The 57,671-nt window shown below is 46.3% G+C and carries 24 protein-coding genes and 1 pseudogene (1 of these 25 running past the window's edge); 3 read left to right on the forward strand and 22 right to left on the reverse strand.

Translation table 11 applies throughout. The annotated features are described in order from the left end of the window. The 8 genes from BLW68_RS15665 to BLW68_RS15700 form a co-directional block, all read right to left on the reverse strand. On the reverse strand, nucleotides 1-5,097 hold a 5,097-nt coding region (locus tag BLW68_RS15665), incomplete at its 3' end, for a non-ribosomal peptide synthetase (RefSeq protein ID WP_092795412.1). Nucleotides 5,098-5,099: 2 nt separating this feature from the next. Beyond that, nucleotides 5,100-12,974, reverse strand: a complete 7,875-nt coding sequence (locus BLW68_RS15670; RefSeq protein ID WP_092795414.1) for a hybrid non-ribosomal peptide synthetase/type I polyketide synthase — start codon at nucleotides 12,972-12,974, stop codon at nucleotides 5,100-5,102. Between the two features lie 2 nt (nucleotides 12,975-12,976). After that, nucleotides 12,977-16,072 (reverse strand): non-ribosomal peptide synthetase, encoded by a 3,096-nt coding sequence (locus tag BLW68_RS15675; protein WP_092795415.1) that lies wholly within the window; start codon nucleotides 16,070-16,072, stop codon nucleotides 12,977-12,979. Nucleotides 16,073-16,157: 85 nt separating this feature from the next. After that, a complete protein-coding gene (locus BLW68_RS15680) occupies nucleotides 16,158-17,237 on the reverse strand; it encodes a TauD/TfdA family dioxygenase (RefSeq protein WP_143039973.1) in 1,080 nt (359 codons plus the stop codon). A gap of 11 nt (nucleotides 17,238-17,248) precedes the next feature. Beyond that, entirely contained in the window at nucleotides 17,249-26,572 is a 9,324-nt protein-coding gene (locus BLW68_RS15685) for a non-ribosomal peptide synthetase (RefSeq protein ID WP_092795419.1), read from the reverse strand. Continuing rightward, nucleotides 26,569-33,174, reverse strand: a complete 6,606-nt coding sequence (locus tag BLW68_RS15690; protein ID WP_092795421.1) for a type I polyketide synthase — start codon at nucleotides 33,172-33,174, stop codon at nucleotides 26,569-26,571. Before BLW68_RS15690 ends, BLW68_RS15685 begins: the two co-directional genes overlap by 4 nt. A 71-nt stretch (nucleotides 33,175-33,245) precedes the next feature. Continuing rightward, nucleotides 33,246-34,967, reverse strand: a complete 1,722-nt coding sequence (locus BLW68_RS15695; RefSeq protein ID WP_092795423.1) for a cyclic peptide export ABC transporter — start codon at nucleotides 34,965-34,967, stop codon at nucleotides 33,246-33,248. A 62-nt stretch (nucleotides 34,968-35,029) separates the two neighbouring features. Beyond that, on the reverse strand, nucleotides 35,030-37,315 hold the full coding sequence (locus BLW68_RS15700; protein ID WP_143039974.1) for a penicillin acylase family protein: 2,286 nt from the start codon (nucleotides 37,313-37,315) through the stop codon (nucleotides 35,030-35,032). 669 nt (nucleotides 37,316-37,984) lie between these two features. Here BLW68_RS15700 and BLW68_RS20985 point away from each other — a divergent pair. Further along, nucleotides 37,985-38,727, forward strand: a pseudogene (locus BLW68_RS20985) (transposase family protein); the annotation flags it as partial. A gap of 166 nt (nucleotides 38,728-38,893) precedes the next feature. Here BLW68_RS20985 and BLW68_RS15710 read toward each other — a convergent pair. The 3 genes from BLW68_RS15710 to BLW68_RS15720 all read right to left on the reverse strand — a co-directional run bounded on the left by BLW68_RS15710 (nucleotide 38,894) and on the right by BLW68_RS15720 (nucleotide 44,492). After that, the gene (locus tag BLW68_RS15710; RefSeq protein ID WP_092795429.1) at nucleotides 38,894-41,998 is read right to left on the reverse strand and encodes an efflux RND transporter permease subunit; all 3,105 of its coding nucleotides are present in this window, start codon (nucleotides 41,996-41,998) and stop codon (nucleotides 38,894-38,896) included. Continuing rightward, nucleotides 41,998-43,164, reverse strand: coding sequence for an efflux RND transporter periplasmic adaptor subunit (locus BLW68_RS15715; protein ID WP_092795431.1), 1,167 nt, complete (start codon nucleotides 43,162-43,164; stop codon nucleotides 41,998-42,000). Before BLW68_RS15715 ends, BLW68_RS15710 begins: the two co-directional genes overlap by 1 nt. A 287-nt stretch (nucleotides 43,165-43,451) precedes the next feature. Beyond that, nucleotides 43,452-44,492, reverse strand: coding sequence for a 4'-phosphopantetheinyl transferase family protein (locus BLW68_RS15720; protein WP_143039975.1), 1,041 nt, complete (start codon nucleotides 44,490-44,492; stop codon nucleotides 43,452-43,454). A gap of 587 nt (nucleotides 44,493-45,079) precedes the next feature. Here BLW68_RS15720 and BLW68_RS15725 point away from each other — a divergent pair. Then, a complete protein-coding gene (locus BLW68_RS15725) occupies nucleotides 45,080-45,994 on the forward strand; it encodes a pirin family protein (RefSeq protein ID WP_092795436.1) in 915 nt (304 codons plus the stop codon). Between the two features lie 62 nt (nucleotides 45,995-46,056). Here BLW68_RS15725 and BLW68_RS15730 read toward each other — a convergent pair whose 3' ends face one another. The 9 genes from BLW68_RS15730 to rppH form a co-directional block, all read right to left on the reverse strand. Further along, nucleotides 46,057-48,087, reverse strand: coding sequence for a site-specific recombinase (locus tag BLW68_RS15730; protein WP_092795438.1), 2,031 nt, complete (start codon nucleotides 48,085-48,087; stop codon nucleotides 46,057-46,059). Nucleotides 48,088-48,170: 83 nt separating this feature from the next. Next, complete coding sequence (locus BLW68_RS15735; protein WP_143039976.1) at nucleotides 48,171-48,794, reverse strand: FlgO family outer membrane protein; 624 nt, start codon at nucleotides 48,792-48,794, stop codon at nucleotides 48,171-48,173. A gap of 71 nt (nucleotides 48,795-48,865) precedes the next feature. Beyond that, nucleotides 48,866-49,504: a FlgO family outer membrane protein gene (locus tag BLW68_RS15740; protein ID WP_092795442.1), complete on the reverse strand. Its 639-nt coding sequence runs from the start codon at nucleotides 49,502-49,504 to the stop codon at nucleotides 48,866-48,868. Beyond that, a complete protein-coding gene (locus tag BLW68_RS15745; protein ID WP_092795444.1) occupies nucleotides 49,501-50,112 on the reverse strand; it encodes a FlgO family outer membrane protein in 612 nt (203 codons plus the stop codon). Before BLW68_RS15745 ends, BLW68_RS15740 begins: the two co-directional genes overlap by 4 nt. 72 nt (nucleotides 50,113-50,184) lie before the next feature. Continuing rightward, nucleotides 50,185-51,018, reverse strand: a complete 834-nt coding sequence (locus BLW68_RS15750) for a thymidylate synthase (protein WP_092795446.1) — start codon at nucleotides 51,016-51,018, stop codon at nucleotides 50,185-50,187. Beyond that, nucleotides 51,015-51,833: a prolipoprotein diacylglyceryl transferase gene (gene lgt, locus BLW68_RS15755; protein ID WP_092795448.1), complete on the reverse strand. Its 819-nt coding sequence runs from the start codon at nucleotides 51,831-51,833 to the stop codon at nucleotides 51,015-51,017. Before lgt ends, BLW68_RS15750 begins: the two co-directional genes overlap by 4 nt. Nucleotides 51,834-51,841: 8 nt before the next feature. Further along, nucleotides 51,842-52,636 carry a sulfite exporter TauE/SafE family protein gene (locus BLW68_RS15760; protein ID WP_092795451.1) on the reverse strand — a complete coding sequence of 265 codons (795 nt, stop codon included), beginning with the start codon at nucleotides 52,634-52,636 and terminating at the stop codon, nucleotides 51,842-51,844. A 63-nt stretch (nucleotides 52,637-52,699) separates the two neighbouring features. Then, a complete protein-coding gene (ptsP, locus tag BLW68_RS15765; protein WP_092795453.1) occupies nucleotides 52,700-54,958 on the reverse strand; it encodes a phosphoenolpyruvate--protein phosphotransferase in 2,259 nt (752 codons plus the stop codon). A 35-nt stretch (nucleotides 54,959-54,993) separates the two neighbouring features. Further along, nucleotides 54,994-55,497 carry an RNA pyrophosphohydrolase gene (rppH, locus tag BLW68_RS15770; RefSeq protein WP_092795455.1) on the reverse strand — a complete coding sequence of 168 codons (504 nt, stop codon included), beginning with the start codon at nucleotides 55,495-55,497 and terminating at the stop codon, nucleotides 54,994-54,996. Nucleotides 55,498-55,877: 380 nt separating this feature from the next. Between rppH and mutH the strand changes: the two genes are divergently transcribed. After that, on the forward strand, nucleotides 55,878-56,561 hold the full coding sequence (mutH, locus tag BLW68_RS15775; RefSeq protein ID WP_092795457.1) for a DNA mismatch repair endonuclease MutH: 684 nt from the start codon (nucleotides 55,878-55,880) through the stop codon (nucleotides 56,559-56,561). On the opposite strand, the gene BLW68_RS15780 is transcribed toward mutH, so the two are convergent. Next, on the reverse strand, nucleotides 56,562-57,371 hold the full coding sequence (locus BLW68_RS15780; protein WP_092795459.1) for a substrate-binding periplasmic protein: 810 nt from the start codon (nucleotides 57,369-57,371) through the stop codon (nucleotides 56,562-56,564). Nucleotides 57,372-57,557: 186 nt separating this feature from the next. Next, a protein-coding gene (gene cysB, locus BLW68_RS15785; protein ID WP_092795461.1) for an HTH-type transcriptional regulator CysB crosses the window boundary here: on the reverse strand, nucleotides 57,558-57,671 show its 3' portion. 864 nt of this gene lie beyond the right edge of the window; only the last 114 of its 978 coding nucleotides appear in the window; the start codon falls outside the window, past its right edge — the gene reads right to left on this strand; it ends in the stop codon at nucleotides 57,558-57,560.

Genomic DNA, 57,671 nt, shown 5'->3' on the forward strand with positions numbered 1-57,671 from the left:
ATCTTCCACCATGTAATTCAGGCGCGCCGTCGGATAATCCGGGTCCAGCGGCACATAGGCCCCTCCAGCTTTGAGGATACCCAGCAGTCCTACCACCATCTGCAGAGAGCGCGGGACACACAGCCCCACCAGCGTATCAGGCCCTACGCCGTGTTCAGCACGCAGATAACGCGCTACCTGATTGGCCCGCGCGTTCAGGGCTTCATAACTTAAGGACTGTCCTTCAAATACCAGGGCCGTGGCCTGTGGCTGCTGACGCACCTGCGCCTCAAACAGCTCATGCATGCACACATCCTGCGGATACGCCACTTCTGTGCGGTTCAGGTCGTGCACTAAATGCTGTACCTCTTGCGCACTTAACATGGTCACGTCAGAGAGACAACATGCTGTATCTGGTAACACCTGTTTCATGACTTCTAACAGGTGATCAGAAAGGCGCTGAATTGTGGCTTCCTTGAAAAGGTTGGTGTTATAAGCCCATTGCAAGCTTATTCCATCGTCTCTGACCACTGCATCCAACTGAATATCAAATTTTGCCATCACAAAATCCGTGTAGAAGCGCTCAAATTGGAGGCCTTCAATGGAAAAATGCTCGGCTTTGTTGGTGTTCATGGACAGAACAATTTGAAACAGAGGATTATGTTGCGTGCTGCGCTCGACGTTGAGCTGATCCACCAATTGTTCGAATGGAATGTCCTGGTGGGCCTGAGCAGTAAGGTTAACACTGCGGGTTTGTTCAAGTAGAGCAGAAAAACTTTCTACATTCTGAATATTGTTTCTCAGCACCAGTGTGTTAATGAAAAAGCCCACCATACCTTCCGTGGCCTTATCAGTTCTGTTAGCAACTAAAGTGCCCAAAAGCACATCATCATTGTTACCATTGCGGGCTATCACTAAGGTTAGCAAGGCGTGTAACACCATGAAATTAGTGTAGTTAAAAGCTTTTGCCACCTCATTAAACCTGGATGCCAATTCAGCATCTACCTCGCAAAAAACATAAGCACCATTGAAGGTATTGGTCTTAGGTCTGGGGTAATCCAGCGGTAAGCTATGAACAACTGGCGCTTCCACAAGTTGTTCCGCCCAATAATCCAACTGCTTTTGCAACACGTCACCCGTAAGATAATTACGTTGCCAAGCAGCGAAATCAGCGTATTGCAAAGTCATTGACGGTAAAACTACCTCTTCACCCGCTATGAATGCTTGATATAAGGCAACAAACTCTTTGACCAATATGCTCATCGACCAGGCATCAGAGGCAATATGGTGTACGTTAAACAGCAATACCCCTTGCTCACTATCCAGCTTCAGCCAGGTTATTCTAAGCATGACATCCTGTTTAATGTCGAAAGGTTGTTGTTCGTCCAGAGTAGCGAGGCGGATCACTTCTGCCTCCTTGTCTGCATCGTCGATAGTTGACAGATCCAGCATTCTTACATTGGGCTCTACATTATCTAAAATGATCTGTACGGCTTGCTCATTTTCATATCGATACACGGTACGTAAAATTTCGTGCCGCTTAATGATATGAGATAGCGCCAAGTTAGCGACTTCGAGGTTAAACTGACCCTGGACCTTGAAGTAAATAGGCATGTTGTAAAGTGCCGAACTTCCCCTCTCCAATTGATCGATAAACCAGAGTCTCTGCTGAGCAAACGACAAAGGTATTGGTTGAGTTCTATCAATTTCAGAAATAGCTGGTCGCGTAGGGTCAGCCGCCACTTCAGAAGCATTAGCATTAATAAATTGCGCCAACGATTCGATAGTAGGGTTTTCAAATATTTCTACGACCGATATTTCATATCCCAGTCTGTCTCTGAGCGCCGACACCAGACGAACTGTTAATAAAGAGTGACCACCTAAAGAGAAGAAGTTGTCAAGTACACTTATCACGTCTTCCGCTACGTTGAGAAGCTCAGACCAGATATCTACAAGGTCTTTTTCTAACTGGTCTCTGGGAGCGACGAATTCCTTGTTACTACCGAAGACTATTGGCTCAGGAAGCGTGCTTTTATCAATTTTACCACTGGGAGTCAGCGGCCATTTATCAATGAGGACAAACGCCGACGGGATCATATGTTCAGGTAAAACTCTGGCTAAGCCCATTTTCAACTGACTAATCAAGTCTTCCATGGATACTTTAATGGTTTTGGCTGCTTCGAGATAACCCACCAGTTGCAGGCTTCCTGTGCCAAAATCTTTGGCCACTACCACGCAGTTTTTCACATCGGGTAATACCAACAGCTGCTGTTCGATTTCACCCAGCTCGATTCTGTGACCTCTAATTTTCACCTGATCATCTGCGCGCCCAAGATAATCAATAAAACCGCCTTCGGATACACGCGCCAGATCCCCTGTTCGGTACAATCGGCGACGCTGACCATCACCCAAATCAACGTAGATGAAACGCTCTGACGTCAGCTTTTCATTATTGAGGTAACCTCTTGCCAAACTATTTCCACCAATATACAGCTCACCAATGCTGTCCTGAGGCAATAATTGATGTTGATCGTTGAGTACAAAGTGCTGATAGTTAGCCAGTCCATGGCCCAGGGAAAGTTTGTAATTGTTAGCCAGTTTGCGAGTGACGTGATTGGTCAAGGACCAGACAGTTGCTTCCGTAGGGCCATAGCAGTTAAGAGGTTCAATTTTTAATTGTTTGAACTTTTTCAACAGTTCTTTAGAAAGGGCTTCACCACCCGTTAAGGCATTAAAACTGTAAGCTGGTTTTAAACCAGCCTCAATCAGTTGAGTCCAGCGTGATGGCGTTGTCTGTATAACGCTGAAAGGCTTCTCATTAATGTAGCGTGCCAGGGCAATAGGATCATCAGACATCTCATTGCTGGCGATCACGCAGGTGCCGCCAGTTGTCAGGCATCCCAGCCATTCAAATAATGAAATATCAAATGAAATAGTAGTGAGTAACAGCCACGGAGCTGGAATGTCTATTTGTGGTAAAGCGCCCGTCATGCCCTGTATAAAATTAACAGCCGCTTTGTGTTCTATCATGACGCCTTTAGGCTTTCCGGTAGAACCAGAAGTATAAATCACATAAGCAAGGTGGCTTGGAGTTAAATCTGGGATTTGAAATTCTTCACAATCATATTGACTCAAGCTTTCATGCAAATTATCAACAGCAAAAATTTGGACGCCGGGTCTGGAAAACTGACTGTGTAAAGCAGACTGAGTCAGAATCATGGCCAGACCGCTGTCGGCAATCATATGCTCAAGTCTTGAAGCAGGATAATTTGGATCCAGCGGGACATAAGCGGCGCCGGCCTTTAATGTCGCCAGCAAAGACACCACCACATCGATACTGCGCTGCATTGCAATACCTACCATGGTACCGGTTTGCACGCCTTTGTCCCTTAGAAGACAGGCTAGTTGATTAGTGCGCTGATGCAGCTCGAGATAAGTTATGGAGTGACCACCAAATTGCAAAGCTGTCGCTGATGGGTTTTGTTTAACTTGTTTAGCCACTAAATCTTGGATGAGCTGGCCCTCTGGCAGGGCTAATGCGGTTTCATTTACTTCGTTTAGCAGATAGTTTTGCTCAGCCGAACTCAGCATCGGTAGTTCATAAAGGCAGGCTTCAGGCGTAGCGACAATACTTTCAATTAGATTGCTAAGATGCTGCGCATACGCTTCGATTTTCTGTTTTTTAAACAAGGCAACATCATATATCCACTCGGCTTTGATACCTTTATCTGACACGCTCAGGCACACTTCTAAATCAAACTTCGCCGTCGCGATTCCGGTACCTGTGGGTTGCAGCCTTACCCCAGGTAAATGGATAACCGGTTCTTCATTAGTGTTCATATTGAGCAGAATTTGGAACAGCGGCGCGTATTGTGTTGAACGCTCAACCTTTAGCTGATCCACAATGGTGTCAAATGGCAGGCTCTGATGAGCTTGGGCATCCAGATTCACTTGTTTGATTTTTGCTAGAAAATCCAAAAAGCTTTGACGCTGGTCAACCTGACACCTCAAAGGCAGATTATTGAGGAAAAAACCAATTAACGGGTCTAGCTCGCTTTGTAATCGATTGGCCACAGGCGTACCAATGACGATATCTTCGCTATTACTGTGCTTATTGATCAATATGGCTAACGCCGCGTGCATAAACATAAACGGCGTGACGCCATAGCGTTTGGCCAGCGCAATCACCTTTTGGGCTACATCAGCAGACTGCGTGAGGCTTACCACTTCACCAGCATGCTGCATCATCATGGGACGCTTATTGCTCATGGGCAAGCTGTGTACTTTGGGTGCGCCGTCCAGCTGCTGGATCCAGTAGTTAAGCTCCTCTTCTAACGCTTCACTACTAAGGTATTCGCGCTGCCAATGTGCATAATCGGCGTACTGAATGCCCAGCTCAGGCAAGGGGTTGGGCAAGCCGACATTGTACGCTTTATATAGGGTCAGAAACTCCTGGATCAGAACCGCGATACTCCAGCCATCGGAGGCAATATGGTGCATATTAAACAGCAATATGCCTTGCTTCGCGTCCTTGTCAGTATTTAACCAAGTGACGCGCAGCATGACATCCGTCGCCAAATCAAAGGTGCCTACAGCATCTTGTGTCACAGCCCATTTGATTTCCATTTCCAGTTCATCGCCCTCGTATTGATTTAAGTCATGTCGGGCTATTTTCCAGTGTACATCGGATCTAATGCGCTGCATGGGGGACTGGTCTGATTGCTCATAAACGGTGCGCAATATTTCATGACGTTGGATTATGGTTAAAAAAGCGCGCTCAGCTACATCAACATCGAAGTCACCATTGACATTCAACGCCGTTGGCATGTTGTAAAAAGCGGTATTTGCTCTGCCGAACAAATCTATAAACCACAATCGTTGCTGAGAGTAAGACAACGGCATCAGGTCTTGTCTTACTACTGGCACAATTGAGCCAATACCGCTACGCTGCTCTTGAGCCATTAAATAAGAGAGTATATCCTCTTTGTTTTCTTTAACTTTCTGTTTAAGCTCGTCAGGAAACGCTCCGGCTTCGGCCACAAAGTTGAGTTTATTGTTTTTAACATACAGGGCGATGCCGAGTTGTTTTGTTTGTTCAACAAGTTCTTTTACTGACATGATTAAAGCTCTCCCTCTTCGATCTCTTTCCCTGCTTCACTAAGCTCCTTGTGCCTGATTTGAGCAAGTGAGTGATGCGTCACAATATGGCTGGCCAACATTTTAATAGTGGGGTTAGCGAAGAACTCATGAATTGACAGGTTTTTATCCGGGACTTTGAATTCGTGACGGATCGCGGCAATAACACGAGTAATAAGCAGAGAATCCCCACCTAACTCGAAAAAACTGTCCAAAACACCGATTTGATTAATACCCAGCAACTGCTGCCAGATTTCCACGAGTCGCAACTCTACAGGCCCCTTAGGTGCTACATAGTCATTGATGACATCAGGACGGTCCGACGTTTGTACCTGCTTACCTATTTCAATATCTGAATTTACCCACTTGCTGATGCGGCTGTCTAAATTGCCGCATGAGTGCACAATCTGTGGTGCATCTGCCGTGCATAGAGCATGCAATAGCGCTTTGATACCCTGCTTTGGAGTTACAGCAAAGTACCCTGAACTCTGACTCGGTTGTTGTTCGAAATCCCATCCATCCCAGTTGATGGACAGCCAATTGTCTTCCCCAGACAGGTGTTTTGCTGCCACAAAACTATCCATGTAGGCGTTTGCTGCGGCATAGGCAGTAAATCCAAGACCACCCAATATGGCGGCAAGCGACGACATTAAAACAATGAAGTCGGGTTCCCGACTTGAAATCACCTTGTCCAGCACCAACAATCCTTTGATTTTGGCACTGTATTGCTGCTCAAAGTGCTCAGCGTTCAACAAGCTCAGAGGAACTGCAGAATTGTGTACCTGGCCAGCGGCGTGGATTACACCATTTACCGTACCGTAAGTGTGCTCAGCGAACGAAAATGCGCTCTCCAGAGATTGCTCGTCACTCACATCAGCCTGGACTAGCCTCACCTTTGCACCTTGGGCAAGCAGTTGCTGAACTTGTAAGAGTTTCACGGCCAGTTCATCACCTTGTTCCGCACCATCAATGTACCTTTGCCATTGATCGTCGGAAGGAAATTGACGACGGCTCACCAACACCACGTTGGCCTTGTATTGCTCTGTAAGTTCAGCAGCAATTGTCAAACCGATTTTGCCAAGACCACCTGTAATGAGGTATACCCCGTTTTTACGAATCTGGTTGCTGGCACCTTTTGCAGCCTGCACGCCTTTGCGGTAGTGACTTATCCATCTTTGCTGGTACCTTAACGCTACCTGAAAAGGCTTGTCTTTGAGTAGTGATTCTTTAACGATGGCCTTCGCATAATTTTCTGTGACCTGAGAGGAGGTTTCTGTAGTCAGAGACAGATCGATAAGTTGACAGTGCACTCCGGGGTATTCTTGAGGAGCAACCAAAGCTACGCCAGAGGTGGTGGCTGCTGCAGGGTTAATCTGCTCACAGCCATTTACCTGTATGCTATTGGCAGTCACAAAGCTTACCTGTAATTTGCCCAGCTCCGGATTGGCTGTAAACGCCTGTAAAGCCAGCACTGCACTGCGGTTTCCGACTCTCTCACAAACATCGAAATCTACCGATGATGCCCCCCCCAAAGACGAACTCACACCTGCACAGTGGATCATTCGATGCGGAAACAATGACTGTGACTGCAGTACTTCAGTTAAACGTTCAAAGTCAGTTTTACTTTGAGAGTTGACGGTGAAGCTATTGGCTGAATTTTGTGCGAACTGCGCAGCCAAACGCACCTGAACGACCAACTGATTTTGTTTTTCCAGGGTCGCAATCAAATCGTTAGTCAGCTGAGAATCCTCGCCGAGCACCATCCACACATCGCTTTGCGCTGGTTGCTCTGATGCGAGTTTTTTAACGGATTGCAGCTGCCAGCACCTGCGATAGAAAGTGTTTTCAACATCTTCGGGGTTGGCGACGTGCTCATTGCCGACATCGTTCGTTTCGGCGGCGTCAATCCAGTATTCTTTGCGTTGAAATGGATATGAAGGTAGCGAAACCCGATAATTGATTGCTGACGATGTAATAGATTCTCGATCAACTTGTCCACCGAATTTCCAAAACTCCCCAAGGGTTTTAAGCCAGAATGTGTAATCATCTGTGTTATCCCTTACGTGAGGCAAACAAGAAAGGACTCTTACATCGCCCTTGCCTTTTTGCTTATGGGCAAGCATGGAAAGGCTGGTACCAGGTCCAACTTCCAACAAAATTACGGTATCATTTGCATGAGCATCAAGCAGACATTTCAGACCGTCACCAAAGCGTACCGGTTCGCGCAAATGTCGCCCCCAGTATTCCGCCGTTGACACCGACTCGTTTGCTTGCATACCAGTCAAATTGGAAATAAACGGCAATTCAGGGGCTTTGAGAGAAGTCGCATCTATGCTCTCTACCAAAGGTTCAACCGCAGCCTGCATCATTGACGAATGGAAAGCGTGTGAGGTTTGCAGGATTCTGAAATCCGCATTCAGGTTTTTCAGTTTGTCTTGTAATGGCGATAATTGCCGTTCAGAGACCGAGATAACACAAGCCCTTGGTCCGTTAATTATTGCCAGTTCAGTCCCAGTTTCAGCCAGTACAGATTGCAAGTCTTGCTCACCAAGTGCCACTGAAACCATGTACCCGGGTTCCATGGAATTCATCAAGATACCGCGGCGCGCGACAATTCTAATTGCCTGCTCCACCGACATAACACCAGCCAGTGACGCTGCCGTATATTCCCCAATACTATGACCTATCATGCCATTAGGCTTGATTCCCATATCCATTAGCAACCGGCCAAGGCTCCATGAATAAGTAAACAGCAAAGCCTGAGCGTAGTGAGTTTGATTGACCAGCTCCGATATCTCATTACTTCGCTCATCCTCTAAAGCCAGAAACTGACGCAAATCTACATCCAGTTCGTGTGCGAATAAATCTGCACAGAAATCAAAGTAACTGGCAAAATGCGCAGATTCTTTATAAAGAGAACTTGCGGCTCCGTAATATTGACTGCCTTGCCCCGGAAACATAAATATAACTGCGACATCTTCAACAGCAGGTCTGCTTGTTACTGGGTCACGCCAAGCGGCTTCCAACTCTGCAACGCTGCTAACAACCTGTGTATCACGCCAAGCAAATGCCGTTCTGCCCATTCTTAGGGTATGTGCAACATCTGAAATGGATAATTCAGGATGTTGCTTTAAATGACTAACTAACCGCTTGCGCGTCTCGTCCAACGCCCCCTTGGTACGTGCCGATACCATCACTAGCGAGCTAAACTGTTGTCCATCAGCATGCTTTGGTTGTTCAGGCGGTTGCTCCAGAATAAGATGGGCATTGGTGCCACCGATGCCAAATGAACTAACCCCTGCCCGGCGAGGCGTTTTCGATTCTGGCCAGTCCATCAGCTCACTGTTCACCGTGAACGGACCATTGCTAAACTCAATTGAAGGATTCGCTCGCTCAAAGTTGATAGATGGTGGTATTTGGCCATACTTTAAAACCTGAAGCGTTTTGACCACGCTGGCCACTCCGGCAGCGGCATCAAGGTGACCAATGTTGGGCTTTACAGCACCAAGATAAGCGCCTTGTCGCCCCTGTTTGCCATATGCACGGTTTAGCGCTTTAACTTCAATAGGATCGCCCAATGAAGTCCCGGTTCCGTGGGCTTCAACGTACCCCACAGATTCTGGATCTACATGCGCATTTTCAAGGGCTTTACGGATCACATCAGCCTGACCGGTAACACTTGGTGCTGTATAACCTGCTTTGTATTTACCATCATTATTCAAGGCTGATCCTTTGATAACACCATGAATATTGTCTTTGTCTCTGATGGCATCTGACAGCCGTTTTAACACCAGCAAAGCGCCGCCATCACCACTTCGGGTGCCCGTCGCGTCTGCGTCGAAAGTGCGGCAGTGGCCGTCTTTTGCCAATATACCACCCTCCTGATAGGTATAGCCTTCAGATCCAAATTGCCCTACTTTTGCGCCGCCAGTGATTGCCATGCGACACTCGTTACGCAAAATACTCGTCATCGCCAGATGAATAGCTACCAGTGAAGTGGAGCACGCCGTGGATACGGTCAATGCTGGTCCATCGAGGTTGAGTTTGTGGGATAAACGCGTAGCGGCAAAATCACGACCGTTACCGAACTGCACCTCCATACCCAAGGTTTTTACCATCTCTTTGTGAGTTATCAGGTTATTAATGAAGTAGAAGCTCTCGCCCACCCCCACAAATACACCTACATTGCGTTTTTTAGCTGCATTCCCATAACCTGCATCGTCGAGAGCTTCAACAGCTACCTCAAGCAACAAGCGTTGCTGAGGATCCATTAGCTGTGTTTCACGCGGTGTGTAGCCGAAATAATCCGCATCAAAAGTTCGAATATTGTCTATTGCTGCGCCTGCACTAATGTAATTTTCATTATTGAATAATTCTTCAGGAACACCAGCTTCAGCCAGTTCCTTTTCAGAGTACCAATGCAGCGATTCGTGACCTACTTTCAGGTTTTCCCAGAAAGTACTGACATCTCCGGCATCTGGAAAGCGGCCGGCCATACCAATAACGGCGATGGGTTCAACACTAAGCTGAGTTTCGATGTCGTGATGTTCATCGATTGCTGAATCTTCTTCGAGGCCTGTGATAAAAGCTGCCATTGAACGAATAGTGGGATATTCAAATATGTCTGTCACTGTTACATCAAAACTACCCATGTCCTTCATTTTTACAACTAATTGGAAGCTTAAAAGTGAGTTACCACCGATATCAAAAAAGTTATCCAGAACGCTGATTGGATCTCGCTTCAACAAATCTTGCCAAATGGTTAGCAGGGACTTTTCTACAACAGATTTAGGTTTGCTAAATGCTGCTCCCCGGACCTCATATCCCCAATGTTGCCGTAAGGCATCGCGGTCAATTTTACCATTTTCGGTGAGAGGGAATGCCGGCATGAACGCGTAATGATTAGGCAGCATGTATTTGGGGACACGCTGCTTAAGATATGTTTTGATTTCATCAATTAGTGCCTGACGCTGGGTCACATCAGACAAATCGACAGCTTCTGTCGGGATGACATGAGCCGCTAATTGTTGTTCCCCATTGATGTCACGCACCAGCACAATTACATTGGAAACTCTACTCAACTGACTAATATATGACTCAATCTCACCCAGTTCAATCCGATAACCATTGAGTTTAGTTTGATTGTCTTTGCGAGCGATGAAGCTGATATTTCCATCATTGCCCCGTCGCGCAAGGTCACCGGTTTTATACATTTTTTGGCCCGGGTAAAAGGGATCATTCACAAAAGCAGTTGTAGTTGCGAGACTGTCATTTAAGTATTCGGTAGCAAGGCCCGCTCCACCTATGTAAATCTCTCCCTTGATACCTTCCAATACAGGATGTAGTCGTTCGTCCAGAACGTAAATGCGGGTATTGTCGATAGGCTTGCCAATGGGCACTGCTGCAGAGACGTCTGTCGCGGCATCAAATTGGTAAATCATACAGCCCACCGTTGCTTCTGTGGGTCCGTATTCATTATAGATTTTTGCACCTGGTGGCAGTTTCGATAAGACTCCGGCAGCCAATGAGGAGGACAATTGCTCGCCACCAAGAATAAACCTGTTCAGAGCAGATTGGCTGATATCCATTTCGCTAATCAGGCTCAGGTGTGCCGGAGTCAATTTAACTAAAGACATTTGCTGATCTGCCACCAGTTTCGCCAGTGTTTTAACAATATCACTTTCGGCAAAAACCCGAATGCCAGCGCCACATACAAGAGGGGCAAACAGCGTTGTTACTGTCAGATCAAAGCCGAGCGAAGTGAATAATGGCATCTTATCACCAACTGATATGCCATAGCTTTTCACAGCCCAGTTAATGTAGTTGCTAACCCCTTTATGCGGTACTACAACCCCTTTGGGTTTGCCCGTGGTACCCGAGGTGAACAGCACATAGCAGGGTGAATCTTGTGCAACCTCAATATCGGGATTGTCAAATCTCAGACTGCTATGGGCTATCGTGGTTATATCCAGAGATTGACCTTCATAGCCCTTTGGCTCAGTTCCTTTGTAAATCAGAAGTTTGGTATCACTGTCTGTCGTTATCTGATTCACCCTAGCGACGGGTAAACTGAGATCCAGTGGAATATAGGCCGCGCCGGATTTCATGATGCCAAGAATCGCTGCCACCACATCAGTGCAGGCTGGCATAAAAACTGAAACCTTATCACCCACGCCAATTTTCATTTCGCCTAGTTGAGCAGCCAGTTGATTAGCTTTGTTATTTAATTCGTTGTAGCTTAAGGCGTCATTGCCGGAAGTATCGTCAATAGCAATGGCATCAGGGGTTTCCAATACCTGTTGTTCAAACCATTTAAAAATTGGCAGCAATGCCTGAGACTCGCTATCGGTCTCCTGATCAAATTGGATGAGCTTCTGGCGTTTTTCCTGTGTTAGGAAGTCTAACCGGTTTGGATCCGCGTCAGGATTGCTCCCGATGTCTTGAAGAATAAGCCCGTAAAATGCGTAAAACTCCTTCAATTGCGATGGTGCAAAACGATCAAGATTGGCATCGTGTTTGTGCTCCAATAAGGTACTATCTGTAGGATGCAGATTGAAAACTGAGTTAAAATCAAAGTTTGTTTTTGAGTAGTCAATAACCTCTTCGCATTCAATTTTACCGCTTCGTCCCAGGCCGGCACTGGCAATAGAATGAAAATGTAGAAAGTTAAAAGCAGTGTCAAAAAGGTTTCGCGTGCCGTACTCTGCCTGCAAAACACCCAGTGGGTAATTTCTGTGTGGAAGTACTGCAACTTCAGCCTTATAGGCCTGTTTTGCCAATTCAATCCAGCTCGCTACACCTTCAAGAGTTAAGGTAACAGGCAAAATATTGAGGAACATACCACGGGTATTAATGCCACCTTTAGCTTCGAGACGGCCGTTGAAGTTTAGCCCTGTCGTAATACGACTTTGACCTGTCATAAGGGAAACCAGACGAGCGTGAGCCGCAAGCAGTACTGATTTTAATGGCACTTCGGCTTTCTCCACCACTTTGTTCAAGCCTTCGAGAATTTCAGGCGGCAGGTATTCGTCATGACGGTGCTGTCCCAAAACGGCCATTTCAGCGTCGTCGGCTTTTGTTGGAAGTTCTGATACGGCACAGTTTTTCATGACTTCCTGCCAATACGCCTTGGCCTCAGGAGAAGCAATGGTCTTTCGTTCCTTTTGAATAAATTCCGCGTATGTCACGGGGCTTTTTTCTAATGTGTGTTCGCTCCCAGACTTAAAGGCAAAGTAAAGGTTACAAATGTCGATTAAATTAAGATGGGTACTCCAACCATCAGAAATTGAGTGAGGTTCAATAATGGAAAAGGCAAAACGTACATCTGAAAACAGGTGAATATATAGTTTGATTAACGAAGGTTTTTTGATGTCAATCAGTTTGAAGTTTTCTCGATCGATCCACTCGTGCATAATTGCTTTTTGTTGGGTTTCGTCTATGTGACGCAGATCTTCATAGCCTACATTTAATTCAGCGTGTTTATGCACCAATTGCAAAGGTTGGCTAAAAGCGTTCAGATCAAACGAGGTGCGCAGCATGGGCTCTTGGGCCAAAAGGGTGTCTACCGCTTTTTGCATCACGGCAAGATCGAAGGCTTCTTCAACCTTGAATATAAAAGTTGCCACGTTGTGGTAATCAGGTGGCGTATCAGACTTGCGCCGCTTGTTCATGTGATAAAGCATACCCAGTTGCACTGTTCCCAGTGGAAAAGCATCTTCAATATCAGTTGGCAGCCGCTCTTTGTCCTGTTCCGACAGGAGGGAAAAAGGTTGGTATTGCTTCTTCTTCTTAAGCATCAGTTCAAAAAGTTTACGTTTTTCAGGACTAAGTGATACGAGGCGTACATCTTGTTGAGTCATGCTTATAGCTCCTCTTCCAACTCGGCTAGCTTAAGGGCCACTTCTTCTTCACTGAGATCATTTAGTTCATTCAACAGAGCCTCTACAGTGCATGCATCTTCGGAGTTAACCTGAACTTTATTTTCTAATGCGAATTGCGCCAGCGCTTCGATATTAGGCAGATTAAACAAGTCTTCTACCGACAGTTCGTAGCCAGACTCGTTAATGCTGGAAACCAACTGTACGGCGCGAATAGAATCACCCCCCATGACAAAAAAGTTGTCTTTAATACCCACATTTTCCAACTTGAGCACTGCCCGGAATGCGTCCGAAAAACTCTTTTCTACGTCGTTTCTTGGGGCTACATATTCCACCTTAGAATTAATTAAATCTGCTACATCAGGTAAAATAATCATGTCTACTTTGCCATTTTGAGTGAGCGGAAACTCCTCCAGACAAATGATATGTGCGGGTAACATGTACGCTGGCAGAGTATCTGAAACCGTCTTGTGCAAGTCTTCCAAAGTAAGGTGCTGTGTAGTTTTCACATAAGCGATTAATTCAACTTCATCGAACTGGTTGTGACCGGCTTTGACCACGACATCGTCAACCGGAAGCGCCTTTTTGAGCACTGCTTCGACTTCACCAACCTCCACGCGATGACCACGAATTTTCACCTGACTATCATTGCGTCCAAGGTACACAAAACCATCGGCTTCTAGCCTCACCAGATCACCAGTTTTGTAGAGTCGCTTGTGAGTACCATCCGGCAAGGCGAGCTCAATAAACCGTGACGCAGTGAGTTGTGGCTGTTTTAGATAACCTTCGGCTAACCCTAAGCCACCTATGTACAGCTCCCCTGTGCAATAACGAGGTAGAATTTTCATATTATTATCGAGAACATAAAGTTCTGTGCCGCTGATGGGATGACCTATGGGGATCATCTGGGCTGCCGGCTGCTCACTGCGGCACTTGTATAAACAACAACCTACAGTGGCTTCAGTTGGACCATATTCATTGAAAATATTGAGGCTCGGGAAATCTCGCTGTAGCATTGCAATATCTGACTTATACAAAGCTTCACCACCCACAACCAAAGTGTCTATGGGGAAATCCTCTGCCGTTGTGTTTTCCAGCCAGGTAGCAAGGACTTTCAGGTGTGAAGGTGTCAGTTTTAACATGACCTTTTCAGATTGCTTCGCAAGAGTAGCTTGCAAGGCATCCACGCCTACTGCATCAGCTACCATCACGACTTTTTTGCCAATCGTCAGTGGTGCAAGCAAGCCAGTGATGGTCAAATCAAAACCTATTGATGTGTGAACCACTGCTCCGCTGCTGTTGGTGAGATATGTGTGAGTACTGTGCTGAATATAATTGCTAAGAGCGGCGTTGGAAATCACGACCCCCTTTGGCTTACCTGTAGATCCCGAAGTATATAGGATGTACGCGGGGCTGCTGCTGTGAATAGCAACTTCTGGATTCTCCGTGGACAACTGGAGTTGTTCAGAGCCATCTTTGTCAACGCATATAGTCGTACCCTGCCACACCTTCAGCGCATCATAACTACCAGACTTCTTATCGGTTAGAACAATATCCGCATTTTCCAAAATCACAGTGGCACGCTGTGGCGGCGTTTTGGGGTCGATGGCAATAAATGCTGCGCCAGTTTTGAGTACTGCTAACATAGCGATACTCAATTCAAAACTTCTTTCGAAACAAATTCCCACCAGTTTTTGGACGCCAATACCACCTGCTAAAAGTTGATGGCTTAATTGATTAGCTTTTTGATTTAACTCCTGGTAAGTCAGGTTGTCATCATATGACTCCACTGCGATATTCTGAGGGTAGATAGCCGCTGTTTGCTGAATCATGTCAACGACTTTTAACTCATGATTATATTCTGTAGCTCTACGTAAGTGAGCTGCGTCATCTGTCGTCGTGACGAGGTGCTGCGCATCGAGACTCTTAGAAGTATCCCAGTTGGCCTGCAAAGCTACCAGAGACTTACGCAAAACGTCTATAAACTCCTGACTATAGCGGGTAGCATTATATAAAATCCGAGCTTGCAAGTTGCCATCTGCAAAGCGACAGCTGAGCTTAAGAACACACTGGTCGTTAACCAATGAGCTGCTGAGTAAACAAACCTCGCCTGAGAATTTGTCGGAAAAAACAGTATTTTGCAGACATTCAAAACCGATGCTGCCCGCCAGCTCTGTGTTAGGTATCACTGGCATACTCATCTGATTGCTATTCAGCTGACCAATATTACGTTTAATCTGGCCCTGTAACTGCTCACCGGTCATTTCTGACTTTACTGCCATTACAAGTGGCAACATACGTGAATAGGGCCCTATACCCAGAGTAAAATCTTCCGATATCCTGCCATCAAAATGAACCAGAACAGCTAACTGTTCGGCACCAGAGAAGCGTGCCAGAATTGTCATCCACAGAGACAATAGCCATGAGCTATCAGCTTGCCCGGGAGCCGTGTTTGACAGTGCAAACTCACTGCTTGATCGCTGCTCATAACCCTTGGTATTGGATTCGCCAGGCAATTTGGCGAAGGGTAATTGTTTATTGGCGTTCTTCTGCCAGAATGCTCTGGCAGGTTCGTCTTCCTGCACCACATCATCCTGCCACTGGGAAAAGTCCACATATTGAACCGACTCGTCAGTTTCGTCAGATTGAGCCAGTTCAAAGCAAATCTGTTCAAGACTATGATGATCACAAACTAAAGATGAAATATTCAAATGCAGTGTCTGTAAGCCAGAGTCTGAAACATATAATGTGGCCTCAATTAGATTATCAAGGCTCAACGAGACATTACCGTCAATGGTATCTGGTTCCTCTTGGCTGACTGCCCATCTCATATCTGTAGCTTCTTCAGAGATCTGCTGTACAGGTTCTTTCATGCCAAGTTCCTGGACAAATCGGGTGCGAAAGATTTCGTGGCGATTGACCAGACTTTCAAATTTTGCCTTCTGTTGCTGCGGTTCCAGACTAGAGTCTAATTGTATAACTGCCCGATAATAAGGCAGCTGGGAACCCACAGATGCTGAATTTAATACTTGTCGTTGCTGATGTGATATCAGGAAATTGAGTTCTTCGTTTAACGCCATAATAGCATCCCTAGCATTAATAAGTGCGGCGCCCCACCTTTTGAAACGTGAAGCACTTTGATGTTGTTTTTTTAGTTATTAAGTGTTAAAAACTGCCCATATCTCCGAAACACACCAGGATTTTACGCTCTCCTTCAAACGGGTTTCGAGCATGCGCTTTTAAGATGTTGTCTACCAACAACAAGTCACCCTGTTGCCAGTCAAATTCAATGTGGTTTTTGCGATACAGATCCAAAATCTCGCTCATGATGTCGTCTCCAATTGGACTTCCGTCACCAAAATAGCAATTGCGGGGGTAGTCTTTTTCGTCACTGTATAGTCGCTGAAGTGCCGCTCGGGTGTTATTATCCAGACAAGAAAAGTGCCAGTGCTGAGCCTGATTGAACCAGCTCCACTCACCGCTGACCGGGTGCTGCCAAACCGCTGGTCTGACGGAAAAAGTGGACAATCGATCTCCACCACGCCATTCGAAGTCCATTTTTTGTTCTTTGCACAGTGCTTCCACTTTGGCTTTGTTGTCGGTGCCGAAGATAGTCTTCCAACCCAATCCAATTCTGTTGTCGGGCCCATAAGTCCTGACGTACATGACTTGCTTATCGACAAACTCTTGCCTGATATCAGGATCCATCTGTTGGTAAACAGAACGACTATCCACAACAGGTGTCTGCCCCCCTGTAACGGCAGGCTGCGCACAAGCAAAAATGGCTTTTCTCGGCCATCGAAGATTGAAGGTGTTTTCGTTGTGCCAAAGCAGGAATTCACTTTTGGTGTATTCAACCGGGATCTGAACTTCACCAGCCTCATCAATTCGCTGGTGCTCAGTATTCTCTTTAAACACTGAGTCCATCACCAGCTTTGAAAAGTCGGAAACGCCTTTTACGGTTGCCAGTGAAAAGCCTCTGAACAACAGAGCTCCATGCTCCACGAGCAACTTATCAATAACCGAGCGGTTGGCGCTGGCCCAGACATGGGCATCAATATGACTCGCTGCAGGCTTGATAACCAGCGGTGAATCGGGCGTATCATAAAGACTTTCCCACACAACCAGATTGAGAGCGCTCTTGTCAATAGATAACCTGACGGCGCCACGCTTAAACTCTTTACGCACGGGAGTGGTAGCTGCTGATGCGTCTTGTGAAATAATTTGAGATTGATTTTCCGACATTGTCACAGCCCTCAATTCAATTCGCTTCTTCTGCGAGGTTTAGACTTGAATGGCTTGAGCTTCGCTTCCCGCAAAGACTGACGTGCCAGATCTTGCAGCTCCAGCTCTCCATCCAGCACTTCGTCACAAATAGACTGAACAGACATCGCCGGAGCTTTTGTCAGTTGAGTTAATAATGTGTGATAACGCGTTAGCATCCTTTCCACTGTGGTATGTTTAAACCGATTTGTGTCATATACCAGCTTGCCTGTGATACCTTCTCCGGTGTCCGTCAACGAGAAGTTGAGGGGTAACCTGGCAGCTTCCTGCTCAATAGCCATGGGAATAATTTTGAAGCTTTCCGTCACCAGTAAGTCATTTGCCAAGTGATCCATAAAGAACTTACTCTGGAACAGTGGAGCCACGCCATTTTGGCGCTCTATACCCAGCGCGCTTACCAGTTGTTCAAACGGCACCTCCTGATTAGCAAAAGCGTCAATACAGGTTTGACTCACACTCTTCACAAGTTGCTCAATAGACTGAAATGGCTTCACCTGAGTGCGCAGCGGTACCTGATTCATGAATAAACCGATCACCGATTCCGTTTCTGGCATAGTCCGGTTTGCTACGTCCGTGCCAATTTGAATGTCAGTTTCACCGGTTTCCAGATACAGAAGCACATTCCAACCACTGAGCATCACGGTAAAAAGTGTTGTGTCTAAACGGGAAGCAAGTTCTTGAAGCGGTTGTAACTCGGACACAGTGAAGCTGGCATCCAGTGCCACACCATTGAAGTTGTTTTTCTCAGTAAAAGGACTGTCGAATGGCAAGGCCGATTGCTTAGGACAATTAGCCATTTTCGCTTTCCAATACTTAAATTGTTCTGCGAATCGATTGTCGTTGACTGCTTGTCGTTGCCAGTGCGAGAAATCTGCATAGGAAACTGGTAGCGTTGGCAACTGCAGCGGCTTGTCATTGAGTAAGGATTCATAACAAGCCATTATTTCATTCAGCAACAAGCGTACAGACCAACCATCCATTGTGATGTGGTGTAAGTTGAGTACAACAATGTATTCCGCTGTGTCGCATTTGAACATCCTCAGACGGAATAATGTATCCTCCTTGAGGTTAAACACATGGCTGAATTCTATGTCTACGTACGTGTTGATAACCGTTTGTTGTTTAAAACTTTCTATTTTTGACAGGTCAGTGACAGTCAGAGATTGCAACACCTCATCGCGTACTTTTTGGATAACCTGGCCTTTGACAATTTCGAAGTAGGTTCTCAACGAAAGCTGGCGTTTTTGTACCATCTGCCAGGCAACCAGTAAAAGATCAGGTCTAACATGCCCTTCAAGTTTGAAACTGCAAATGATGTTGTACGCACTGGTGCCCCCAGCCATATTATCAACCAGCCATAAGCCTTGTTGGTTAAAAGACAAACCAACATTTTCAGGCGTTTCCGCGGGCTTAATTCTCGATTCTCTATCCACCGCCGCGTGCTGAATCATTTCGGCCATTTGCCGCAGAACCGGCGCCTTGAATAAGGATGCGAGTGTTAGATTGACGTCGTACTTCTTCTGTAGCTGATTCTGCAGCTGTATAAGTAATAGCGAATGACCACCCAATGCAAAGAAGTTGTCAGTTACAGCAATTTGTTGTGAACTGAACAACTGCTGCCAAATCGCCAGTAGCTCTCTCTCTTTTTCTGTGACGGGTGAAACATCTGAGATCTTGGCAGAACTCTCCAATACAACGGGCAGATTCTTGAGATGCTTTTTGTCCAACTTGTTACTTGCGGTCATGGGCATCTCGTCGAGGAACTCAATATAGCTAGGCACCATGTAGCCAGGTAGCAGCGCGCTAAGTTGTGTTCTGATGTCTGCTTTGTCTGGTTTATCCTGTGCTTTCTTAGGCAGTGCATAAGCGACTAACTGTTCACCGGTGGGTGTCGTTTTCAACACCACAGCAACACTGTCAAACAAGTTTTGACTATCAAGAGCAGCTTCTATTTCACCCAGTTCTATGCGGTAACCGCGCAATTTAACCTGCTGGTCAATACGGCTGATGTATTCGATTTCCATTTCGCCATCTTGCTCAATCCAGCGCGTAAGGTCCCCAGTTCTGTAGATTTTCTCTCCCGCAGAAAATGGATTATCCAAAAATACTTTGTTGGTGAGGTCTGGCTTGTTATGATACCCAAGACCAACGGCCGGGCCACCGATATGCAGTTCCCCTGGCACCCCTGTCGGTACCGGCTTGAGCTGCTCATTGAGGATGTACACTTTGTAGTTGCCAATGGCTCTACCAATGCTGATCTGACAACCGGGCACCAGCTCTTTTGCTGTAGCATAAATAGTGGTTTCAGTAGGCCCATAGCCATTCCATACACGACAATTATGCTGTTCAAAACTTCTCTGCAATTTTGCAGTTACAGGTTCTCCAATGGATAGCAGTTGCACTTTGGTATGGTTAGTCCAACCCACGCTAAACATCATTTCAAAAGTGGTAGGAGTGGCTTGCATGTAAGTTACTTTATGCTCAACCAACAAATTAGCCATCGCTTGGGGATCTTTTACTGACTCATCATCAGCGATAAGCAGTTCTCCTCCAACACTAAGAGGCATAAGTAAATCTAGCACCGAGATATCAAAACTTGTTGTGGCTACAGCTAGGGTTTTATCCTTACTGCCGAAACCGGTTAATTTTGCCATGGCATGTATACAGTGAGTCACCGACGCCAGATTAATGATCACGCCTTTAGGCTTACCTGACGAACCAGAGGTGTAAATCACATAGGCAGGTTTTTCGGCATCAAGTTTTTCATACTCAACATCTAAAACACTGATCGCATCTTCGTGTTGACCATCTTGTAGTATCCACTGCACACCTTGAGGTACTGCGTTTTGCAAAGCAGCTATACTGTACTCATCAGTAAGCACGACTTCCGTATTGCTATCTTTGAAAATGTAGTCGATTCGCTTTGCTGGTAACGTAGGATCCACCGGCACATAAACGGCACCAAGTCGCATCACTGCGATCATATTTAAAGATGTATACAGCCCGCGTCGTACCGAAACCCCAACAAAATCTCCAGCCTTAACACCATGAGACGTCAACCTTGCAGCAATTTTTGCCACTTTATTGGCGAATTCACCGTAGCTTAACGAGCAATTACCACATGTTAGTGCGGGAGCATGCGGTCGCATTTTGGTCTGCTGGAGTATTAGATCTATAACGTTCGATTCCTGCGGATTAACTTCCGGAAGCTTTTCACCAAGCCCCCATAGGATTTGTTCCTGTGCTTGTTGAGGCGCGAGGAATTCAAGACTTTGAACAACAGTATTCCGTATAGTAGACAACTGTTCCAGCAACCATGTCAGATTGTCCAGCATCTGAGAAATAAAGTTATCAGTAAACAACTCAGTGCTGTACTCAAGGTCCAAATTCAGACCTCTGATCCCCCCCAAAAAATCGAATGCCAAATCAAAGCGAGACTGATTCCCCTGAGCTGACTCAAATACCACTTCTTCGCCAGCAAATTCCAATACGCTGTCAAATTGCATGAAACTGAAAAATACCTGGAACAGAGGATTGCGGCTTGCATCACGAATTGGGTTCAGGGATTCCACAAGTTTTTCAAATGGGATCTCTTGATGTGCCATGCCGTTTTTAATCACATCATTTGTGTGCTTCAGCAATTGGTGGGTGCTGGTGTCAGAATCAATTTCACCTAGTCTCACCACTAAAATATTGACTAACATACCCACCATACTTTCCAGCTCAGCTCGATTTCTGTTCGCGGTGGGCATGCCAATACAAAAGTCTTTATTTTGTGAGTAGCTGCTCAATAACAAATGAACTGCCGTCACTAGAAACGATGCTTTACTGATACCCAGATGCCCGGTCAATGCTGAAATACGCTTATCAAGCTCGGGAGCAAAGGTATGGCTTATTCTGCGTCCTTCCCCGGATAGTTCCTGCGGGCGACTCTGACGAGGCATAACATCCATATTCTGATACCCCGCCAGGTTCAACTTCCAGTATTCCAAGTCGTCCTTGAAGCTCGACTCATCAAAGGCTTTACGTTGCCAGGCAGCAAAATCAGGATATTGTATGGTTAGCGCGGGTAATTCTAATGTTTCACCTTTGGCCAAACCATCATATAAGCTGGCTACTTCCCTTAGCAGAATCCCGACAGATAAACCATCACTGATAATGTGATGCAAGCTTACGCCAAGACGGTCACCTCCATACTCACTACGGATCAAGATCACTCGCATCAAAGGAGCCTGAGTGAGATCCATTTCATATTGTCTCCAGTGATCCAAGATAGCCTGTTGATCATCTGGCTTAGTATTTTCAACAATATCAAACGGGATGCAGACACTATCCACCACTTCCTGAATAGCCCCCTGCTCTGTCTGAACAAATCGCGTACGCAGCACTTCGTGTCTGTTCGCAATCACTGCCATACACTGCTTGAGCGAATCAACATTCAGGGCCTTGCTAAATTTCATCACGCCGGCCATTTGATAGGACATACCATGCCCTAGTTGGCTCAGTAACCACATAGATTCTTGTGCAAAAGAAAGCGGCAATGGCTGTGAACGATCAGCGGGAACAAGTGGCAACTGTTGGAGTGTTTCATCTTCTCCAGCCATGCCGTTGTCGATTAGCTCTGCCAGCTTAGACAGTTCATTGGCTTCAAACACATCTTTAAGTTTGAGGTTGATACCAAACTGCTCGCCGATAATAGACAACAGTTTCAGATAAAGTAGTGAATGACCACCAAGTAGAGTGAAACTGTCCTGACGATTAATTTGTTCAATATTGAGAATGCTTCGCCAGATTTCAGCCAAGGCGATTTCCGTCTTGCTGGCTGGCGGATCCAGGGCATCCTGAGTCGCCTGCTTATCTATGGCAACTTTGGCAAGCTGCTTGCGGTCGATTTTACCTGATGGGTTCAATGGCATTTGTTCAAGCTGAACATAACCGTGAGGCATCATGAAAACAGGCATTTTTTTGGCGAGATACTCTGAAATATTAGTTGCCATGGTGTTAGAGCTTCGGGCAACAAAGCAGACTACTATTTGTTTGTTGTCGGCGTCTTCAGACGACTGTGTCACTATCACTGCAGCATCTTGTACAGCTTCAAGCTGTAAGACGGTGCGCTCGATTTCCATTAACTCGATGCGATAACCACTAATCTTAACCTGGCTATCCTGACGACCTACGAAATAAAACTCGCCGTTGTCATCAAAATATGCGCGGTCTCCGGTTCTGTACAATTTACTGGTTTCGCACGTGTCAAAAGGATCTGTTAAAAATACTTTTTCAGTCAAATCTGGGCGATTCAGGTAGCCGTTAGCCAAACTTTTTCCGCCAATGTATAGCTCTCCTAAAGCCCCTACGGGCAGACGTTTACCAGCAGCGTCCAAAATGTATAGTTTTCTATTATTCAGAGGTGTCCCGATTGTCAACTGACCGTAATCAAGCTCTCTCTTGTGGGACAAGTCAGCGGTAGTAGTAGTAATTGTGGCCTCAGTAGGACCATATGCGTTTAACAACCTCACCTGACTAATATCCAGTCGCCACCAACGATTAAGAATCTCAGGTTGTAGTTTATCACCACCTACAATTACCATTTTCAGGGTAGCAATATCCTGACGGTCCAGTTGACGTTGCCATTCTCCCACTAATAGGTGCCAGAATGCCGTTGGGAAGTTTACAATCGTCAGACCATAGTCTCTGACTTTTTCCGCGATCTCCGAGGGCTGCCACAAACCTGGCTCTTTGACGTGTACTGTAGCGCCCACCATCAGCGGCACTAGGACTTGTTCGATTGACGGATCAAAGTTAAGAGGAGCAAACAACAACATAATATCGTCAGCTTTCGTATTAAAACGCAAAGCAATACTGGCACAGTGATCTGCCAACGCAGCATGAGAGACCAGTGTCCCTTTCGGCTGGCCAGTAGATCCAGAGGTATAAATAAGATAGGCGATATCGTCCTTCGAAATCTCCACCAATGGGTAGTCTACCGGTGTAGTTTTTGCAACTTTCTGGTGTGCCTGTGAGGCATTTAATGTGATTGTTTCGACACCATCAGAAAAAACAACATTATCATTTTCGGCTGCCACTAAGACAATTTTCAGGGCACAATCTTCTATTATGTAGGCCAATCTATCAGCCGGATATTCAGGATCCAACGGCACATAAATAGCTCCCGCGTTCAAAATTGCCAGCATAGCAACTACTGACTCATTACTATGCCGCACGTACACACCCACAAAGTCTCCGGGCTTCACGCCTGCTTCTACTAGTTTGTTAGCATAAAACACGGTGATCTGGTTGAGCTGCGAATAAGTGTATTGTTCATCCTGACACCGAATTGCAGGTTTATTGGCATACTGAGCTGCGGCTTCTCTGATGCGCTGATGAATTAACTTAATATCATAGGAGACAGTCTGGTCGGACTGCGCATTGGTATGTAGCTTTTCTTCCTTTGATAATAGTTCCAGATGCAACACAGACTGCTCTGGATTGTTCAGCATTTGCGCAAGTACGTGACTAAACTGGCCTAACATCACTTCAGCCACTGATGCGTCGAATGCCTTACTATTAAAAAACAAAGTCAGATCAAGAGCGTTGTTGCGTGAGTCGTAGGAACAGCTCAGCTTCAGGTTGAACGGTTCACTATGGACAGCAAACGGCATCAATTTGGCATGGAAGCCGGATTTCTGCCATTGGCTTTCATTCTCATCAAATTCAAATAAATAAGGCAGAGCATTTAATCGACTGCTATGTTCTTCACTTTTTGGCCACTGAAAGCACTCCTGCCAAGTTTCTGCTTCGCCAAGGAAACTATTTGTTGCGTCCAGTACTTGCCAGATATTCTGGTCGTTTTCAATATGAGACGGGATAGGTAAAAAACGTGCCAACGGTCCAACGACAGTGGCAATATCATCGTCAGGACGACCATCAAAACGCTTACCGATCAGATGAATAGCGTTTTCCACCAGGCGGTTTAAATAAATCTGCCATGCCGTAAACAGCCATGCTTCCGGTGTCACTCCATCAGACCTTTGCAGGAGTTGGCGCAAGACCTGAGTGTCCATTTTTTGACTGGCAGCAACTGCCGGTTCAAACTGGATTATGTCCAGACCAAGCTTATCCAAACACAGCGGCTGTATTTGATCTTTACTCAACTCAAGTTGCTGCCAGAATGCTTTGCCGTCCCTCGCATCATCTGAGCTGAAGAATTCCGATGCCCATTCTGCTATATCAATGTATTGCACAGGATTTTCTCCAATATCACTGCTATTGGAACTTAATAATTCGTAGGCCTTCAGAATTTGAGCGGGTAAATTAGAGGCTATAGTGGCATCGATCAGCATTGGCGGCACACTGATGAGTAATAAATGACTGTAGTCGCTGCAGTTGACAATGCCCAGGTAGATTTCATAACGTGGCAATGCACTGTCATATTTAGGTTGATTGTTAAGCGCCTGCTTCCAGGCCTCTGAAACGGTTAAGCTACCTTCTTTGTCTACCCATTTGCTCCCGGGCCGCCAGCGCAGGTTCTCATTCTCTATGGTCTGCAGTAAGTTTTTGAAAAGAGGGTGATTGGCAAATCGTGTACTAAATATCTCATGCTGTTCCAGCACAGTTTCAGTAGCAGATTTTAAAACAGCTTTGTCGATGACTCCCTGCAACTCAAGACCTAGCAATATATCTTGATTTAATACCTGGTCTTTGTGCTGCCAAATCCTGGTTTGTTGTGAAGATAGCGCGTAACCGTCACTAACGGATTCCGCTTGTTTGACCAGCGACTGCCCCGTCAAATTAAGCTCAGTGATTACCTGATCCGGGTCTCGCATTACCTCATCCAGCATGATGAGATAATCCTTCCCCATGGTTTCAATTAGGTCTTTATCATACTTTTCGGCATTGAACTTAAACTTGCCGATAAGTTGCTTATTATTGTCTTCAAATAGCATGACCAAATCAAAATTGGCGTCTTGACCACCGATATCCAACGGCTCCATTAGAAGTCCAGAGTCCATGGCCGACTTATCTCTAAGCTTTTGATTTGATTCATTGAACTGCCAATACTTACTGAGATTAAACATTGCCTGGAAGAAGGGGGTGCTGTCAGGGTGACGTACTGGATTCAGCGTTTTCAGCAAATGGGTAAATAGATAATCCTGGTTATCTATTGCGCCAAGCGTCGTATTTGAAGTTTGCGCCAAAAGCTCACTGAACGTTTGCCCGGATGACATTTTGGCGCGCAACACGACGGTATTGAGGAAGAAGCCGACTACCTCAGCGAATTTATGATTTGTTCTGCCCAACAAAGGAGAGCCAATCAGTAAATCATCCTGAGCGCTGTGGTGGTATATCAAAGCCTGGAATGTGGACAACAAAATAGCATATTTTGTGTAGCCAGATTGCTTCGAGAAAGCACTAAGACGAGTGTACAAAGTTTCACTTAAGTCAACAGATACCCATGCCTGACTGACGTCGCAAGGAGGTTTGCTTTTATCTCGTATAGGAAGCATTAACCTAGTAGGCGCACCCTTGAGGTTGTCGGTCCAATATTCCTCCATTTGCTGCCACTTATTGCTGCCAATCAACTGCTTTTGCCAGTGCACAAAATCACTAAAAGTAACATCGAGCGGCGCTGTATTGACAGACTTACCCCTACATAAGTTTTCGTAATTGTCAATGAACTCCTGCAATACTATAGAGTGTGACAAGCCATCAATGATGATGTGATGAATGGATAAGGTAAGCACATGTTCCCTGTCACTCAGGGTATAAAGGTTCATTCTTAGGGCAGGATTCTCGTCCAGTTGAAACGTTGCTTTTAAGTCAAACGAAATACGCTCCATTAACTGAGCTTCGCTTTGGTTTTCCACATAGATGTGCTCAAAAGGCACAATGGCGCCTTGAGGAGGCAGGGTTTGCTGAATCAGTTCGCCGTTTTCAAACATAAATATTGATCTCAGCGATTCATGGCGAGCCATCACGGCATTAATAGCGTGTTGTACCTTTTTCACATCCACCTTAGAGCGCAGCCTCACGCTGTATGGAAGGATAACACTGGCGTCGTTAGGGTTTGTTTGCCACTGGAACCAATATGACTGTTGAGCGTCGGAAACCGGTCCCACCGCAAGTATCTCAGGTCGCGCCTGTAAAATACTTAGCAGTTCGCTTTTGTAATCTTTTAATTGACCTAAAATTTTAGGGGTGTCATCACTTTTAACAGCTCTGTAAGCAAGCTGCCCGTCTTTGGACCAAAATTTCCAGCCTTTAATAACTAGTGAACGAACGAATATTTCTACACTCACAGCATGCCTTCCTCGTAAAATTCTTCATCTTCTGCAGATTTACCTTCTGAAATGTCGTGAAGCTGTCTGATTAACTCCCCTGATAACTGTTCCAGAGATTCACTTTTAAACATCAATGCAATCGGAACTGTTAATTCAAAATCAGTTTTCAATTGTTTCTGGAGTTCCACAACCAGAAGAGAATCAAGTCCAAGGGACGTGAGAGAAACCGTTGTCTCCACCATGTTCGGCGCGGTCTCACTGACCGTGCCAATCAGTTGCTGTAAGTACTTCACCATAAGCTTTTGCGCCTTACCCGCTTTGTCAGCCTTAATATCTGCCACTAACTCGGGATCCAGCATGACCGAAGAATTCGCCTGCGACGCGCTTTGGGCATCAGCATCACTAAAGTCTTCCAAAAACATCCATTGAGTGGCATATAACTGCCATTTATCCCAATCTATAGGTACCAATCCAATCTGGGGGTATTGACTGCTTAGGTTTAATTCCAGTGCTTCCAGATATTCAGCAGGGGTAATGCGACGGATTTCCTGATTGTTTAGAGATTTTTCGCGCTCAGGTTGCGCAGCCATACCAATCTCATCCACCATACCCAGCTGTAATGCCAGCGCTGGTAGTCCTTTCGAGTGACGATAGTTAGCCAGCCCGTCCAGGAAGGAGTTTGCGGCCGCATAGTTGGCCTGGCCTGGAGAACCAAACAAGGAGGCGGCAGAAGAAAGCATGACAAAAAATTCAAGTTCAATAGCATGGCAGGCTTTGTGCAAGTGCCATGCACCTCTGACTTTAGGTGACATAACCCTGGCAAACGATTCAGTGGTTTGATTCTGCACACTCTTGTCATCCAGAACACCCGCAGTGTGAACAATGCCTACCAGAGGGTTGGCCGACTGTTGGATTCTGTCGATGATGCTTTTTACATCAGCCTCAATGCTAACATCACCAATGGCAACCTGCACCGAGGCTCCTGTCAGGTTCATTTTGTTGATACTATTTTTCTCGTCTGCACTGGGTTGTCTGCGCGCCATTAAAGTGATGTGTTTGGCACCACGCTCTAACATCCATCTTGCAGTTTTCAGTGCCAGCGCGCCCAGGCCACCGGTAATAAGGTACTGTCTGTTGGCGTTGAAGCGCGGTTTGCGGGAAGCCAACTCGGATTTAACCACTTTTGTCAGGCGAGCCACCTTGCGCTCTCCGTTTAGATAAGCTACCTGAGTTTCCATATCGTCAGAGCAGACTTCATGAATGATTCGCTGTGCCTGCAGCGTTTTTGCTTCGTTAGCCTGCAAATCAATATTTTTGCAACGCAATTCCGGATATTCCTGAGCGACAACTTTGCTCAGCCCCCAGGAAGTGCTGTGCACGATACCCATAGCAGGCTGGTCTGGAGCAAATAATTGAGCCTGCTGCGTTACCATGAAATAGCGAGGAAGGCTCTCTAAGTCACCGTCTAGGTGAGCCTGCATCAACCCCTGAATCAGAGTTAAAGACGAATAACAACCGGGCACAAGCCTGTCGTACATCGCATCAATACAAGTGTCTTCATCAATATTGGCTCCAACGCTGGAGCAGTCTATTAACGCTTGAGGTTGACCCCAGTTTAAAGTCAGTGCCGTCAAAGCCTTTTTGAAATCAGCCGCTTCAAGGCCGTTTACCTGATAGTGCTTGGTACTGTGAATGCGATAAGCATCAGCGAGTTCTATTGTAGCGCAAGCCATACCTTCTTTTTCGATAGCGGCTTTCAACTGACCGGCCAGTTCCATATTTTCCGCGTTGTGTTTATCAGTAACCATCAACCAGTTGCGAGGTTTCTTACTCTCTCTTTGCGCTATACTATTTTGTAGATCCCGCCACTCAACCCGATATAAGTGGTCAGCGGCTGTGCCGGCGGTTATTGTTGCTACCCTGCCTGCACTCTCGCTGTTGCCGCTTAAATTAGGATCCAGGGTGATCCAGAAACGCTTTCTCTGAAATGGATAATTAGGCAGTGGCAGTCGAGGTGCTTCAACACAAGGGTTGACTTTATCCCAACGCACATGTGTACCTTGCATGTACACCCAGGCAAGAGCGTGCAAAATGTGCTCAGATGCGCTCAGCCCTTTGTCGAGAGACCAGTGACATTGCGCTTCAGAGTCTTTTGTCTGTGAGCGAGCAATTTTAGCCAGTACTGCTGATGGACCAATCTCCAGTAAAGTGTTGGCTCCCTGCCCCAGCGCTGTTTGTAATGCAGCTTCAAACAACACAGGCTGTTCAATGTGATTCACCCAATAATCAGCGCGTGTAAACTGCGCTGTCTCCAGCTCTCCAGTCACACATGATACAAATGGGATCTTAGGTTTTTGCAGAGTAACGCTGGCCACCAAACAACGAAACTCTTCGAGGATTGGTTGCATCAGTTTGGAATGAAATGCATGGGATACATTGAGTAAAGTAGATGCAATTCCTTGTTGATCCAGTTGCGCTTTAACGATTTTCAGATGCTCAGTAAGTCCGGACAACACCAATGCTTCCGGGCCATTAATGGCGGCAAAATTCACAGAGTTAACTTCTTCAGTCAGTAACTCGGCTACGTCTGCTCGCACCGCTCTGACCGCAAGCATTGAACTTCCCACTGGCAAGCTCTGAATAAGTCTGCCTCGTTCAGCCACCAATTTGACGGCATCGTCAAGACTCATTACTCCAGCTACAACAGCAGCAGCAAATTCGCCAATACTGTGGCCCATAACCAGAGCGGGAGCGACCCCCCAGGATGACCACAGTTGTGACAGTGCATATTCAATGGCAAATATGGCAGGTTGCGTGTAAGCCGTCTGGTTGAGTAACTCGCCATCCAGTGAATCTGTATAAATCACATCCATCAGAGAATGCGCCAGATAACCAGAAAAGAGTTGGTCGCAACGTTCCATTGCCTTTTTAAATACGGGTTGGCTGTCCAGTAACTCGATTGCCATTGCATGGTATTGGCTGCCCTGCCCAGTGAACATAAAAGCCAAGCTGGCTTCTTCCTGTCCTTTGTTTTCAACCTTGTGGCTATTTAGCTTGCTTATCATTTTGCTAACGCTATTTGCCACTAATGCAACGCGATAAGTGTCGTTACTCTGTCCCTGGTTGAGTCTCCAGCAAAGTTGCTCAAACGGCAGATGTTGCCATTTATTTAAATGCTCTGCGTAGTTCGCCAGCATGGGCTTTATTGCTGCGGCCTGACGAGCACTCAATGCCAGTAAATGCGGGCTGGTTTCAACTGATTCAGTGCGCTCAGGCACTTGAATTTTGTCTCCCTGCTTCAACACTATATGGGAATTGCTGCCGCCAAACCCGAAGGAGCTGACCCCAACGTGTAATGGGCGACTTGCGGTACTATTAAGTTTGGTTTGCTCTACAGGCACCTTGATAGCAATGTTATTCCATGGAATGTGCCTGTTAGGGGTATTAAAATTAATTTGTGAGGGTACTTGTTCGTGGCGTAAACACTGTACTGCCTTCAATAAACCAACCATGCCAGCCGCATGTTCTAGGTGACCAACATTCGCTTTCACAGAACCAATCAACAAGGAGTTAGTCTTTTCGCGCCCGATACCATAAATATTAGACAGGGCGCCGACTTCGATAGGATCTCCAAGCGCAGTTCCTGTTCCATGCGCCTCTACAAAATCCACCTGCTCTGGCAGGATATTGCCATCTTTTAACGCTTTGTGGATAACCCGTTGCTGAGCCAGGCCGTTAGGCGCTGAAATACCGTTGCTCTTTCCATCCTGGTTGCTCGCAGTACCTTTGATAATCGCAAGCACGTTATCACCGTCAGCGCGGGCTTTGTTTAGGGGCTTCAACATCACCATTCCGGCGCCTTCTCCGCGTACGTAACCATTGGCTTTATCGTCGAATGAGAAACAATGTCCATCAGGCGAAAGCATTTGAGCATTTCTCAGAATGGTGTGCGCTTGGCTGAACATTATGAGTTTGACCGCTCCCACCAGAGCGGACTCACACTCGCCAGTTCGAATACTTTTCACCGCTTCATGAACAGCAACCAGAGCGGCAGAGCAGGCGGTATCAATAGCCATACTGGGGCCTGTAAAGTCATAAAAATAAGACACGCGGTTGGCAGCCATACACATTGCGGTACCCGCACCTGAATAAGGATTGTGATGCTCTTCCGATGCCAGCCCCATAAGCATATAATCGTTCTGACCGATCCCCACGAACACACCAATATCTCTGCCTTTCAGTTCAGACGGGTGATAACCTGCATGACGCATAACCTCTTCACTCAATTCTAAAATTAGGCGATGTTGCGGATCGATTAGAGGTGCTTCTTTGCCTGTGATAGAGAAAAATTCGTTGTCAAAATGTTCTATATCATCCAAAAACCCTCCAGAATACACTGCACTATCTACGTCAGCGCCATAGGCGCGTGATTGTGGATAGGCACTAACATGGCAGAGCCCGTCTAATAGGTTTTTCCAAAATTCTTCCGGCTCGTCGGAACCCGGTAAACGACAAGACATTCCGATAATGGCGATATCCCTGTCAACAACAATGCTTTTGCTTTGTTGTTGCTGGTTTTCTGAGCTGCAAAGTATATAGTCCACTAGTTTGCGGATAGTGGGATAGTCATAAATCAGAATGGGAGATAATTCGCGATTAATACGCTCACTTAGTTCAGCCATAAAAGACACAGATACAGCAGAGTTCAGACCCAAAGAAAAGAAGTTTGAATCAATATCGATTTGACTCGCAGACTTGTCCAGGGCTTCGGCAATATTGTCACAAATCCATTGAATCAACTTGTCAGCGTCAACATTGATAGCAGGTATTGATTCGCTTAATTGTTGTGAATTTTCATTGTTCGCAATTGCAGACTTTTCAGTAAGTTCTAGCATGGAAGCGACACGTTCGAACTGGCCGTCCAAATACATTTGGCGATTTACAGCTCGTTGAATTTTGCCGCTGGACGTCTTCGCGACTGTAGCAGGTTTCACCAGCACGATGTCGTGCAGAGGTAGCTCCATTTCCTCTGCCACTGATTGAGAACAGGCATGTATTGCCTCGCTGGCATTGATATTTTTGAGCTCGGTGCGTTTGACTTCTTGCACCACAACGATACCTTCACCGTCTTTGGTGGGCACAGTGAACGCGGCGGCACAGTGTTCTGAGAATGCAGGTACACTGTTAAAAACAGTATACTCAATATCCTGAGGATAGTAGTTACGACCTCTTATGATAATCAGGTCTTTTTGTCTGCCAGTGATAAAAACGTCCCTACCCTGAACAAAGCCAAGGTCTCCAGTTCTGAGATAGGGCCCCTCCCCGGTGCTGGCTATTTTGGCGTTAAAGATTTCTTCGTTTAGCTCGTCTTTTTTCCAGTAACCCTGACCAACACACGGCGAGCGCAGCCAGATTTCGCCCACCTGACCTTCGGCCTTCTGCTCACGCATTTCAGGATCTACTATAATAAGTTGGTCATCAAACCAGGTATGTCCTGAAGACACCAGAGAATAAGATTCTTCGTTCGATTTAGCTGGCGTTGCTATATTTTCTGAAAGCTTGATCTTTTCTGCTTCGAAAACGGTGGGTTCATCTTTGCAATTAACCGTTGTGATCATCAGTGTGGCCTCGGCCATTCCATAACAAGGTAAATGTGCATTAGATTTGAAGCCGTATGGTGCAAATCTCTTGGTAAACTCATTCAGTGTTTGCGCGTTGATCGGTTCGGAGCCATTAAACGCAACTCGCCAATTGCTCAGATCTATCCCTTCAAGCTCTTCATCAGTAATCTTGTCTACGCACAGCTTCCACGCAAAGTTAGGTCCACCAGATGTTGTTCCTCCAAAATCTGAAATAGCTTTTAGCCAACGTATTGGTTTTTGTAGAAACCAGGTTGGTGACATCAAATACACAGGAAAGCCTACAAACAAGGGCTGTAAGATACCGCCGATAAGGCCCATATCATGGAAATAAGGCAGCCAGCTCACTACCTTAGAATTCTGATCATGTTCAAAGGCTGCGGTAATACGTAATTGGTTTTGAACGATATTGTCATGACTGATCATGACGCCCTTTGGCGCGCCAGTTGAGCCAGAAGAATACTGTAGAAAGGCCAAATCGGTTGGTAGAATTTCTGGTAATTTAGGGGCTTGTGAGGCTGCGGGTAGGTTATCCGTCACCAATACGGCAATATGTTTTAATACCTCATCTGCCTGAAGTTGAGACTCCGAAATCACAGCAATTTTAGCGGAAGTCAAAATCAGTGACGCATCCGCATCGATTACCACGTTTTTCAACCTTTCCATATTACGATTTTTGCGCGGTGGATAAGCCGGTACTGCAACGATGCCCGACATTAAACACGCAAAAAACGCTACAATTAGCTCTGCGCCGTTTTCGAACAATAGTAAGGCTCGATCGCCTTTTTTTACTCTCGTCAACAAATGCAGAGCCAGCTCTTGTGCCTCATCGCGAAGTTGTCGGTAAGTAAGGGTAGCTTTAGTGTCTTGTGCGGCATCTAAAAATGTGTAGACGATTTTATCGCCTTGTTGGGCAACGTGCTTTTGAAGTACACTAATCAAAGTGCCGTGCGACGAGCCATCAGATTTGCTGTATGTCATAACTGAATCTTCCTTTACTCTATCTTTTTACTCAGCTCGATGGCAGAGCAGTACATAATGCTTGCGGGCCTCTATGCGGTTCCCAGTTTTTCGTCTTCAGAACGATATTTGTCGGTTTTAATTACATCGGACATTGATATACGCGACACGTTACCGGACTCCATCCAAACAACTTTGTCTGCCAGATCGAAATATCGGTCGTCGTGTGTGATTACAACAACCGCTTTACCCTGGTCTCTCAACTGAGGTAAGTAGTGTTTATAAAAGGTGTCTTTGAAGCTCGGATCCTGATCTGCCGCCCACTCATCAAAAACATAAAGTTCGCGGTCTTCTAATAGTGCGACAAGCAAAGCAAGGCGACGTTTCTGACCATCAGATAATGAGATGGTAGAGAAGTGGCCGTTTTGTACAGTAACTTTTTCAGCCAGCCCCAACTCCAAGAGATAATCAGACACAATTGTGTCTACTTCAGAATCCTTGTAACCAAGAATGCGATTAAACAGGTAGTAGTCTGAATAAATTGAAGTAATTGTGTGTCGATAGCTTGCACGGTTGGCATCATCAACCGGAACATTATCGAAATAGATTGCACCAGCTGATGGCAAATAATGCTGTGTTATCATCTTTGACAGGGTGGATTTACCGGAGCCATTGCCGCCAACGATAAAGGTCACTTCACCCTTAGACAAGGTTAGATTGACCGGCCCAAGCTGGAACTTATCCTTGCCTTTGGCGCCCAGATTGTAGTCATAGCATACATTTTTTAAATGTATTTTTTGCCACTCAGGCGCTTTTTCTTGGGTTGATTGTAGTGTCTCTTCCTGAAGATTACTCAACAACCAGTTGAGGCGTCCCATCGAAACATTGCCAACTGAGATCAAGGGTAAACACTGTAAAATGGAATGGATTGGACTAATCATATAGATGAGCGCCATCACCACACCAACCAGCTGAGCATGACTCAATGTGATGTAGTTGCTGATGATAAAAGTCACCACTCCAACCGCCAGAAAACTTATCAGATCGCCATAATTATTGGCTCCCTGCATCAAAATAAAACCTGATTTCTCTTTTTTGCGGATTTGCAGCTCCAGAGATTCAAGGTCTTCCTTGTAAAAAGTTTCGCGTTTTTCTTCGTTGAGCTTCAGCTCTTTTGCACCAAAGATGATGCCGCGAATTGACTCGTGAAGTTTATCGTAAATTGGTCTGGCTCTAGCGTAATGGCGTTGACCTATAATCAATGGCACCTGGTAGGTAACCAACCCGAAAAAGATCGTCGCCAGTATAAATAAGAATGTTTCAAAGCTGATGAACGCCATAAAAGCGAGTACCCCTAGCACCGACATCAAACTGATAATCAGATCGGGAATGGCAGAAACGCCAGCAATAATTCTGGGTATATCGCCTGTAACAATCGACACAAGTTTGGACTGACCAACTGATTCAATTTGCGCTATAGGTGCGCTGTTGATTCTGCGGTAGATGCTAAGTCGCAAGTTAGAAGCCGCGTTCAGGGCAACACTAGCCATCAGGGACTGAGAGAAGGTTTTAAGAACAATAATGAATGTACAGGTAGCGAAAAAGACTACCGCCAGCACTGGATTAGTCACTTCAAGCCTCAACCAGTTGATGGTTTCAGGAACGACTTCCTGAAGTTCTGCGTCTGGAGCATCCAGGGCTATCAGGACCAATGGTATCAACAAAGAAAAGGTTATACCGGTTATAACTCCTGTCACCAGGCCAATAAAAACCTTATTTGCTGACTCTTTCACAAACACATCGAACAACTTCATTTGCCGCTACTTCCTTATTGTGAAATCAGAAAAACGGAGGGTGTTTTTAGACAAAGAATTCATCACCTGTTTACCCAGTCATCTGCTAAGGGGGACTGATGTTCATACCAGGGACTGAACATGTTGCTTGACTGCCCCCTTAACAAAAGCAAGCTGGTGGATATATTTTCCTCTCCGTGATGAATGACTTTCATTGCAGGAGTCTGTTTAGTGACAATACCTTTACCGAATTTATACTGATTTAATTCAGGTTTTAAAACTGTAATGGAAGGTTCAAGCTGAATTGGTTGATTCAACACACTTTTAAGTATGTTAGTTTGACCAAAGATGCTATGAGCAAACTCCCCATGCTGTAAATTGTCCAGAGTCCAGTTGTTTATGTCTCGACCTGCAAGCAGAGAGATTTCTCCTATGGCACTGTCCAAGGCCTGCTCAACTATTGACGCACACTGAGTGCCAGTTTCACTTGCATCAGCTCGGCAACGGGATGCTGTTGCTTCAAGTTTTTGCTGCAGGTAATCAACGGACAAGGCAGCCCCCCACTGAGAAGCATGCTGATCAGACACTCGAAGAATTTTGTTATCTTCAAAAGCATCGAGCACCAACAGTTTTCGGTAGTGGGTGAGCCATGCTGCATAGATAACCTGCGGAACCGTACTGCTTTGTTGTGAGGACATTTCATCACGCAAACGAGCAAGCACAGTTTTTCTTTCGCTGTTTTCAGTCACTAAGTCCAACAGCAATGGAAGTAGTGTCTTATTATCGTTCCTTCCGACTTCTGACAAAATTGAGTGCAGTTCATTTAAAGACAATGCATCTAGAGACAATGCATAGCTTTGCTTAGAGGCAACCCGTGCAACCGAATTAGATTTACCTGATGTAAACGTTAACCAGCCTTTTTCGGGGTTAATCAATGATGTCATGTTTTGCGGTGCCACAAATGATGTCCAACTTGAATTCGTGCTACCAGCCTGTATCGGCAGCTTACCTTCTCCTGAATGGCGTACAGGAACTTTTCCACTGGCCTGCATACCAATATTACCTTCTGAATCAATATACAAAAAATTCATTGCGGGAGCGACGACACCAGCAGACGCTTCCACAAAAGCGCTCCAGTTTTCAGCGTGGCTAAGTTTTAAGATGGACTCGTAGCTCGTGTCAGCATCATTAAAACCTGTCCACACTAAACTGACAGGCAAATCGGTATCTAGTAGTTCGGATAACAATGGGCCATTGTTGGTTGATTTCACTGTGAGCTGAACATCTTGAATGGGGTTGCGTAAAAAGCTTGGAAAATTGGCCCTGACCTTGATGGCTTCTACCCTGTAATCGACGGTCAACCATTTACCACCGTAAAGATATTCGCCCTGCTTCGCGGGATTGAACTGCTCAACAATTAAGTCCTGAGTGTCTGCCAATGCCGGACTACCCACCCACGATATGCTGCCATTTTCGCCAAACATTACTGCAGGGACTCCAGGTAAAGTCACGCCAGCCAATTTATGTGACTCTGCGTTTAGCCTTGCATAATATGGCGTCGCCGAGTATTCCGTAGCTGAAAGCAAGGTATATGCAAGATACGCCTTATCTTTTTGCAGCAGTTGAGGAGACGTAACGATTCCTTCTATGGCAGTAAACGCACCACCAAAATTGAAATCTTTTTGTAGCTCTGTTACAGAAGCCAAAGACTTGCTTTTGAGTGGTGTGAAAAGCAGCTGACTGGAGAAATCAATATCAATTTCGCTATTTCCTGCAAATAGACTGCTCTGGTAGTCAATGCCAAACAATTGCAACAGCTGTAAACGCTCGTAGTCTTTGTGGAAGCTGGCATTTAGCTCAAACGCATATACTTTGAAAATGGCTAATGTGTCCAGGGGACTCCACGGTTGAGGCTTGATTGCGGAAACAGAAAACTCCAATGGGAGTTGTTGAGCGTGCGCTAACCAATAATTAACGCCGTTGCTGTAGGCGTTTAAAATAGCCAATGTCGAATCAGACATCGCCGCAAGATCTTTCGTGGCCTGATTATAAAAACCCATGGTTCGGGCGAATTTATCTATATGTAACTTCTGCGCGCCATACACTTCGCTCAGGCGCCCGGCAGCCTTTCGTCTTAGTAGCTCCATTTGCCACAGTCTGTCCTGGGCATGCGCAACACCTAAACCGTAATAAATGCCTATCAATTCATCACCTGAGATAAGAGGCACACCTTGTGCATCGCGTTGAATTGATAGTTCAGGATAAGCCTTAAATTCGCCTTTATAATAATCACTTTGGGGCAAAGACGTGCCCAGATAAAGCCTGACTAAAACTAACATCACAGCTACAGGAATAATAATCAGCGACACCAACCTCCATAAGATTGGCCGCCTCCTAATTACTGAATTGAACGGAACAAAACGAGTGATTTTATTATTATATATTGTCACTTTTCTTCTTACTTAAAAAAGCTTTTACAAACGATTAAATCACATATTTTTAGATAGATAAATAAGTAATTAACAGATAAAAGCTTTTTTCTTTCTTTTGCGAGTACACTACTAACCAAAACAGTTTACATACCCCTCACTTCCTTAGAGAATACCAGCTTGGGCAGCCGACACTATACGCACACATTTTTAATTTTTCGTGATTAAAAGGCACTTATATTTTACACAATACCTACAATATTATTTGCAATATTGTAAACCCACTGTTTGCAAAATGTAATGACCGCATTCAACACAGTGCCTCTCCACTCGGTAGTGTGGTTGGCATGGCAACTGTTGGGTTCTAAAAATTTAGAAGCTGAGGTATTGCGTTAATTTCGTTGCTCTTCTCGTCTGTTTTAACTTGTTCCATTACCACACAATTGGCGCTGGCAAATGCACTAATCATATGAATAGATGAGCAATAGTATTCACGTAAGCTCTGAACGCATTTGCATCCAGCCGGCCAAATTTAGTACAAGTGGGTCATTGTGGCATAGATTAACAGTGCTTCAGCCTTAAGCGCCGCATTACTGAGGGGTGGAAGCTAAACGGCAGCGCCAGGCCGACCATAAAGAAATCAAACAGTTAAAAAGCGAACTGAGGCGCAAAGAAAAAGCTTTAGCTGAAACCGCAGCATTGTTGGTGCTCAGAAAAAAGTTAAATGCGCTTTGGGAGAACGACAACGAGGACGATTAACCTTGGTCTCAGAGCGCACTGAATGTGTGAACTTGATACAGGAAGCGAACCAGGCTGGAGCGAGGCTTCCTCTGGCCTGTGAAGAAGCTAGCATTACGTTGCGCACCTATCGGCGCTGGTATCGGGATGGCAAGATCACCGCTGATCAAAGGCCTGATGCGGTTCGTCCACCACCCTCGAATAAGCTGACGGAAGAAGAGCAAGCAAAGATCATCGAGGTGTGTAATAGACCAAAGTTTGCCAGTTTGCCGCCATTGCAAATCGTACCAACGCTGTTGGATGATGATGAATATTATGGCTCTGAATCAACGATTTATCGGGTGCTCAAAACCTTTGGTCAACTGCATCATCGTGCCCGGAGTTTAGCGCCGAAGGTGTCAACGCTGCCAACGACCTATACCGCAACCGGGCCTTGCCAGGTGTTTTGCTGGGATATCACCTACTTGCCAAGTACGGTGCGTGGGCAGTTTTACTACCTGTATATGTTGGAAGATTTGTTCAGCCGGAAAATTGTTGGTTCTGAGGAGCATGAACAAGAGTCAGGTGAACACGCAGCAAAGCTGCTGGAGCAAACGCTGATCCGGGAAAAGTGTCTGCACAGTGGCCCGCTCTGGTCAACGACTAACTGAGCACATTCGAGACGAAATTCTGGGCTAGTACAGCTGAATGTAGGTCTTGTTTTCTTGTTCATCATGTCACCTAATGTCATACGAGGTGGATCATAACACCTCTAATCAGGTGGCCAAATTCTGTTTGCCACTACACTACGAATTCTTTAGATTCCTCACTATTTGTATTGTGAGCTTCTTTATTTTTATCACCCAATGACATGTATAGCAATGGAACTAGAATCAAAGATGCAAAAGTCGATATCAATAATGCAAATGCAAGTGAAATGGCCATAGGTGCTACATATTGGCCCTGTAAACTGGACTCAAACATAATTGGGATTAAGCCTACAAATGTAGTAACAGAAGTCAGCAAAATTGGACGGAATCTAGTCTTTACTGCGGCAAAAACAGCGTCAATTCTTTTAAAACCTTGTTCAGTTAAGGTATTAATTGCGCAGACTAATACAAGCGAGTCATTTATCATGACACCAATTGCGGCAATTACACCAAACAAGCTAAACAAGCTAAAATTATAACCGAATAGTAAATGGCCCCACACCGCGCCAATTATACCGAAAGGCACTACTGATAGAACTAAGAGCGGTTGCACATAACTTTTTAATGGAATTGCTAAAAGCGTAAATACAAGGATCAGTGCCACGATTGAAAATTGCATCATCTGACTTTGTTGCGCAGCCCGTTCTTTAAAAGAGCCAGCTAACGAAGTCTTAACTGTTTTGTGTTTACTGAGAATGCTTGGCAGAATATTGTCACTGATATGCCCTGTTACCTGTGTTGCGGTAGTGATAGTGGTGTCAACATCAGCGAGTACTAATACAGAACGAAATCCATCTTCACGTCTAATAGAGCGCATTGCCACATCTTCATTAATCACTGCAATATCACCAAGCCGCACTTCGTGTCCCGCAGGCGTGAAAATAAGGGTCTCTCTCAGAGCAGAACGTTGTGAACGAACATTGTCAGGATACCTCACCATAACACGGATATCCCTGCCATCGCGATTCATCCTTTGCGCCTCAAACCCGTGAAAACCGGCATTGATTTGCTGCGCAACTATTACCGGTGTTAATCCCATGCTATAGGCAATAGGTTTCAAATCAAAAGTCAGTTTTTTAACCGCAGGGTTAATCGTCGAGGTGACATTATAAACCCCCTCCAGTTCGCTAACCTTTTCCACTAATTCTAACGCAGCATTGCTGAGCTGCTCAAAATCATTGCCGAAGAAGCGATAGCCAATAGCGCCCCCCTCAGTGTTAGCAATCGCCTCATCTTGGATCTTAATCGAATATACTCCCGGAATCACAGACATTCTACCGTACCATAAACGTGAAAGCTCAAAGGCATCTATAGAACGAGCATTTTCGCCCACCAACTCAACAAGTAATTCTCCTCTTCCCCTGCGGCTTACGTACGTGAGAATGTTTGCCACGACATTTTGCCCTGTTAAAACTTCTGCAGACTTGTTCGTTTCCCAGACGATATTCTCTATCTCTCGCATGATGTGTTGGGTTTGTTCTTCTGTCACAAGGTTGTTCATAACTACAGAGATTTTGGGAGTATCGGCCGCCACTTTAGGTAGGTGAACTGGTTTGATGACCTGACTGGTAAGCATACTGACTGAAATTATTAGCGCCCCAAGAAATAAACTCATGGTGAGAGCTTTTGCATTTATACAACGACGCAACATAGGTAAATAGCGGTTTTCAATAAACCTCATGAGACCGGAATCCACTTTTTGACGCCAGTGATTAGCTGGTAAAGGGTCTAATTGAGTGTGGGCAAGGTGGCTCGGAAGAATAAGTCTGGATTCCAGTAAACTAAACAGCAAACAAATAATTACGACGGCTGCCAGATCAATAAACTGCCCTGAATCGTTGCCATCTGCAAATAGCATTGGCATGAATACCGCAATAGTTGTCAAAATACCAAAGGTTACAGGCGTAGAGACTCTCTTAACACCCGCCACAATACTTTCGACGCTGTGCCCTTTTTCTGAAGACTCTTTATAAGCGCTCTCCGCAATAACGACAGCATCGTCAACGACAATTCCCAGAACCATAATAAAGGCAAATAACGTAGTCACGTTTATCAAAATACCAAAGGTATACATCAACATAACCGTTCCGAGCAGCACCACCGGCAAACCTAACATAACCCATCCAGCGACCCGGAATCGCAAAAATATGGCTAAAACCAAAAATACCAATACGGCGCCCTGAACAAGATTTTTCAACATCATATCAATTCGTTGGTCAAGGTAAGTCGTGGTGTCATCGAGCATCACCAGCTCTACTCCTGCCGGAAGTTTTGCCGACTTGTCGGCGACATAAAGTTTCAAGCTCTCTGCCACCAGAGGCATGGAGTCTTTTTCCGTGGCATAGATTTCTAAAGAAGTTGCGGGTTTTGAGTTGAACTGACTGTAACGAATTCCTTCGGCAAAAGTATCGCTGATATTAGCAATATCTGACAGCACGACTCGCTGACCTGACTCCCCGACTATAATAGGAATATTGCCAAATTCTTCGGCACTGTAGGCCTGGCCTTCGTGGCGGATAAATAATTCAGAACCTTTTGTACGAATTTTTCCCGCCGAGACATTTTGCGAAAAACGGACAATTTGATTGGCGATAAACTCTAATGTAATTCCGAACTTACGCAACATAAGAGGATCGATTTCGATCGCAACCTCATTTTCAGGTAAGGTAAGGAAATCAACAACATGAACATTATCCAATTGTAACAGTTCAGTACGAATTTCACTGCCAAGCTTTTTGAATACCAGCGGACTTAGAGGACCAGTCAATACCAAACGCATGACGGGCTGATGCCAATGAAAGCGATCAATGATTAGAGGCTCCATGTTTACCGGGAAGGTCGGAATAGCATCAAGTTTGCGCTGGATATCTTGTACAACCGAATCTACCGACACATCCTTTTTCACCTCCAGAATGAAAACGGCCGAACCTTCACCAGAGCCAGAAATAACTTTCGTAATTTCAGGAATGTTCTTTAAAGATTCCTCTATTTTTACCGTTATGCCTTCTTCAACTTCTTCCGGACCTGCGCCAGGCCATTTAACGTTAATAGAAATTTTAGCAATTTCGGAAGTAGAGAAAAGTTGCCGTTTTATATTATTCCAACTTACTAGTCCCATGATGATGATGAAAATCATCAACAAGTTTGCGGCTACAGAATTGTTGGCAAAATACCCTGTTATTCCGCTTCTTTGCATCACAAATCTCCGCTGGCACTGTGCGTAGAAACAATAGATTTAACAGCTTTAACACGAGTTCCATTGGTTGGATAGTCAGGTAGAGTTTTGGCAAGTCTTTCGCCGTCATTAATTTTTCCTCGAACGTATACCAGTTCCTGTTCTTCTCTCAGCACTTCCACTTCTCGTGACTGCAATTGATCTTCTTCATTGATTAACCAAATTTTATTGTCGTCGAGTAAATGCTGAGGAATTGCGTAAACGTTTTGTAGCAATGGCCCCTGCAGTTCGGCTTCAACAAATGACCCGAATTTTAATCTTGCCTCCGAGAATCCGTTGTCGGTTTCAACCAAATACGGATCTTCAATTATAGCCACTACCTGCTGCATGCGTGTTCGCTGTTCGACGTAGGCTAGCACACCTTCAAAGCGCGCGGTTCTTACTACATTTCGATTTGATGTGTCTGTGACCCGGATTTCACTGGATGAGTATTTCATAGTATTTGCAATAAAAGGAGCGTCGTACATAGCAACAGGTAATATCACCCGAGCTTTAGTTGCATTGAAAAGTGTTGCAACAGATTCACCTGATGCAATGACCTGACCGACACCAACATTCAACTCTCTAATTACCGCAGTATAGGGTGCAACTACATTGGTCCGAGCCAGGTCACGTTTTGCAATTTGAAGTGCAGCGTTTGCCGAGTCCACTCTGGCTTTAGCTGCGGCAAGTTGAGGTACGCGCAGGGCAAGTGGTGAGGCAGTATCCAATCTGTCACGCAATTGCACTCGTGCTACATCGGCCGTTGCCATTGCCTCCAGATACTGAGCTTCAGCTAACGCCAACTCTGCCGCTGCAGCCGCCACCGGCGGTTCGTAATCTGCTGGATCGAGTTTAAGTATTATGGTTCCCGCCTGAACCACTTTGCCAATTTCAAAGTCGGGGTGAACGTATTCCACTCTGCCTGCAACCTGACTAGCAAGTGAAGTTTGTTGCCACGGTTCCAATTGCCCCCAGGCTTTAACGATGACTTGGTGGTCAACGGCATTTAGGGTTTCAAAAGTGACTTGCTGAACGAATTTATCTTTGGCGGTTACCGTAGCGTTGGAATTGCTGCTATGCAACCAAACGGACACTAAGACAGACATTATTATTGGTATTGCTGACTTGAAATAATACAGTTTCATGAACGTCTCTACTTCAATTTTAACAATTTAATTGTTCCGAATAAACCTTACTAAGTCAAATATAAGCAGGTAACGTCCTCAACATAGCAATTTTACCAAAATTTTTTAACTGATTTAGGTCAACATGGTCAATTAAGATCACCCCACCTTGATAACATCCAACCAAAGCCTCTGAAAGTTAGCCGGTTATAGGATGTTATTACTAATGGGATACTAATCCCATTGAATTTAAAAGTAAACGCTTTGCGGAAACCAGTTAAAAAAGAAAATTATTTGAAATATTGTTTTTAAATAACTGCTCCCGCGCGCAATCTCGCTCCGCGTAATTCTAGTAAAAATGTAAACAACACCCCCTCAAGATAATCCCATTGACAGGTAAACTCTCTACCTTTGACTAACCCTGGAGACAAATTTTCTGTTAGTGTCATAAACAATGTTCGCGTTGAAACAGAGAGCTGAGTTATTCGAACTGCCTCAAATCCAAAATAATGACCGACGTCTTTGTGAATCGCTTTGAATAAAGTTTCTTTGGCAGAAAAAGCCAAGGAAACCACAAATTCGAACGTTAAACCACAATTAAGCGCAATGGGAATTTCATCTTTCCTTAAGACCTGTTGACTAACAGAGTAGGCAGTAGACCGGCATAGCGGTAATTCGATATCAATACCAATGTACCTTGTCGATTCAGAGTTTGAAATAGCACACATCACCATGTCCGACGTATGCGAGATGGAACCAGAGATACCACTTGGCCAAACAGGGCTTCGATTTCGCCCTATACCGATATCTGCAAAAGACAGACCGAAATCCTTCAGGATCGTTTTCGCGAGATACCGACCAATAAGGTATTCAGCTTTACGAGAATCCACTGCTTTTGACAACGTAGACGGAAAATTCACATTCAAAGCTGGGTAATACTCATCAACGTATTTTGACTTGTCAAAATGGCAATATAGAATTTTTACACTGTTATCCAGGAAATCCATCTCATCCAGTTTGTATTCCAGCACATTAAAGATAAATCCATTCATAACTACCGCCACATCTACTCTTCCTTTTATACGAAAATACTGTTCAGTTGTACAAACTTCCATTACCCGACAAATCAGCCTGACCGTATACTGCCCTACATATTCGCTTATCAGAGCGTACTTTACTCCTGCTGCTTGGCAAAGTGATCTGGACCGAATATCAGACCAGATGTGCGTTTGATAAGCACCGCAAAAAAACCTGCCGGCTATTAATACGTTTGATTGCAGCTTGCATGTTTCGGATGAGTACGAATACTCATTCTTGCCCAATCCAATCATTTTTAGCCATGTTCCCAAATCGCTGTCCGGTTTAATTATTACTGGCAAGACTGTCAATCAACACTAATTCACCAATCCAAAAGCAGTGCCAATATCCTGATTCAAAAAATTATCTCAGCCTTTGCAACGCGACAACTTTATTAGTTTTCGATGTAAAATATTTTGTCATTACGCTGCGCACATGAAAACCCTCTTTTTAGGGTGCCAAACGCATTTGCGATTTTGTTGCTGAAAAATTCAGGGTCTATTTTGGCGAAAATAAAGGCTGTTTTATGCCGGCACTTTTTCAATAATACCTTCGGAAAACTAGCGCCGGTAACACTTGCCCGCTGTCATGAATTTGACTATAGTCGACTGCAGCGCAAAAAAGCGCAAAACGTTACTAAACCCAAGCAAACATTTTTGCACCACAGATAGCACCACAGCAAAAAATATTGGCTCTAAGGCCTGATATACCTAAAGGTTCGATTCCTGCTGGGGCAGCCATATAAAACTTCATTGCAAACTTTAATCGACCTGCCGGCAAACTTGATTTTAAAGCCTTTAATGTCCATTCTGGGCTAAGTAATCTTTTACTTAAGATTGGCAACTAAAGGGCATTGCAGATGAGCGTTGAAACAGAAAATACTGAACTTGAATGCGATATTAATCAGGGTTGTGACGCTATTGAGCTGATCATACAACCACATGAAACCGATTTAGGTGAGTTTAAGGTTAAGCGCACTTTACCTACCCGGCAGCGTAAAATGGTGGGGCCCTGGATATTCTTTGATCATATAGGGCCAGCTGATTTTGCACCAGACTCCGGCATTAATATAAGGCCGCACCCACATATTAACCTGGCAACCGTTACCTACCTGCTTGAAGGGGAAATACTGCACCGCGATTCGCTGGGCAGTTACCAGACTATTACACCCGGTGATATTAATTTAATGGTGGCAGGCCGCGGTATTGCGCACTCAGAGCGCGAGCGGCCAGAAGTGCGCAGCAGCGCGCACCGGCTGCACGGTTTTCAGCTTTGGCTGGCTCTGCCGATACAAGATGAAGAAATTGCACCGGCGTTTTATCACTACCCTAAGCGCGATATTCCGGCGAAAACCGTTGATGGTGTAGCGCTGCGGGTGCTTATGGGCGAAGCCTATGGTATAAAATCGCCGGTAAAAACCTATGCCCACACTTTGTATATTGAGGCACACCTGCAACCCGGCCAGTCGCTCACTCTGCCCGATTGCGAAGAGCGTGCGGTGTATGTGGCTAAAGGCCAGTTGCAGGTAAAAGACACGTTGGTGCCAGAGTTTAGTATGGTGGTGTTTTCTGCCGCTAAGGGCGTCACTATTACCGCCAATCAGGATAGCCGAATTGCTATTATTGGCGGCGAAAATATTGGCCCGCGTTTTATCAACTGGAATTTTATTTCCAGCCGTAAAGAGCGCATAGAGCAAGCAAGGCAAGACTGGGCTGCTGGCCGCTTTGCTAAAGTAGTGGGTGATGAGGAAGAATTTATCCCGTTACCGGAATAACTACGGCCCGGAATCAAGCCGTTATAGCCGCCAGACGAAAATGCGTCTGGCGGGGTTTTATATTAGTGCTTATTTGCTGCTTTGCTATCGGTTCTGTCAGCTTCAGCCAGCGTTTGCCGTATCATATCAACCGGAAAAAACACCTGCAGAGGCTGCTGTTTTGCTTGCTCCCAAATACTTTTAAGCAGTAAACGAAACCGGCTTATTTTAGTACCACGCGCCCGCAGGGCGATAGTTAGCGCCAGCGTAAAGCTAACCCATAAATTAACAAAGCCAATCAGCAATACAAACACCAGGTGCAGCAAAAAATTCAGTATACCGATTTCCCCACTTACGGCGCTGTAACCTAAATTAGCCGATGAAAACGCCACATGGCGGATATCCAGTGGTAAACCGGTTAAATACCCCAGATAGCCAGTCATGCCCAGTAGCACACCAAAGAAAAAATTTCCGGCCAGCGCGCCATAGTTATCATGCAGGTAATCGGCAAAACGCTGCCGGCAATTGTCTGACAGCAGGCGTTTTAACAGTGGATGGTGGTACAAACGCAATCTCAGCTCAAGGCAGTTGGCGCGGTTATCAAAAAAACCGGCAATAATACCGGCGCAAAATAGCCAGACACCGGCAATAGCGGCATAAAACAATGCCAGCCCGCTAACCGGTGACAACGATTTAAGCTGGTATGCCACCATCTCAGTATTCAATAGTGGTATGCCGGTTATCACTACTGTAAGCAAAGCAATACTGCTAGCCAGCAATACCGCACTACTGACGTTACCCCATACCGCAGCCCACTGCGAGCGGTTTACGTCGATCAGCAAGCCAGCCAGTTTTCGGTTTACTGCCCTGCCGTTTTCGCCGCGCTCTACTTCCTGCGCAAAGCTGGCGGCCGTCATCGCGGGCTGTTTGGTGGCGATGGTAAAGTGCAGCATATGCACCAGCACAAAACCCAGGCCATAGTTAAGGCTAACCAGTAACGATTTATGTAACGGACTAAAGCCCTGACCTTCAACATAAATTTTAATCAGCGCCATCAGCGCAATAATAACGCCGGCACCTGCTGCTGAGCGCATCAGGGTGAAAAACTCTGCCCTGGAGCGGGTAATGTAATGCTCACCATGGCCACTTTTATTAATGGTGATACTTTTTGACAGCATCTGGGTACTGCTGCGCCACAATGCTGAAATACTGTTGTGCTCGCCGCTGGCTTCAACCAGTACCATTAGCATCACCTGCACTTTAACCGGCTGAGTGTCAGCATCGCTGGTAAGAACATCCAGCAGCATGTCGATGCGATCGAGCGTTTGCTCCAGCCGCTCCAGCAAATGCGCTACCGACACTGAACTGCCTACACCGGCACCACGACGCCGTAAGCGTTCTACCTGCTCACGTGATTGCTGCATCATTACCTGTAAATGTGCGGTGTCGTGCAATGCTACATCCGGCTCAATCAACCGGCGCCGGCCACTTTCCACAAACAGATTCATCTCGCGGCTTAGCGCGATAAAAGGTGAGTCAATACTGCTAAGGCGCCGGTCCAGCCGCATCAGATCAGGTTCAATTTCTTCAGCCGCAACCCAGATAGCCAGCATTTCCAGTGCGTATAAACTTTCTTCACGAAAATGCGCGGTCATTTTCTGCAATGCACCGGCGCTGCAATGCTGAGCAATTAAACTAAAGCAGGCCAGCACATCATCTTTATTGAGCTTATGCAGCCAGCGGGCGTCACTTTTACCGTCGCACATTTGCACCAGCACATCAGCAAAATCATTCTGATCCCGCGGGGCCGGATTAAAACGTTCGTATAGCCGCGAGCCCATTTCGCGCAAAAAGCCAGAGCGGGAAAATAAGCCTAAGTTAACCAGTGCCGGGTAAATATTTACTTCGCCCAGCCAGTTAAACAGCACATCGCCTATCTCTGCACTGTGGCGCGGGTTATTTTGCAATGCTTCACGTAATTTTGCTGCCCGTTGCGCCGGCTCAGTACCAAACTCACTGTAACTGAGCCAGTCGATCAAGGTGCTGAGTAAAGTAACAGGACACGGCTGCGCCGACAGGCTTCTTACCAGCGCCACTGCGCTCAGTGTATCCATGCATGTTCTCCGCAGCTTAAAGATCCGGCGCTGATAATACCCGTATCAGGGGGCCAAATGCCAGTTTAGCAACGGATGAGTGGCTATGGCGAGGCAATATACTGCACGTTAGCACCAGTCTGGCTAAGCACAGCGTCAGGAATATGCACCTGGCCGGTGGCAATAACGGTTTTATGCTGCACATGCACAACGCGTACATTTACCACAGTGCCGCCGGCATCTTGCAATAAGGTGCCTGTCAGGACGTAGCGTACATCCTGCGCCGGGTCCAGGTAGCGGCCCCTGCTTAAGGCAAAATCGCCCTGCGGGGTGACACGGATCTGACGGCCCACTTTAATATCGGCAACCGGTACGCCCAGGCGTTGTAAGTGCACATAAAGGTGCTCAGCTAACTGGTTGCCCAGCGCATTGCTGTTAGTAAGCTGATGATCAAACCAAACCAGAGAACTTATTGCTACCGCCTGCTGAGGTGGCGTGTAGTGCATTGACATCATCAGCTGTAACGCCAGATCTGCGGCATAATCGGTTAACGGTTTGGTATTTGCCCGTACGGTAGCAGCAGGTAAATAATTGCCGCTATTACCTGGCAATATAACATGCTCTGGCAATGGTTCTGCCGGGGGAGATGTTTGGCTGACCATGTCAGCCGATTGGAATTGACAACCTGATAGCAGAACGACTGCACTACATACAACCGCTAATTTCATTCTAACCCCGGCCTGATAAACTATTGATTAAACAGGTATCGGCCGTGGTATGGGTTTTCTTTAATATTAACTTAGCCTTGTTTTAGCTGCAGCTTGTCGTTACCACTGCGCCTGATAATGGCTTGCACTACCGGCTGCGGCATAAAAGTACGGGCGGCAGAAATAACCTGCTTAGTGCCAATGTGGATTAAGCGGGCATTTACCAGCACGCCTTGCTTGTGGGCCGTCATAGTACCGGTTATCACATAACGAATAGGCAGCTCACCGCTTAGCTCAGTAAAATCACGACTCAGGGCAAAATCACCGCTGGGTGTTACCCGGATAAAATCAGTAGCTTTGTAATCCAGTACTACTACACCAAATTTATGCAGATCATAAATCATGGCTTCGCTCATGTGGTTACTCAGCACGCTGCCCTGATCCAGGCCGGTATCTACAAAGGCAAAGTCAGTAACGCCTACTATACCGCCCTCTTCCATCTGGCGCTGGCTTGACATCAGCTCGTGCACCAGCGCACGGGAATACTCGTTCGCTGTCAGCATTGGCTGGTTTTCTGCAGGCGAAGCCACCACAGCTGCCAGCTGGTAATCTGCTGCTGTATTTAACCGTGCGCCACGCTCAGAGGTTGCAACCACACTGCTTGTTTGCTCTGGTTGTCTGGCACAGCCAGCCAGCAGTATCAGGCTAACAATAATTAATAAGGCTTTCATTTCTGCACTCCTGTAAGGTCCTGCCGGTAGAGTTTGTCACCGCGTTTGCCTACCCGCTGCTGGCTCCACAATACGTTATGGGGCACATAGCCGCTGGCTGCGGCCAGTACCTGTTTATCCGCTATACTGATCAATCTGGCATTAACCAGATAACCATCTTCCATGGCGCTGTAAGTACCCACCAACAAGGTATCGGCATCGCTGACACTTTCTATATCACTAAGCTGGCGCGACAATGCCTGCTCATGATCACCGCCCAGCAATACCTGGGCGCGTAAATGGTAGTCATACACTTTAAGGCCGCGCTGACGGGCATGTGCCAGCATGCTTTCGCTAAGCTGATTGGCTAGCTGTTTTTCACCCGCATCAGCATCCGACAATGACAGCGTATTAACCGGTAGAAAAGACGCCACAGCAATTTGCGGTGCCACGTAGAAAATACCCTGTTGTTTTGGCAACTGGGCAAATAAGTTGTCGGCCAGTTGCTGTGTGTAGTAATGCAACGGATATTCGCTCAGCGCTGGCTGATTTCTGGATTTAGCAACCGGCACAGCACTGCTGCAACTTAGCAGCAGGCAGGCCAGCACAGGATAAAATATCGCTTTCATAAGCAACCTCGGCAGAATGTCTGCAGAAGTTAAGCAAAATACGCGCCATAAAAAATGGCAACCTTTTGGCACTCAGATAGCAACGGGCGCTTTAATATGCGGATGCGCCTGATAATTCTGCAGCGTAAAATCAGCAATAGTAAAAGCAAAAATATCTTTTACCGCCGGGTTCAGCTGCATTTGCGGTAACGGATAAGGCTGGCGCGCCAGCTGCGTATTCACTTGCTCTAAATGGTTCAGGTACAGATGGGCATCGCCAAAGGTATGCACAAAGTCTCCCGGCTGCAAATTACACACCTGTGCCACCATCAGCGTTAACAGCGCATAACTGGCAATATTAAACGGCACCCCGAGGAAGATATCGGCACTGCGCTGGTACAGCTGGCATGACAGCTTGCCGTCGTTAACATAAAACTGAAACAACGTATGGCAAGGCGGTAACGCCTGTTTGCCCATGGCGGCATTTTCTTTTGGCGATACCGAGGTGTCAGGCAGCAGTGCCGGGTTCCAGGCGCTGACAATCAGGCGGCGTGAGTCCGGTGTGCGTTTAATATCTGCAATAAGCTGGCTGATCTGGTCAATTACCCGGCCATCGGCGGCTTGCCAGCTACGCCACTGCGCACCATACACCGGCCCCAGCTCACCGTCTGCCGTGGCCCATTCATCCCATATCGACACACCATTGGCTTTGAGGTATTCGATATTGGTTTCACCTTTTAAAAACCATAGCAACTCGTGAACAATAGAGCGCAGATGGCATTTTTTAGTGGTCACCAGCGGAAACCCCTGCTGCAGGTCAAACCGCATCTGATAACCAAATACACTGATAGTGCCGGTGCCGGTGCGATCAGTTTTTTTATGGCCTTGTTCCAGTACATGGCGCATTAAATCAAGGTACTGTTTCATACTTTTACTACCCGTTTAGCCGCTTTGTTGTTATGTACGTAAGCAAAAATAATCAGCCCTATACCGGCAATAATCATCGGTAACGACAGCCACTGCCCCATCGACATGCCTGCCGACAGCACACCCAGATGTGCATCGGGTTCACGGTAAAACTCCACGTAAAACCGCGCGCTACCATAACCGGCAAGAAATAACCCGCCCAGTGCGCCTACCGGCGGGGAAAAACGCCGGTACAGTATAATCAGTACAAACAGCACCAAACCTTCGAGCGCAAACTCGTACAACTGTGACGGATGGCGCGGTGCAGGCCCTGCGCCCGGGAACAATACGCCCCAGGGCACGTCGGTAGTGCGGCCCCATAACTCGGCATTAATAAAATTACCTAAGCGGCCAGCCGCCAGGCCAAGTGGAATAAGCGGAGCAACAAAATCGCCCAGTTGCAGATAAGGCTTGTTATTCTTGCGGGCAAACCAGGCCATTGCTACCAGTACACCCAGCAGGCCGCCGTGAAATGACATACCGCCGGTCCATATTTTAAATAAATATAACGGCTCCTGCATAAACAGCTCGAACTGATAAAACAGCACATAGCCAATACGCCCGCCGAGGATCACGCCTAAAAAGCCAATAAATAATAAATCGCTGACCTGTTGCTCCGTCCAGCCAGAGCCCGGCTTTTTAGCGGCCCGGTTAGCCAGCCACCAGGCAATGGCAAAAGCAATAAGGTACATTAAACCGTACCAGCGCAGGCTTACCGGGCCAACAGAAAATATCACCGGATCAATTTGTGGAAATGTAATATAACTTGCAGACATAGCTACCCTTAACTCAGAATCATTTTTGCGGATACCAACAGCAGAAACACACCAAATACCCGCTTCATTGCCAGTACCGGCAAGCGTTGTGTCAAACGTGCACCAACAGGCGCGGTAAATACCGATGTCAGTACTATGCCAAATAGCACCGGCAGGTAAATATAACCAATAAAGCCTTGCGACAATTCATAATGCTGCCAGCCGGCGATAACATAGCCCAGAGTACCAAAAACCGCGATGGCAATACCGCTGGCAGCAGCGCAACCTATGGCACGGCGCATATCGACCGAAAAGTAATTCAGTACCGGTACAAACAAGGCTCCGCCGCCAATGCCCAGCAAACTGGCAATGCCGCCCAAAGCCGATGAAATCAGCGCCACGATGCTATTATGCGGCAGTGCTCTTTTACCCACGGCCGAACGCGAGCCCAACATACGTAACGCCAGCAATAACACCGCGCCACCGAAAATAAGCTGCAATACATCGCCACTGATATTGTGCGCCATATAGCCAACAAGCCAGGCCCCCAGAGCTGCCCCCAGCATGATGGTACCAGCCAGTGACCAGGGTACATTGCCCCAGCGATGGTGCTCGTACACAGAGGAACTGGCGGTAACAATAATGGAGGCAAGCGAAGTTGCCACAGCGACCAGCATGGCATGCTGTGGTGTAACGATATCAAAAGCCGGAAGCAACATAACCAGCACGGGTACAACAATAAGGCCGCCACCAATACCCAGTAAACCGGCAAAAAAGCCAACCACAGCTCCCAGCACAATTGAGATCAGAACAACAGTTAGCACAAGCTTCTCTTCATGTTTAATAACGCAGCAGTATAACAGCCTGGCCGGATAAAAAGGTGGATATCAGGCACGTAGCTGGCTTAGTAATTGTTTTTGATCTAAAAAGCGTTGTACCTGCAACCGCACCTGCTTGGCAGACTGACAGGCAAGCACCTGTGGCAGTAACAATGCCAGTTCAGATAACTCTACCCGGCGCAGCAGCCATTTAATTTTTGCCAGGTTACTACTGTTCATACTAAAGCTATTGTATCCCATCGCAGCCAGCAGCAGGATACCAGCCGGTTCACCCGCCAGCTCGCCACAGACGCTGGTAGGAAACTGCAGGCCCTGCGCCTGAAGACTAAACTGATGCAAAGCCCTGAGTACCGCCGGGTGCATGGCATCGTAAAGGCTGGCAACACGTGGATTGTTGCGATCTACCGCCAGCAGATACTGGGTTAAATCGTTGGTGCCAATAGAGCAGAAGTCCACTTTACGGGCTAACTCTGGTAACTGATACATAATCGACGGCACTTCAATCATCACGCCGATTTTAGGTTTAGGCAGCTCAATGGCAAGCTCATCACTCACTTCAAAGCTGGCTTGCTTGATTAGCCGCACAGATTCATCAACCTCGGCCAAGTCAGAAATCATCGGCAATAATATATGCAGATTATCCAACGCCAGATTGGCTTTTAACATGGCGCGGATTTGCACCAGGAAAATTTCCGGGTGATCCAGCGTCAGGCGGATACCGCGCCAGCCCAAAAATGGGTTTTCTTCAACAATACTAAAATAAGGTAAAGCTTTGTCGCCACCAACATCGAGCGTGCGCATGACAACCGGTTTAGTAGGATAGTTCTCCAGTACTTTACGGTACAGCTCTATCTGCTCCTGCTCGGTGGGAAAACGGTTACGCATAATAAACGGAAATTCAGTACGGTACAGGCCAACACCGTCGGTATACACCGGGTTAGTGGTTTCCAGTTCAATCGCCAGCCCGGAGTTCACCATCAGGTTAAACTGCTTGCCGCATAATGATTGGGACGGCTGCGCTATTTCAGCCAGATACCGGGCGTTTAATGCCACATCTTCGCTGATTAAGCGTTGATACTCCGCACAAATGGCTTCTACCGGCGACAATAAAATATGGCCCTGATAACCATCTACAATCAGCCGCTGCCCTTGCCAGTGCAGCAAAGGTAACTCGTCAACCCCCATTACCGCAGGTATGCCCAATGCCCGCGCCATAATAGCCGCATGTGAGTTTACCGAGCCTTTTAGCGACACTATGGCCACCAGTTGCTCGCGTGGCACTTCTGCCAGCATAGTGGCCGTAACATTATCGGCCACCAACACAACTTTTTCCGGCAGTTTAATTTTGCGCTGCTCAGTATCGAGCAAATTGTTCAGTACCCGCTGTCCCAGATCGCGTATATCTGTGCCGCGTTCGCGTAAATAAGCATCGTCCATATCATCAAACTGGCGGGCAAACTTTTCTACCACCCGCTTAAGTGCACTTTTAGCACACCAGCCCTCTGCAATTTGCAGCTCTATTTCATTACCCAAACTGGCCGCATCCAGCAGTTGATGATAAACATCAAAAATAGCCAGGGCGTCAGCCGGTAAATGGCCACTCATTCGCTCCGCCAGACGGTTAAATTCTGCTTTGGTAATTTTTACTGCCCGATAAAAGTGCGCCAGCTCTTTTTCCGGATCATCTGCGCGCTTTAACGAAATAGCGTTAAAGTCATTCGCCGGTTCCAGTACAAAAGCCTCGCCGATAGCAATGCCGGGCGCACCGGGTAAACCTTTTAGCTGGCCGGTCTGTGTCTGGCTGGGGCTGCTTTCACTGGCTGCCTGGCGCATCTCGGCATTGGCCAGCACTGACGCTAACTGCGCGCCCAGTGTAACCAGAAAAGACTCTTCATCTTCGTTAAATACCCGCTCTGCCGCTTGTTGAATAGTCAGCACGCCAAGCACTTTGCGATGATGAATAATAGGGCAACCAAGAAAGGCAGAGAAACGGTCTTCGCTTACTTCAGGGGTAACTTTAAAACGGGGATGCAAATGGGCTTTGGCCAGGTTAATGGGCTCTTCGCGCTGGCCTACCCAGCCAATTAAACCTTCAGAGAAACCGATAGCAATATTGCCGATAGCATCCGGGTTTAAACCGTCAGTTGCCATCAGCATAAAATGTTGCTGTTCATAATCGGCAAGGTACACTGAGCAACATTCCGTTGTCAGTGCCTGTTTTACGCTCGTCACTAAGCCAGCTAATGCATTTTGAAGCACTGGCTCTTGTGCTACATCCTGAACAATTCGCCGTAACTGGCCTAACATAAGAGCCTCGTCGTCACAGGTGCTATCCTGTTGAATTAACTTTTTTTCTTACCTTCGCGGCGTATAAACGGCAAAGCGACCGGAGCAAACTCTTTCATGACTTTTCGGTAAACTTCACGCTTAAACGCCACTACCTGCCGCACCGGGTACCAGTAACTGACCCAGCGCCAGCTATCAAACTCCGGATGAGTGGTTTTAAGTAAGTTTACATCTTCGTCAGCGCAGGTCAGGCGTAGCAAAAACCATTTTTGCTTCTGGCCAATACACACCGGATTACTGTCTTTGCGAATTAAGCGTTTGGGTAGTTTGTATCTTAACCAGTGCTTGGTTGTGGCAATAATTTCCACATCATCAGCGCTAAGACCTACTTCTTCATTTAATTCGCGAAACATGGCTTGTTCCGGCGTTTCACCGTCATCAATACCACCCTGTGGATACTGCCAGGAATGCTGACCATACCGTTTTGCCCAAAACACCTGTCCCTGGTGGTTACAAATCACTATGCCGACATTGGCCCGAAAACCTTCGGCATCGATCACACAAACCTCTGGCGGATCACAAATCACTATGCCAAAGATTCTTTCATAAAGTCGCTACTTCGGCAAACGGTATTTTTGCCACACCTTTTACAGAGTTATCCACAGTTACGTTATTATGGCACCAGCGAATGTGCACTTTTTCACAGGTACTGTTGATAAAACTGTGCATAGCCGCTAGTTAGCCGTTGCATAACTTGATATAGCAAAAAAATGCCAGACAGAACCACTAAGCATTAATTAATAAATTCAATTAGTTAATCATTTCCCGACACTAATAATTTTATACTGCCGCTGTGCGTAAGTTGGTTTGCTGTGTTTTTAAGCAGCCAAAAGCTGTAAAAAATGCTAGCGTTATCCGGTATTTGCTAAAGGCGATGATAATGTTTACACCACCGGCCTCATTAGAAGAATTACTGGCACGCTGCCAGGCACTGGCAGGGCTGACTCTGGGACAAATTGCCGCACAGGCACAGTTGCAGGTTCCGGCTAACCTGAAAAAAGATAAAGGCTGGGTTGGTCAGTTGCTGGAACATGTACTGGGTGCCAGCGCAGGTTCTAAAGCTGAGCCAGACTTCCCGCAATTAGGGGTTGAATTAAAAACCCTGCCGATAGACCGTAACGGCAAACCGCTGGAAAGTACCTATGTTTGCGTAGCACCGTTAACCGGTGTGGCCGGGCAGCAATGGCATGAATCCTGGGTTTGTCAGAAACTGCAAAAAGTATTGTGGTTGCCGGTGCTGGCAGAGCGGCAAATTCCCTTACCAGACAGAATGGCTGGCAGCGCGTTTTTATGGCAGCCAGACCCACGCCAGCAACAGGCCTTGCAGCAGGACTGGGAAGAACTGATGGAGCTTATCAGCCTTGGCGGTATACATAACATCAAAGGCGCCACCGGCAAAGTACTGCAACTGCGCCCTAAAGCTGCTAACAGCAAAGCACTGACCGATGCCATAGGGGCAGATGGCGAGCCAATCCGCACCCTACCCCGCGGCTTTTATCTTAAAGCCAGCTTTACTGCCAGCTTGCTGCAACAGCAGTTTGCCCTGCCGCTTAGCGAGTTTTAATTAGTTACGGTATTTGTCGACAATCTGGTTGTACCGGCCATTCTCACGCAGTTTAGCCAAGCCGGTATTAAACTGCGCAACCTGATCTGCAGATACCGAGACCTGACTGAACATAACATAGACATCAGAACTGCCAAGGCTGATATTGTGTGGCTGAATGTACTTATCCAGGCCCTTACGCCGTAAAATTGCCGCGCCGACGAAACTGTCTTCCAGCAGGCCATCAATTTCTTCATCGAGTAACCGCGCCATGTTCAGCTCACTAATAATGGCGCCAACAAACAATGGCCGTAACTTATCATCAGCATAGAGTTCTGCTACTTCGTCGCCATAATAATATTCGTTTACTACGCCGACCTTATGCCCGGCAGCAACAAATTCTTTTAACCCGGAGTAAGGCAAACCGACTTGCTCTTTGCGGACATACAACTGAAAACGCTCCTGACGGTATGGCTCGGAGAAAAAAGCAAACCCTTCGCGCTCTGCTGTTTTAGATGCTCCCAATACAAAGTCTACATCACCATTTTTCAGCAGTGTTAAAAGTTCAAGCCAGCTGCCCTGCACTACATCCAACGTGCAGCCCATATCTGCAACCACCTGTTGCACCAGTTCAACATCAAGCCCGGTAACGGTATTACCTACGGTCATATATTGGTACGGCTCCCAGGCGTCTAACCCCATAGTAAAGTTGCATGATGTAAGTTGGGCGGGAGCTTCAGTGGCAGCAACAGGCATGCTTTGCTCTGGGACAGGCTTGCAGCCAGGTAACAGTAAAAATACGGCAACGACCAACAGCATGTAAGTTTTCATATTACACCTCAAGGCGTTATGTGACGCCCTAAGCGTAGTGTATAAGCCAGACTTATGCACACCTGTTCAAAGGATGTTATTGCTAAGATTTAACGTATTACTGATATTAATACGGGCAGGACGCGACCGCGCCGGACAAAACTCAGCAATGCTGATTAATGTCAGGGCGCGAGCGATAACAGTAAATTAGCGCACCGGTAACTCAAAACGGGCAAACATACGATCAATCTCTTCCTGATTACGCAGCATATTGGCTTTTTCTACCACGTCTTTTGTCAGATGCGGAGCAAAACGCTCGAT

Origin of the sequence: Rheinheimera pacifica (genome assembly GCF_900108485.1) — a bacterium.
Lineage (GTDB): Bacteria > Pseudomonadota > Gammaproteobacteria > Enterobacterales > Alteromonadaceae > Alishewanella > Alishewanella pacifica.

What these genes read in the sequence shown, in the direction of transcription:
- BLW68_RS15670 (WP_092795414.1), bottom strand. Translation starts at nt 12,974, where the DNA reads ATGACTCAACAAGATGTACGCCTCGTATCACTTAGTCCTGAAAAACGT.
- BLW68_RS15675 (WP_092795415.1), bottom strand. Translation starts at nt 16,072, where the DNA reads ATGGCGTTAAACGAAGAACTCAATTTCCTGATATCACATCAGCAACGA.
- BLW68_RS15680 (WP_143039973.1), bottom strand. Translation starts at nt 17,237, where the DNA reads ATGTCGGAAAATCAATCTCAAATTATTTCACAAGACGCATCAGCAGCT.
- BLW68_RS15690 (WP_092795421.1), bottom strand. Translation starts at nt 33,174, where the DNA reads ATGACATACAGCAAATCTGATGGCTCGTCGCACGGCACTTTGATTAGT.
- BLW68_RS15695 (WP_092795423.1), bottom strand. Translation starts at nt 34,967, where the DNA reads ATGAAGTTGTTCGATGTGTTTGTGAAAGAGTCAGCAAATAAGGTTTTT.
- BLW68_RS15710 (WP_092795429.1), bottom strand. Translation starts at nt 41,998, where the DNA reads ATGCAAAGAAGCGGAATAACAGGGTATTTTGCCAACAATTCTGTAGCC.
- BLW68_RS15715 (WP_092795431.1), bottom strand. Translation starts at nt 43,164, where the DNA reads ATGAAACTGTATTATTTCAAGTCAGCAATACCAATAATAATGTCTGTC.
- BLW68_RS15725 (WP_092795436.1), top strand. Translation starts at nt 45,080, where the DNA reads ATGAGCGTTGAAACAGAAAATACTGAACTTGAATGCGATATTAATCAG.
- BLW68_RS15730 (WP_092795438.1), bottom strand. Translation starts at nt 48,087, where the DNA reads ATGGATACACTGAGCGCAGTGGCGCTGGTAAGAAGCCTGTCGGCGCAG.
- BLW68_RS15735 (WP_143039976.1), bottom strand. Translation starts at nt 48,794, where the DNA reads ATGAAATTAGCGGTTGTATGTAGTGCAGTCGTTCTGCTATCAGGTTGT.
- BLW68_RS15740 (WP_092795442.1), bottom strand. Translation starts at nt 49,504, where the DNA reads ATGAAAGCCTTATTAATTATTGTTAGCCTGATACTGCTGGCTGGCTGT.
- BLW68_RS15745 (WP_092795444.1), bottom strand. Translation starts at nt 50,112, where the DNA reads ATGAAAGCGATATTTTATCCTGTGCTGGCCTGCCTGCTGCTAAGTTGC.
- BLW68_RS15750 (WP_092795446.1), bottom strand. Translation starts at nt 51,018, where the DNA reads ATGAAACAGTACCTTGATTTAATGCGCCATGTACTGGAACAAGGCCAT.
- lgt (WP_092795448.1), bottom strand. Translation starts at nt 51,833, where the DNA reads ATGTCTGCAAGTTATATTACATTTCCACAAATTGATCCGGTGATATTT.
- ptsP (WP_092795453.1), bottom strand. Translation starts at nt 54,958, where the DNA reads ATGTTAGGCCAGTTACGGCGAATTGTTCAGGATGTAGCACAAGAGCCA.
- mutH (WP_092795457.1), top strand. Translation starts at nt 55,878, where the DNA reads ATGTTTACACCACCGGCCTCATTAGAAGAATTACTGGCACGCTGCCAG.
- BLW68_RS15780 (WP_092795459.1), bottom strand. Translation starts at nt 57,371, where the DNA reads ATGAAAACTTACATGCTGTTGGTCGTTGCCGTATTTTTACTGTTACCT.